This window comes from Burkholderia sp. AU31652, assembly GCF_002223155.1.
GTDB lineage: Bacteria > Pseudomonadota > Gammaproteobacteria > Burkholderiales > Burkholderiaceae > Burkholderia.
The window spans coordinates 340716-398386 of the sequence record NZ_NKFG01000008.1 but is presented as its reverse complement, the minus strand read 5'-3'; the positions used below and the strand labels follow the sequence as shown (position 1 = coordinate 398386).

The 57671-nt window shown below is 65.6% G+C and carries 50 protein-coding genes (2 of these 50 cut by a window edge); 30 read left to right on the top strand and 20 right to left on the bottom strand.

Going from position 1 to position 57671, the window contains the following annotated elements:
- The 21 genes from CFB40_RS37485 to CFB40_RS37395 form a co-directional block, all read left to right on the top strand.
- Positions 1 to 67, top strand: partial view of a flavin reductase family protein gene (locus CFB40_RS37485; RefSeq protein WP_089429482.1) — the 3' end only. It extends 461 nt beyond the left edge of the window; the window shows 67 of its 528 coding nt (coding positions 462-528); its start codon lies beyond the left edge, outside the window; its stop codon occupies positions 65 to 67.
- Positions 68 to 189: 122 nt separating this feature from the next.
- Positions 190 to 1113 carry a LysR family transcriptional regulator gene (locus CFB40_RS37480; protein ID WP_089429481.1) on the top strand — a complete coding sequence of 308 codons (924 nt, stop codon included), beginning with the start codon at positions 190 to 192 and terminating at the stop codon, positions 1111 to 1113.
- A gap of 100 nt (positions 1114 to 1213) precedes the next feature.
- Positions 1214 to 3316 (top strand): FUSC family protein, encoded by a 2103-nt coding sequence (locus CFB40_RS37475; RefSeq protein ID WP_089434267.1) that lies wholly within the window; start codon positions 1214 to 1216, stop codon positions 3314 to 3316.
- Entirely contained in the window at positions 3306 to 3500 is a 195-nt protein-coding gene (locus CFB40_RS37470) for a DUF1656 domain-containing protein (RefSeq protein WP_089429479.1), read from the top strand. Before CFB40_RS37475 ends, CFB40_RS37470 begins: the two co-directional genes overlap by 11 nt.
- A 24-nt stretch (positions 3501 to 3524) precedes the next feature.
- Positions 3525 to 4439, top strand: a complete 915-nt coding sequence (locus CFB40_RS37465) for a biotin/lipoyl-binding protein (RefSeq protein ID WP_089434266.1) — start codon at positions 3525 to 3527, stop codon at positions 4437 to 4439.
- 11 nt (positions 4440 to 4450) lie between these two features.
- The gene (locus CFB40_RS37460) at positions 4451 to 5926 is read left to right on the top strand and encodes an efflux transporter outer membrane subunit (protein WP_089434292.1); all 1476 of its coding nucleotides are present in this window, start codon (positions 4451 to 4453) and stop codon (positions 5924 to 5926) included.
- A gap of 57 nt (positions 5927 to 5983) precedes the next feature.
- Positions 5984 to 6424: a hypothetical protein gene (locus tag CFB40_RS37455; protein ID WP_089434265.1), complete on the top strand. Its 441-nt coding sequence runs from the start codon at positions 5984 to 5986 to the stop codon at positions 6422 to 6424.
- 53 nt (positions 6425 to 6477) lie between these two features.
- On the top strand, positions 6478 to 7221 hold the full coding sequence (locus CFB40_RS37450) for a hypothetical protein (protein ID WP_089434264.1): 744 nt from the start codon (positions 6478 to 6480) through the stop codon (positions 7219 to 7221).
- Between the two features lie 133 nt (positions 7222 to 7354).
- On the top strand, positions 7355 to 7555 hold the full coding sequence (locus CFB40_RS38495) for a hypothetical protein (protein WP_143329959.1): 201 nt from the start codon (positions 7355 to 7357) through the stop codon (positions 7553 to 7555).
- 725 nt (positions 7556 to 8280) lie between these two features.
- Complete coding sequence (locus tag CFB40_RS37445; protein WP_089434263.1) at positions 8281 to 9420, top strand: ATP-binding protein; 1140 nt, start codon at positions 8281 to 8283, stop codon at positions 9418 to 9420.
- 425 nt (positions 9421 to 9845) lie between these two features.
- Positions 9846 to 11003 carry an efflux RND transporter periplasmic adaptor subunit gene (locus tag CFB40_RS37440; RefSeq protein WP_089434262.1) on the top strand — a complete coding sequence of 386 codons (1158 nt, stop codon included), beginning with the start codon at positions 9846 to 9848 and terminating at the stop codon, positions 11001 to 11003.
- 20 nt (positions 11004 to 11023) lie between these two features.
- A complete protein-coding gene (locus tag CFB40_RS37435; protein WP_089429473.1) occupies positions 11024 to 14167 on the top strand; it encodes a multidrug efflux RND transporter permease subunit in 3144 nt (1047 codons plus the stop codon).
- A 4-nt stretch (positions 14168 to 14171) separates the two neighbouring features.
- A complete protein-coding gene (locus CFB40_RS37430) occupies positions 14172 to 15614 on the top strand; it encodes an efflux transporter outer membrane subunit (RefSeq protein WP_089429472.1) in 1443 nt (480 codons plus the stop codon).
- Positions 15615 to 15728: 114 nt separating this feature from the next.
- Positions 15729 to 16418: a response regulator gene (locus tag CFB40_RS37425; RefSeq protein ID WP_089434261.1), complete on the top strand. Its 690-nt coding sequence runs from the start codon at positions 15729 to 15731 to the stop codon at positions 16416 to 16418.
- A 33-nt stretch (positions 16419 to 16451) separates the two neighbouring features.
- On the top strand, positions 16452 to 16682 hold the full coding sequence (locus CFB40_RS38870; RefSeq protein WP_179255349.1) for a hypothetical protein: 231 nt from the start codon (positions 16452 to 16454) through the stop codon (positions 16680 to 16682).
- Positions 16683 to 16804: 122 nt separating this feature from the next.
- Positions 16805 to 17317, top strand: a complete 513-nt coding sequence (locus CFB40_RS38865) for a DUF3331 domain-containing protein (RefSeq protein ID WP_179255348.1) — start codon at positions 16805 to 16807, stop codon at positions 17315 to 17317.
- A gap of 153 nt (positions 17318 to 17470) precedes the next feature.
- Positions 17471 to 19045 (top strand): Na+/H+ antiporter, encoded by a 1575-nt coding sequence (locus CFB40_RS37415; RefSeq protein ID WP_089434259.1) that lies wholly within the window; start codon positions 17471 to 17473, stop codon positions 19043 to 19045.
- A 124-nt stretch (positions 19046 to 19169) separates the two neighbouring features.
- Complete coding sequence (locus CFB40_RS37410) at positions 19170 to 19817, top strand: paraquat-inducible protein A (RefSeq protein ID WP_089434258.1); 648 nt, start codon at positions 19170 to 19172, stop codon at positions 19815 to 19817.
- The gene (locus tag CFB40_RS37405) at positions 19814 to 20461 is read left to right on the top strand and encodes a paraquat-inducible protein A (RefSeq protein WP_089429467.1); all 648 of its coding nucleotides are present in this window, start codon (positions 19814 to 19816) and stop codon (positions 20459 to 20461) included. The genes CFB40_RS37410 and CFB40_RS37405 overlap by 4 nt, the downstream gene beginning before the upstream one ends.
- Positions 20458 to 22128, top strand: coding sequence for a PqiB family protein (locus tag CFB40_RS37400; RefSeq protein ID WP_089429466.1), 1671 nt, complete (start codon positions 20458 to 20460; stop codon positions 22126 to 22128). The genes CFB40_RS37405 and CFB40_RS37400 overlap by 4 nt, the downstream gene beginning before the upstream one ends.
- Positions 22125 to 22775 carry a PqiC family protein gene (locus tag CFB40_RS37395; RefSeq protein WP_089434257.1) on the top strand — a complete coding sequence of 217 codons (651 nt, stop codon included), beginning with the start codon at positions 22125 to 22127 and terminating at the stop codon, positions 22773 to 22775. Before CFB40_RS37400 ends, CFB40_RS37395 begins: the two co-directional genes overlap by 4 nt.
- Positions 22776 to 22868: 93 nt before the next feature.
- Here the strand turns inward: CFB40_RS37395 and CFB40_RS37390 are convergent, their stop codons facing one another.
- Together CFB40_RS37390 and CFB40_RS37385 are read right to left on the bottom strand one after the other, a co-directional pair.
- Positions 22869 to 24029 carry an AraC family transcriptional regulator gene (locus CFB40_RS37390; RefSeq protein WP_089434256.1) on the bottom strand — a complete coding sequence of 387 codons (1161 nt, stop codon included), beginning with the start codon at positions 24027 to 24029 and terminating at the stop codon, positions 22869 to 22871.
- Entirely contained in the window at positions 24029 to 25663 is a 1635-nt protein-coding gene (locus CFB40_RS37385) for an AMP-binding protein (protein ID WP_089434255.1), read from the bottom strand. Before CFB40_RS37385 ends, CFB40_RS37390 begins: the two co-directional genes overlap by 1 nt.
- 367 nt (positions 25664 to 26030) lie before the next feature.
- Between CFB40_RS37385 and CFB40_RS37380 the strand changes: the two genes are divergently transcribed.
- A complete protein-coding gene (locus CFB40_RS37380) occupies positions 26031 to 27131 on the top strand; it encodes an AraC family transcriptional regulator (RefSeq protein ID WP_089429463.1) in 1101 nt (366 codons plus the stop codon).
- Positions 27132 to 27155: 24 nt separating this feature from the next.
- Here the strand turns inward: CFB40_RS37380 and CFB40_RS37375 are convergent, their stop codons facing one another.
- The 3 genes from CFB40_RS37375 to CFB40_RS37365 form a co-directional block, all read right to left on the bottom strand.
- Positions 27156 to 28661: a HAMP domain-containing sensor histidine kinase gene (locus tag CFB40_RS37375; protein WP_089430100.1), complete on the bottom strand. Its 1506-nt coding sequence runs from the start codon at positions 28659 to 28661 to the stop codon at positions 27156 to 27158.
- Positions 28661 to 29380, bottom strand: coding sequence for a response regulator transcription factor (locus tag CFB40_RS37370; protein ID WP_039353478.1), 720 nt, complete (start codon positions 29378 to 29380; stop codon positions 28661 to 28663). Before CFB40_RS37370 ends, CFB40_RS37375 begins: the two co-directional genes overlap by 1 nt.
- A gap of 613 nt (positions 29381 to 29993) precedes the next feature.
- Complete coding sequence (locus tag CFB40_RS37365) at positions 29994 to 30920, bottom strand: LysR family transcriptional regulator (RefSeq protein ID WP_089434254.1); 927 nt, start codon at positions 30918 to 30920, stop codon at positions 29994 to 29996.
- A gap of 149 nt (positions 30921 to 31069) precedes the next feature.
- Between CFB40_RS37365 and CFB40_RS37360 the strand changes: the two genes are divergently transcribed.
- The gene (locus tag CFB40_RS37360; protein WP_039341316.1) at positions 31070 to 31990 is read left to right on the top strand and encodes an alpha/beta hydrolase; all 921 of its coding nucleotides are present in this window, start codon (positions 31070 to 31072) and stop codon (positions 31988 to 31990) included.
- Between the two features lie 189 nt (positions 31991 to 32179).
- Complete coding sequence (locus tag CFB40_RS37355; RefSeq protein ID WP_089434253.1) at positions 32180 to 32815, top strand: SDR family oxidoreductase; 636 nt, start codon at positions 32180 to 32182, stop codon at positions 32813 to 32815.
- A 69-nt stretch (positions 32816 to 32884) separates the two neighbouring features.
- On the opposite strand, the gene CFB40_RS37350 is transcribed toward CFB40_RS37355, so the two are convergent.
- The 11 genes from CFB40_RS37350 to CFB40_RS37300 form a co-directional block, all read right to left on the bottom strand.
- Positions 32885 to 33769 (bottom strand): MBL fold metallo-hydrolase, encoded by an 885-nt coding sequence (locus CFB40_RS37350; RefSeq protein WP_089434252.1) that lies wholly within the window; start codon positions 33767 to 33769, stop codon positions 32885 to 32887.
- A gap of 79 nt (positions 33770 to 33848) precedes the next feature.
- Entirely contained in the window at positions 33849 to 34766 is a 918-nt protein-coding gene (locus tag CFB40_RS37345) for a LysR family transcriptional regulator (RefSeq protein WP_039341326.1), read from the bottom strand.
- A 291-nt stretch (positions 34767 to 35057) separates the two neighbouring features.
- Entirely contained in the window at positions 35058 to 36206 is a 1149-nt protein-coding gene (locus CFB40_RS37340) for a CaiB/BaiF CoA transferase family protein (RefSeq protein ID WP_039341329.1), read from the bottom strand.
- A 111-nt stretch (positions 36207 to 36317) separates the two neighbouring features.
- On the bottom strand, positions 36318 to 36737 hold the full coding sequence (locus CFB40_RS37335; protein ID WP_089434251.1) for a Zn-ribbon domain-containing OB-fold protein: 420 nt from the start codon (positions 36735 to 36737) through the stop codon (positions 36318 to 36320).
- A gap of 20 nt (positions 36738 to 36757) precedes the next feature.
- Positions 36758 to 37969, bottom strand: a complete 1212-nt coding sequence (locus CFB40_RS37330; RefSeq protein WP_179255347.1) for a thiolase family protein — start codon at positions 37967 to 37969, stop codon at positions 36758 to 36760.
- A gap of 11 nt (positions 37970 to 37980) precedes the next feature.
- Positions 37981 to 38478, bottom strand: coding sequence for a MaoC family dehydratase (locus CFB40_RS37325; protein ID WP_039341337.1), 498 nt, complete (start codon positions 38476 to 38478; stop codon positions 37981 to 37983).
- 78 nt (positions 38479 to 38556) lie between these two features.
- Complete coding sequence (locus CFB40_RS37320) at positions 38557 to 39699, bottom strand: acyl-CoA dehydrogenase family protein (RefSeq protein ID WP_039341340.1); 1143 nt, start codon at positions 39697 to 39699, stop codon at positions 38557 to 38559.
- Positions 39700 to 40069: 370 nt separating this feature from the next.
- A complete protein-coding gene (locus tag CFB40_RS37315; RefSeq protein WP_039341342.1) occupies positions 40070 to 41383 on the bottom strand; it encodes an MFS transporter in 1314 nt (437 codons plus the stop codon).
- Positions 41384 to 41782: 399 nt separating this feature from the next.
- Entirely contained in the window at positions 41783 to 42697 is a 915-nt protein-coding gene (locus CFB40_RS37310) for a LysR family transcriptional regulator (protein ID WP_089434249.1), read from the bottom strand.
- Positions 42698 to 42922: 225 nt separating this feature from the next.
- Entirely contained in the window at positions 42923 to 44212 is a 1290-nt protein-coding gene (locus CFB40_RS37305; protein WP_256977002.1) for a CaiB/BaiF CoA transferase family protein, read from the bottom strand.
- Between the two features lie 6 nt (positions 44213 to 44218).
- Positions 44219 to 45379 (bottom strand): CaiB/BaiF CoA transferase family protein, encoded by a 1161-nt coding sequence (locus CFB40_RS37300; RefSeq protein WP_089434247.1) that lies wholly within the window; start codon positions 45377 to 45379, stop codon positions 44219 to 44221.
- A gap of 537 nt (positions 45380 to 45916) precedes the next feature.
- Between CFB40_RS37300 and CFB40_RS37295 the strand changes: the two genes are divergently transcribed.
- The 6 genes from CFB40_RS37295 (at position 45917) to CFB40_RS37270 (ending at position 52817) form a co-directional block, all read left to right on the top strand.
- On the top strand, positions 45917 to 46717 hold the full coding sequence (locus CFB40_RS37295; protein ID WP_179255346.1) for an SDR family NAD(P)-dependent oxidoreductase: 801 nt from the start codon (positions 45917 to 45919) through the stop codon (positions 46715 to 46717).
- A 111-nt stretch (positions 46718 to 46828) separates the two neighbouring features.
- On the top strand, positions 46829 to 47884 hold the full coding sequence (locus CFB40_RS37290) for a zinc-dependent alcohol dehydrogenase family protein (protein ID WP_089434246.1): 1056 nt from the start codon (positions 46829 to 46831) through the stop codon (positions 47882 to 47884).
- 65 nt (positions 47885 to 47949) lie between these two features.
- On the top strand, positions 47950 to 49410 hold the full coding sequence (locus tag CFB40_RS37285; protein ID WP_089434245.1) for an aldehyde dehydrogenase: 1461 nt from the start codon (positions 47950 to 47952) through the stop codon (positions 49408 to 49410).
- A 219-nt stretch (positions 49411 to 49629) separates the two neighbouring features.
- Positions 49630 to 50172, top strand: coding sequence for a MerR family transcriptional regulator (locus tag CFB40_RS37280; protein ID WP_256977001.1), 543 nt, complete (start codon positions 49630 to 49632; stop codon positions 50170 to 50172).
- A gap of 2 nt (positions 50173 to 50174) precedes the next feature.
- Complete coding sequence (locus CFB40_RS37275; RefSeq protein ID WP_089434244.1) at positions 50175 to 51725, top strand: MFS transporter; 1551 nt, start codon at positions 50175 to 50177, stop codon at positions 51723 to 51725.
- Positions 51726 to 51932: 207 nt separating this feature from the next.
- A complete protein-coding gene (locus CFB40_RS37270) occupies positions 51933 to 52817 on the top strand; it encodes an alpha/beta fold hydrolase (protein WP_089434243.1) in 885 nt (294 codons plus the stop codon).
- Positions 52818 to 52904: 87 nt separating this feature from the next.
- On the opposite strand, the gene CFB40_RS37265 is transcribed toward CFB40_RS37270, so the two are convergent.
- The 4 genes from CFB40_RS37265 to CFB40_RS37250 form a co-directional block, all read right to left on the bottom strand.
- Positions 52905 to 53618, bottom strand: a complete 714-nt coding sequence (locus CFB40_RS37265; RefSeq protein ID WP_256977000.1) for a nitroreductase — start codon at positions 53616 to 53618, stop codon at positions 52905 to 52907.
- 79 nt (positions 53619 to 53697) lie between these two features.
- A complete protein-coding gene (locus tag CFB40_RS37260) occupies positions 53698 to 54990 on the bottom strand; it encodes an acetyl-CoA hydrolase/transferase family protein (protein WP_373452713.1) in 1293 nt (430 codons plus the stop codon).
- 172 nt (positions 54991 to 55162) lie between these two features.
- Positions 55163 to 56833, bottom strand: a complete 1671-nt coding sequence (locus tag CFB40_RS37255) for an electron transfer flavoprotein-ubiquinone oxidoreductase (protein WP_089434240.1) — start codon at positions 56831 to 56833, stop codon at positions 55163 to 55165.
- A 219-nt stretch (positions 56834 to 57052) separates the two neighbouring features.
- Positions 57053 to 57671 carry the 3' portion of an enoyl-CoA hydratase/isomerase family protein gene (locus CFB40_RS37250; RefSeq protein ID WP_089434239.1) on the bottom strand. Its footprint extends 227 nt past the window's final position, so 619 of the gene's 846 nt are visible here — the last part of the coding sequence; its start codon lies off the right edge, out of view — the gene reads right to left on this strand; its stop codon occupies positions 57053 to 57055.

Below are 57671 nucleotides of genomic sequence, written 5' to 3'. Positions count from 1 at the left end.
GATGTACGTGAACGGCGCATTCGCCGCCGTCCGCTCGCTGCCGCCCGATGCCGGCGCCGGCCAATGACACCCCGATGCGTGCGTCACGCGTGATGCCGCGCGCAATCGTTGCGTGCGCTGCAGTCACGCTGCGCGCGCGTATCCCGCACTACCATTGCGCCGCATGCACGCGATGACACGGAGAAGCCGATGGCACCCGACCTGAACCTGCTGATTTCACTCGACGCGCTGCTCGAAGAGGGTAGCGTCGTCGGCGCCGCACGCCGCATGAACCTGAGCCCGCCCGCGATGAGCCGCACGCTCGCTCGCATCCGCGAAACGGTCGGCGACCCGATCTTCGTGCAGGCCGGCCGCAAGATGGTGCCGACGCCGCGCGCGCTCGAACTGCGCGGCGCCGTCCGCGAAACCGTGGAGCGCGCGTCGCAGTTGCTCGCCCCGTCCGCGGAAATCGATCTCGGCACGCTCGACAAGCAGTTCAACGTGCGCGCGAATGACATCTTCGTCGGCCTGCACAGCAGCCGCCTGCTCGAGGAGATGGCGCGCGGGATGCCGCGCGCGATGCTGCGCTTCATGCCCGAGGAAGACGACATCGACGACGACGCGTTGCGCAGCGGCCGCATCGACCTGTTCATCAGCGCGTCGCGCCGCCTCGGGCCGGAGATTCGCGTCCAGCCGCTGTTCACGACGACCTTCGTCGGCCTCGCGCGCGACGATCACCCGATCTTCGACGACGACATCACGCCCGAGCGCTTCGCGCGCTGGCCGCACATCGGCGTGTCGCGGCGCGGCAAGTCGGCGGGGCCGATCGACGACGCGCTCGCCGCGCGCGGCCTCGCGCGGCAGGTGCTGCTCGTCGTGCCGACGCCGTATGCGGCGATCTTCGCGCTGCAGGCATCGGACCTGATCCTGCCGCTGCCCGAGCATCTCGCGCGCGGCGCGGTGCGGGCCGGGCTCGGCGTGCGCGCATTCGAGCTGCCGGTGCCGCTCGAAACCGTGCTGATCACGCAGGCGTGGCATCCGCGCTTCCAGAGCGACCCCGCGCACCAGTGGCTGCGGCGTGTCGTGCGCGGGCTGTGCACCGGCCAGCCGGCGCTGCATCCGGCGCACGCATGACGCATGCGTCGTACGCACTCGTCGAGTGCAAAGACGTCACTGTTCCGCATGCATCGCTCGACCGTAGACTGGCTTCGTCCTTTCTCATGGAGCAAGCGCAGTGCATGACGCAGCCGATCAGACGCGCGCCGTCGCGGCGCCGCCCCGCCGCCTGAATCGCGCGGCCGCGGCGCTGATCGCGCGCATCGACATCTTCACGCCACGCGGTGCGTATGTCGCGCGCTCGGTCGTCGCCGCCGCGCTCGCGCTCGGCGTCGCGTACCTGCTCGAACTGGAAACGCCGTACTCGGCGGCATCGACGGTGCTGCTCGTGATCAATCCCGTGCAGGGCGCGGTGATCGGCAAGGGCGTGTGGCGCGTGGTCGGCACGATCGCGGGGATGGTCGTCGCGTTCGTGCTGATGGGCTGCTTCGCGCAGCAGCCGCTGCTGTTCATTCTCGGCTTCGCGTTCTGGCTCGGCGTCTGCGTCGCCGGCATGACGCTGCTGCGGCACTTCCGCGCGTCGGGCACCGTGGTGGCCGGCTACACGATCGGCCTCGCGACCTACGGCGCGATGCAGCATCCCGAGCTGACCTTCGAGCATGTGATCGGGCGCGGCTCGACGGTCGCGATCGGCGTGCTGTGCCTGAGCCTCGTGTCGATGCTGCTCGGCACGCGCGATGTCCACGCAAAACTCGAAGCGCTGGTGACACGCGTCACGGCCGACGTCGCACGGGTCATCGCCGCGCAGCGCAACGGCCTCGCGGCGGCGCCCGCCGACGACAAGCGGCACGCGCTGTTCGCCGGCATCTACGGCATCGACGATCTGCTCGCGCTCGGCAAGGCCGAATCGGAAGATCTCGCGCAGCGCGCGGCCGCCGTGCGGCACGGGATGGCGTCGCTGTTCGGCGCGCTCGTGGGCGGCACACCGCCGCTGCCGGCCGACAGCCCCGGCGCGCAAGCAGTCGCGTCGCTGCAGCCGCGTCTCGCGGCCGCATGGCAGGCCGCCGCCGACGCGTTGGGTGAAGGCCCCGGCGGTGCGGCGCACGCGCTTGCGCGGCTGGTCGATGCGCGCGAAAGCCTGCGTGTGGCGCTCGACGGTATCGCGCTCGGCGATCCGCGCGATGAAGCGGCGTTATTGATCGCCGGCGAGCGATTGATCGAACAGATCGACGACTATTGCGCGGCGCTCGACGGGCTCGTCGAATTGCGGCGCCCGCGGCCGGGCTATCGGCCCGCACGGGTGCGCTTTCACCGCGACACGGGGGCGGCCCTGCGCAACGGCATGCGCTCGGCCTGCGCGATCGCGATCTCCGGTGCGTTCTGGCTCGTCACCGGCTGGAACCAGGGCGACATGATGCTGCTCGTCGTCGCGCCGTACTGCGCGCTGCTCGCGACCGCCGGCAACCCGGCCGCCGGCGCGCAGGCGTTCATCAAGGGCACGATGCTGGCCGTGCCGGCCGCGTTCGTGTGCGCGTTCGGCATCCTGCCGCGCATCGAAGGCTTTCCGCTGCTGGTCGTCGCGCTCGCGCTGTTCTGGATGCCCGGCATCTATGCGACGAGCGTGCCGAAGACCGCGCTCGCGGGGCTCGCGTATCTCGTCGCGTTCAACACGCTGACCGGCGCGACCAATCCGTTCCGCCCCGACGTCGCGCTGTTCCTGAACCAGTCGGTCGCGTGGGTGCTCGCCACCTTCCTCACGCTGCTCACGTTCCGCTTGATCCTGCCGCGCAACCTGGCCACCGACGCCACGCGGCTGCGCCGCACGATCCGCGACGACACGCTCGCAGTCGTGGCGGGGAAGCGCGTCGTGGCGGCGGGCTGGCAGCAGCGCCAGCAGCACCGCATCGCGCAGCTCGGCGCGCTGCTCGCCGGCCAGCCGGCCGCGATGACGCAGGCGAGCATCGAAGCGCTCGCGGCGCTGCACGTCGGCAAGGAGTTGCTGCGAATTCGTCGCGGCGCCGAGCGTGACGGCCTGCCCGACATCGCGCGGCGCCGCGTGCGCGCCGGGCTCGCCGGCCTCGCGCGGCACGCGGCCGCCCCGGCTCGTGCGGCGCGGCATGCGCGGCGCGCCGCGCACGCGCTCGCCGGCCTCGCCGCCGCGCAGCCGGGCAACACCGAACTGAAGTGGCTGATGGCCGCGTTCGCCGACGTCCACGTGCTGCTGCACACGTACGCCGCCTATTTCACCGCCGTTCCGGAGCGCACCCGCGATGCTCAGTGAATTCCCGCTGGCCGGCATCTACCTGCCGCCCTTTTTCGTCTATGCGTGCGCGACCGTGCCGCTCTACATGGCCGTGCGCGCGCTGCTCGCCCGGCTCGGCGTGCTGCGCCGCGTGTGGCATCCGGCGCTGTTCGAGTTCGCGATTTCGCTCGTGCTGGTCGCCACGCTGATCCTCTATTTCTAGTCTCTCGTCGGAACGTATCGCGTCATGTCGCTCAAACCCCTCACCCGAACCCTGCTGACGCTCGCCACGGTGGCCGTCGCGATCGTGCTGGTCGCCGCGCTCTGGCATGCGTACGTCCTCGCGCCGTGGACGCGCGACGCGCGTGTCAGCGCGCACGTCGTGCGGATCGCGCCCGAAGTGTCGGGCACCGTCGTCGACGTCGCGGTGGTCGACAACCAGCGCGTCGCGAAAGGCGACGTGCTGTACCGGATCGATCCGCAACGCTTCGCGCTGGCAGTGGAACAGGCGGAAGCGCAGGTCGCCGCGACCGCCGAGTCGATGCGCCAGAAGCGCGACGAAGCGCAGCGGCGCACCGGCCTCGACGATCTCGTGCCGCGCGAGGACATCCAGCGTTCGAGCCGCGCGGTGTCGATCGCGCAGGCCGAGCACCGCAAGGCGCTGGCCGCGCTCGAGGTCGCGAAGCTCGACCTCGAGCGCACGACGCTGCGCTCGCCGGTCAACGGCTACGTGACGCAGCTGCGCCTGCGTCACGGCGACTACGCGGTCGAGGGCAAGCCCGGTATTTCGGTGCTCGACGCACACAGCTTCTGGATCACCGGCTATTTCGAGGAAACCAAGCTGCGCCGCATCACGACGGGTGCGCCCGCAACGATCCGGCTGATGGGCTTCGATCCGCTGCTGAGCGGGCACGTGACGAGCATCGGCCGCGGCATCGCGGACGAGAACGGCACGCTCGACGAACTCGGCCTGCCGGCCGTCAATCCGACCTTCAGCTGGGTGCGGCTCGCGCAGCGCATTCCGGTGCGCATCGAGATCGACCAGGTGCCGGCCGGCGTGCTGCTGGCGGCCGGCATGACGTGCAGCGTCGAAGTCGGCGAACGCGGGCGCGAACGCACGCCGCGCGGCCGGCTCGCGTCGTGGCTGCACGCGTGGATGTGAAGGGGGCGACGATGCGATGCCCGCTTCCCCCACTGCGTCCGACACGCTACGCGCGCACCTTCATCGCGGCCTGCACGTGCGCGCTGGCCGCATGCACGACGGTCGGCCCCGATTACGCGGCGCCGCAGCCCGTGCATCCGTCCAGCTGGATCGCGTCGCGCGACACGGTAGGCGCCGATCCCGCGCAATTGCAGGACTGGTGGCACACGTTCGGTGACGCGCAGCTCGATGCGCTGGTCGCGCAAGCGATCGCGCACAACCAGGATCTCGCGATCGCGCGCCAGCGGTTGCTGCAGGCGCGCGCCGAACGCGACCAGATCGCGAGCCGCCTCGGCCCGACCGTGACGGCGGGCGGGAACGCCGATGCGATCCGTTCGTCGCGGGCGCTCGACTGGCCGCCCGGCATCGGCCAGTCGCGCACCTACCGGCTCGGCTTCGATGCGTCGTGGGAACTCGACCTGTTCGGCGGCACGCGGCGCGCGGTCGAATCGGCCGATGCGCAGATCGAGGCGCTCGACGACGATCGCCACGCGATCCTCGTGAGCCTGCTGGCCGAGCTCGCGTCGGATTACGCGGAACTGCGCGCGACCCAGGAGCGGCTGCGGATCGCGACGGACAACGTCGCGAGCCTCGACGCCACGCGGCGGCTGACCGAGCAGTCGAACCGGCGCGGCCTCGGCACGTCGTTCGCGGTCGCGCAGGCGCGGGCCGAGCTGCAGCTCGCGCAGGCGACGTTGCCGCCGCTGCATCAGGACGTCGCGCGGCTCGCGCATGCGATCGGCGTGCTCGTCGGCGGCTTTCCGGAAACGCTGCGCGACACGCTGAGCGCGCCCGGCGCGACGCTGCCGGTCGCGCCCGCGCTGCCCGTCACGTTGCCGTCGGACGTGATCCGCGAGCGCCCCGACGTCCGCGCCGCCGAACGGCGGCTGGCCGCCGCGACCGCGCAGATCGGCGTCGCGCGCGCCGAGCAGTTTCCGCATTTCGCGATTCCGTTGAGCCTCGGCACGACGGCCAGCCTCGTGCAGGACCTGTTCTCGGGCGCGAGCGTCGCGTGGTCGGTCGCACTCGACGGCACGCAGACGCTGTACGACGGCGGCCGCGCGAAAGCCGGCGTCGACGCCGCACGCGCGGCCGCCGAAGCCGCGCGGCTCGCGTACGAGCAGCGCATCCGCGGCGCGTTTCGCGATGTCGAGGACGCGCTGGTGGCGATCGGCGCCGCGCGCGACCAGCAGGCCATGCTCGCCGCGGCGGTCGACAGCAGCCAGGATGCGCAGTCGCGCGCGACGCGGCTGTACCGCAACGGCCTCGGCGAATACCTGTCGGTGCTGACCGCGCAGCGCGCGACGTACCGCGCGCGCGATGCGCTCGCACTCAGCCGGCTCGCACAGGTGCAAGGCGCGATCGCGCTCTACAAGTCGCTCGGCGTCGGCTGGCGCGACGCGCCGCCGGTCGCGCAGGCCGGCGCGCCGCAAGCGAATGCGCAGTGAACGCCGCCACCCGGCGCCCCGACGCTTCGGCGTCGCTCATCCACCGGAGAAATCCCGATGCCCGCTCTCAATCCGAATGATTTCGCGTTACACGACATCCATCTCTTTCCGGTCTGCGTGTTTCGCGCCGAACACGCCACGCCGGGCTACGCGCCCCGCTGGGAAGGCGAGATCGACACGCTGATGCGTCACGGCGAGCCGTTCGTGATCGTCTACGTCGAACTCGATACCGACGAAAGCCACGACGACCGCAAGCATCGCGCGGTCTGGCTCAAGCAGAACAAGGCAGCGCTGGGCGCCGTCTGCAAGGCGCTCATCAGCGTCGAACCCGATCCCGACCGGCGCGCGGAAGTGGCCGCGCAGGGTGAAGTCGCCGTCAAGGCATTCGGGATTCCGCATCATGCGGTGGCGTCGTTCGGGCAGGCCGTCTCGCTCGCCGCGCGGCTCACGCGGCAGCCTTCGGGGGAGGATGCGCGGCAGGCCGGACAACCGGCATGACGCATGCCGGTGCGCCACGCCGCGTTGCATTCACCCCCGACACGAGGGCCGGCATGCGCTATCCAAACCTGACGATCACGGGCTCGCACGCGCTGGCGTCTTGTCCGTCGCGGCTCCCCGATCCCGGCGAAATCCTGTTGTGGCGACTGCGCGGCGAATGGCAGCTCGTCACCAGCGAGCGCGGCCATCTCTACCTGTCGAAAGCGGAGCTGCGGCGTGCCCGCACGCATCCGAATCGCGCGCACGGCCGCCGCTTCGCGATCGGCCGGTCGGCGCTGCGCGCAATCCTGGGAACGCTGGCGGGCCAGGCAGCCGACGCGCTGACGCTGATCGACCGCGATGCCGACCATATCGCGGTCGCGGGCTGCGACTTGCTGGACGGGCTCGACGTCGTGATCGGCCATGCCGGGATCTGGATCGTCATCGCGATCGCCCGTGGCCCGATCGGGCTGGGCATGGCGCAGACCAGCGCGCTCGCCGATCCGGTATCGCGCGACCAGTTGCGGCTGGACAGCCTCTCGAATGCGTGCGGAACCGGACACGGCGCGACGCTCGATTCGCTGGCGCCGCTCGCGGGGGCATTCCGCGAGGTCGATACGCCGCATGCCGGCCGCTGGCGCCTGCTCGATATCCCGCTTTCCGGCCTGGCCTGCGCGGCGACCGTGGCCGCTCGCCGGATGGACCGGATCCACGCGGTGGGCTGGCGCGGCGAGCGGAAAGACTGGCTGGCCGATCGCGATCGGCATCTGCGGGCGGCGAAGGAGCGTGGTGAGGCTGCTAGCGTCGCGGCCGGATAGACCGGGGCGACATCCTTGCGTCGCATGCTTGCGGGACTCCCGCCTTCGACATCGCCGACGGGAGCCGTTCATCGGACCGCACGAAGGTTGTCGGTTATGGGAGCGGCCGGCGTCGGAGCCAGGTGACCGCTCAATGTCCGTGCCGGGCCTGCCCGTGATCGACGCCCAGCCGAGCCGCCATGTTGCCGTCGATCCGTTGTCCGGCGACCATCGGGCCAGTTTGCACGCGCTTGCCCGTACGCCCCGGCAATTACAGACCGATCACATCGTCCGCCACCGCAACACGCGGATGACGGCGGTCTTGCTTGCATTCGCCCAGACTTCGCGCTCCTGAACGAATTCCGGAACGAACACGACCGCAAAGAGCCGTGCGGCGATCGTCTCCAGGCGCCATCCGCGCCATTCGTTCCTTCGCGGAATGACGGGCGACCGCCATCGCCCTGAAGAACCCCAGCTGGACTGCCGACCATTCCCATCCGCTTTGCATACCGTTGGCGACCCGCCCCTGCCCCTGCGCCGAGGCGGCGGCCCCCCCTGCATGCATTGACGCAAGCGGGTTGCGCACCGACAGCCGAATTGCGATTCCGGCGATGTCAGGCCCTGCGTCCCCCTCTACCGGCGCGTACCGCACGACGACATCACCACCGCCCACCTTCCGATGCATGCCGACCCGCCGTGTCATCGGGCAGCGCGTTTCGTGCGGTAACATTGCGACTCGATGGAGCCACTAGCAGAATCCAAAGCGGACACCATGACGCAAGCATCCCAACTGTCCCGCACTAATCGAGCTGTTCGGCCGCTGTCTCTGTCGGCCGGGAGCGATCCGGTCGACACCAGTGCGACCTTTTCCGCTCCTGGGCCACATGACGCCTCCGGCGCCCCTGCCACCGGAACCCTCGACGCACCGACGCACGCAGCGACTTCCCGCACCGCTTCGGCCGCTCCTGACCGGCCCGCCGCTCACCCGCCCCGATCCCCCCTCTCCCCTGACACCACGGCAATCACGCTGCACAACCTTCCCGTCGTGAATCGACGCAACGCCACGCTTGGGAGCACGAAATGAAACTCGGTGGTCTGGGCCGCAAGATTGCGGTGTCGATGGCGGAGCTGGCGCTCGGCATCATGCTGATCGTCGTGCTGATGACCTATGTGTTCTACTACGTGATGCTCCGGCACTGGGGCGAGTTCTGCCACCAGGCAAGCTGGATTCCGTCCCCCCCCGAGTGGATATGCCTGGGCATCACGCTCCTGATCGGCCTGATACTCGCCATTGTCGTGTCCACCCGGCTCGCGCATCGGATCCTCGTACCGCTCAACTCGGTCGCGGACGGCATTCGCCGCGTCGCCAGGGGCGACCTGACCGCGCGCGCCGTCGCCGGCGATCGATCGATTCGCGAAGCCGCGCTGATCGCGGACGACTTCAATGCGCTCGCCGCCCAGCTGCAGCGGATGACGGACGAGCAGGCATTCTGGAATGCCGCGATCGCGCACGAACTGCGTACGCCGGTCACGGTCCTGCGCGGTCGGTTGCAGGGGCTGGCCGAAGGCGTCTTCCAGCCGGGCGAGGCGCTGTTCCGCAGCCTGTTGACCCAGGCGGAAGGATTGACGCGCCTGATCGAGGATCTGCGCGTGATCAGCCTCGCCGAAAGCGGGCATCTGAGCGTCAGTATCCAGGAGACCGACCTGGCGACGCACGTCAAGGCGGTCGTCGAGATGTTCGAGGATTCACTGGCCGCTGCCGGTCAACACATGGTGCTCGATCTCGATACGCGGCCCGTGCGCTGCGACGCGTTCCGGATGCGCCAGGCGCTGCTCGCGCTGCTGGAAAATGCACGGCGCTACGCGGTGCCCGGTGCGATCCGCATTCACACCCGGGTCGAAGACGGTACGTGCCAGCTGGTGGTCGAAGACGAAGGCCCGGGCATCCCCGCCGATTGCGCAGCCCGGATCTTCGATGCCTTCCGGCGCGTGGACGATACGCATTCCGACCAGAAAGGCGGCAGCGGCCTGGGGCTGGCCGTGGTGGCGGCCATCGCGCAGGCGCACGACGGAGAAGCATCGTGTCGCCCAACCGCGCGCGGCGGCACGTCGTTCGCGTTGCGCTGGCCCGACAGCCCCGCGTCGGGGCGCACGGCGGCATCGGATCGGAAGGATGCGGCGCTCGCCCCGCAACGCCCCCTCGATGCCGACCCGCGGTAAGCCTCGCCGCAAGCGGTCGACACGCCCCGTGCGCCGGTCTGCCGCCCTGCGGCGCGGCGCACACGCCCTCCACCGCTGAACAAGGGCGCCCGTGACCCGCGCGAAGCGCACGCCGCTCCCGCCGAAGCGAACCTCTCAATAGCATCCCCCCGGGCACCGGCCCGTGCATGCCAATGGCACGCACGGCGACCGGCATTTCATCAGATGATTGCGGCATTCCGGGATGCCCACCCCGCATCCGGATAGCGCCAGGCCGCCCCGGCGCCCGTCCTCTTCCGGCTCGCCCCGCCTGCCGATCGCCCATCGGCCAATCTTTCACCCGCTCCATCAAACCTCCATCTTTCCGCACAAAAAACTCCATCGGGCGCACGCACACTTCGATCCGAAAATGCGGGCCACTGGGTGCCTGCGTCTATGGAGTCCACATGAAAAATCAGAAACGAGCCTGCTACGGTGCCGTGTGCGCGCTGGTGGCGGCGATGCTGGCGGGCTGCGGGCCCACCGAACAGCAGGCCGCCGCGCCGGCCACCCCGGTTGCGGCGATGACGCTCGCAGGCGCGCCCCTCGACCTGACCGAAGACCTGCCGGGCCGCGTCGCGGCCGTCCGGATCGCCGAGATCCGGCCGCAGGTCAGCGGCATCGTGCAGCGGCGGCTGTTCGAGCAGGGCACGGAAGTCCGTGCCGGCCAGCCGCTGTTCCAGATCAACCCGGCGCCGTTCAAGGCCGACATGGACACGGCCGCGGCCGCCCTGCAACGCGCGGAAGCCGCGCTCGCGCGGGCCAAGGTGCAGACCACCCGGCTCAAGCCGCTGGTCGAGGCCGACGCGATCAGCCGCCAGGTGTATGACGACTCGGTGTCGCAACGCGACCAGGCGGCCGCCGACGTCGCGCAGGCGCGCGCGACGCTCGCCCGCCGCCAGCTCGACCTGAAGTTCGCGACCGTCGAGGCGCCGATCACCGGCCGCATCGACCAGGCCCTCGTGACCGAGGGTGCGCTGGTCGCGAGCAGCGACAGCCAGCCGATGGCACGCATCCAGCAGATCGACCAGGTCTACGTGGACGTGCGCCAGCCGGCCGCGTCGCTCGAAGCGCTGCGCGGCGCGCTCGCGGCCCAGCCGGACACCGCGGGCAACGGGCTGCCGGTCGACGTGCTGCGCGACGACGACTCGCGCTACGACGTGAAGGGCCGCATGCTGTTCTCGGGCGTCAACGTCGACCCGGGCACCGGCGACGTGCTGCTGCGCGTGCTGGTCGACAACCCGAAGCGCGAGCTGCTGCCGGGCATGTACGTGCGTGCCCGCATCCCGCGTGGGCACTTCGAGAACGCGCTGACCGTGCCGCAACAGGCGATCGTCCGAGCGGGCGGCAAGCCGCAGGTCTGGGTGCTCGACGCGAAGAGCCAGGCGCACCTGAAGGCCATCGAGGTGGGCGAGCTGACGAACCGCAGCTATCGGATCAAGTCGGGTCTGCAGGCGGGCCAGAAGATCGTCGTCGAAGGCATGGAGCGCCTGAGCGACGGTGCGCCCGTGACGGCGACCGCCTGGAAGGCGCCTGAAGCGGTCAAGACCGCTTCGTCGCACTGAGTCACGGGGAGCATCCAGTCATGTCCCAATTCTTCATCCGGCGCCCGGTCTTCGCGTGGGTGATCGCTCTCTTCATCATCCTGCTGGGCCTGATCGCCATCCCCGAACTGCCGGTTGCGCGCTATCCGTCGGTCGCGCCGCCGACCGTCACCATTACCGCCACCTACCCGGGCGCCACGCCGCAGACGATGACCGACAGCGTGCTGAGCCTCATCGAGCGCGAGCTGTCCGGCGTCCGCAACCTGCTGTACTTCGAATCGGCGTCGGATACCTCCGGCCAGGCGAAGATCACCGCGACCTTCAAGCCCGGCACCGATTCGGCGATGGCGCAGGTCGAGGTGCAGAACAAGCTCAAGTCGGTCGAGCCGCGCCTGCCGCCCGTCGTGCGGCAAAACGGCGTGATCGTCGAGTCCGCCTCCACCGGCTTCCTGTTGTTCGTCGGCCTGAAGTCGGACAGCGGCCGCTATGACGAAAACGCGCTGGCCGACTACATGGCACGCAACGTCGTCGAGGACCTGCGCCGTGTCGAAGGCGTCGGCAAGGTGCAGCTGTTCGGCTCCGAACAGGCGATGCGCATCTGGGTCGATCCGCAGAAGCTGATCACCTACGGCCTGTCGATGAACGACCTGACGACGGCCGTCGCCCAGCAGAACGTGCAGATCGCCCCGGGCAGCCTCGGTGCGGCGCCCGCGCTGCCGGGCCAGCGCGTCACGGTTCCGCTCACCGCGCAAGGCCAGCTCACGTCGCCCGAGCAGTTCGCGAAGATCGTGCTGCGCGCGAACGCGAACGGCTCGAAGGTCGTGCTCGGCGACGTCGCGCGGGTCGAGCTCGGCCCGCAGTCGTTCACCTTCGTCAACAGCGAGAACGGCAAACCCGCGACCTTCGCCGGCGTGCAGCTGGCGCCGGGCGCCAACGCGGTGAAGACCGCCGAGGCCGTGCGCGAGCAACTGGACATGATCGCCAAGACGATGCCGTCCGGCATGACCTACTCGATCCCGTTCGATACCGCGCCGTTCGTGAAGATCTCGATCGAGAAGGTGATTCACACGCTGATCGAAGCGATGGTGCTCGTGTTCCTGGTGATGTACCTGTTCCTGCAGAACGTGCGCTACACGCTGATCCCGGCGATCGTCGCGCCGGTGGCGATGCTCGGCACCTTCACGGTCATGCTGATGACAGGCTTCTCGATCAACGTGCTGACGATGTTCGGCATGGTGCTCGCGATCGGCATCATCGTCGACGATGCGATCGTCGTCGTGGAGAACGTCGAACGCCTGATGGTGGAAGAAGGCCTGTCGCCGAAGGACGCGACGATCAAGGCCATGAAGGAAATCACCGGCGCCATCATCGGCATCACGCTGGTGCTGACGGCCGTGTTCCTGCCGATGGCGATGTCGAGCGGTTCGGTCGGCGTGATCTATCAGCAGTTCACGATGTCGATGGCCGTGTCGATCATGTTCTCGGCCCTGCTCGCGCTGACGCTGACGCCGGCCCTGTGCGCGACGATGCTCAAGCCGGTCGAGCATGGCCACCACGAGAAGCGCGGCTTCTTCGGCTGGTTCAACCGCCGCTTCGACCGCATGACGAGCTGGTACGAAACGCGCGTCGGCAAGCTGGTCGGCCGCACGGGCCGCGTGATGCTGCTGTTCGTCGCGATCTCCACCGCGCTGGTGTTCGGCTTCCGCATGCTGCCGTCGTCGTTCCTGCCCGAGGAAGACCAGGGCTACTTCATGACCGGCTTCCTGCTCCCGTCGGATTCGACCGTCGAGCGCACCGGCGACGTGGTCAAGACCCTCGAGAAGCATCTCGCGTCGCGTCCGGGCATCGAGTCGAGCATCTCCATCATCGGCTACGGCTTCTCGGGCCTCGGCTCCAACGCGGCACTGAACTACGCGGTGCTCAAGGACTGGGACAAGCGCGAAGGGGCAAACGCGATGGACGAAGCGATGCGCGCGCAGGCCGCGATGGGCGGCGTGACGGAAGGCACGGTCATGAGCCTGTTGCCGCCCGCGATCGACGGGCTCGGCACCAGCTCGGGCTTCACCATGCGCCTGCAGGATCGCGCGAACCAGGGCTACGCGGCACTCAAGGCGGCTGAAGCCAAGCTGCTCGAACTGGCCGCGCAAAGCAAGGTGGTGACCGGCGTCTATCCGGACAGCCTGCCGGCCGGCACGAGCGTGAAGCTGGACATCGACCGCGACAAGGCCGAAGCGCTCGGCGTGTCGTTCACGACCATCAGCGACACGCTGTCGGCCGCGATGGGTTCGACCTACGTGAACGACTTCCCGAACGCGGGCCGCATGCAGCAGGTGATCATCCAGGCGGATGCGCCGGCCCGCATGCAGATCGAGAACGTGATGAAGCTCTACGTGCGCAACGCGACCGGCGGCATGGTGCCGCTGTCCGAAGTGGTGCGCCCGGTCTGGTCGGAAACCCCGCTGCAGCTGGTGCGCTTCCAGGGTTACCCGTCCGCACGGATCTCCGGCGGCTCGGCCCCCGGCTACTCCAGCGGCGCGGCGATGGCTGAGATGGAGCATCTGGCCGCGCAGTTGCCGCCGGGCTTCACGGTCGCGTGGACCGGCCAGTCGCTGCAGGAGCGTGAGTCGGCTTCGCAGGCGCCGATGCTGATGGCGCTGTCGATGGTCGTCGTGTTCCTGGTGCTCGCGGCGCTCTACGAGAGCTGGGCGATTCCGCTGTCGGTGATGCTGGTGGTGCCGCTCGGCCTGATCGGCGCGCTCGCCGCGGTGATGTTGCGCGGGATGCCGAACGACGTGTTCTTCAAGGTCGGGATGATCACCGTGATCGGCCTGTCGGCGAAGAACGCGATCCTGATCGTGGAAGTCGCGAAGCAGTTGCGCGAGGAAGGCATGGGGCTGATCGAGTCGGCCGTGCAGGCGTCCAAGCTGCGTCTGCGCCCGATCCTGATGACCTCGCTCGCATTCGGCCTCGGCGTCGTCCCGCTGATGATCGCGACCGGCGCCAGCGCCGAGACGCAGCACGCGATCGGCACCGGCGTGTTCGGCGGCATGGTGACCGCCACCGTGCTGGCCATTTTCTTCGTTCCGGTTTTCTACGTGTTCGTGATGAGCATCCAGGAACGCATCTCGGCCTGGCGCGCATCCGGCAAGAAGCCCGCCGCCGTGACCCACGAACATGAAGGTTGATGCCATGCGACTACTCATTCTTTCCGCAGCGGTTTCCGCCGCGCTCGCGCTGTCGGCGTGCTCGATGGCGCCGAAGCTGGTCAAGCCCGAGCTGCCGGTGCCGACCGCCTATACGACCGCGGTCGCGGCCGACCAGCACGCGAACGCGGCCGATCTCGGCTGGCGCTCGATGTTCGGCGACCGTCGCCTGCAGCGCCTGATCGAGCTCGCACTCGAGAACAACCGCGACCTGCGCCTGGCCGCGCTGAACGTCCAGGCTGCCGAAGCGCAGTACGGCATCCAGCGTTCCGCGCGCCTGCCGTCGATCGGTGCCGGCGCGAGCTTCACGCGCCAGCGCACGGCCGCCGACTCGCAATCGAACCCGCCGCTGCTCGAGAACACGCAGAACCAGTACGGCGTGAACATCGGTCTCAGCGCGTTCGAGATCGACCTGTTCGGCCGCGTGAAGTCGCTGTCGGATGCCGCGTTCGCGCGCTACCTCGCGACCGATCACGGCCGCCGGGCGGTGCAGATCGCGCTCGTCGGCTCCGTGGCCAACGCGTATTTCGCCGAGCGTCTCGCGCAAGAGCAGCGCGCGCTGTCCGAACGCACGCTGAACGACTGGCGCCAGTCGCTCGACCTCGCGCGCCGCCTGAAGCTCGCCGACCAGGCGAGCGGCGTCGACATCGCGCAGGCCGAAGGCCAGGTCGCGAGCGCCAGCGCCGATCTCGAGGCGCGTTCGCGTGCCGTCGAGCAGGCGGGCAACGCGCTGCGGCTGCTGGTCGGCACCGACCTGCCGAAGAACCTGCCCGATCCGCTGTCGCTGGAGCGCCAGCCGGTGATGACCAAGCTGCCGGCCGGACTGCCGTCGGAATTGCTGTACCGCCGGCCGGACATCCAGCAGGCCGAGCAGAATCTCGTCGCCGCCAACGCCGACATCGGCGCGGCGCGCGCGGCATTCTTCCCGCGCCTGTCGCTGACGTCGTCGATCGGCTTCCTCAGCCCGGGGCTGGGCAGCCTGTTCGACGGCGGCCAGCGCGTGTGGAGCTTCGCGCCGCAGGTCACGCTGCCGATCTTCCAGGGCGGCCGGCTGCGTTCCGAGCTGAATCTCGCGGAAGTGCGCAAATCCAGCGCGGTCGTCGAGTACGAACGCTCGATCCAGACCGCGTTCCGCGAAGTGGCCGACGGCCTCGCCGGGCGCGAGACCTTCAGCCGCCAGATCGACGCGCAGACCAAGGTCGTCAAGAGCGCCGAGCGCCGGACCGATCTCGTGAACCTGCGCTATCGCGCCGGCATCGAGGATCGGCTGGAACTGCTCGACTCGCAGCGCCAGCTGTACGCCGCGCGCCAGACGTTGCTGGATCTGCGCAACGCCGAACTGGGCAACGCGGTCGCGCTCTACAAGGCGCTCGGTGGCGGGCTGACCGACACCGACGTGCCTCCCGCCAACAGCGTGGCAAAAAACTGAGCAATGGGCCGTCGCCCATCCGTTCGCGACGACTGAAAGCACGGTGAAGTCCGGCGGCGCACGTGCCGCGCCGCCGGATCGCCCTAACGGTCACGCTCACTTCCAGTGAACCCGATGAACCCTCTGATACTCATTGCCGAAGACGATCCGGAGATCGCCGACATACTCGACGCGTACCTCGCCCACGACGGCTTTCGCACCTACCGCGTCGATCACGGCCAGGCCGTGCTCGACGTGGAGCCCGTCCTGAAGCCCGACCTGATCCTGCTCGACGTCAGGATGCCGAAGAAGGACGGCTGGGAAGTCCTGGTCGAACTGCGCCGCCGCAGCGACACGCCGATCGTCATCATCACGGCGCTCGACCGCGAGATCGATCGCTTGCAGGGGCTGCGTTTCGGCGCGGACGACTACATCACGAAGCCGTTCAATCCGGCCGAGGTGGTCGCGCGCATCCGCGCGATCCTGCGTCGTTTCGAAACGGCCACGTCCGGTCGCTTCCTCAAGGTCGGCAACCTTGAAATCGACACGCAAAGCTATCTGACCACGGTCCGCACCGACACCGGAGAAACCGGCGTCTCGCTGACGCTGACCGAATTCCGGCTGCTCGCGCACCTGGCCGGCTCGCCGAACCGCGTGTTCACGCGCAGCGAACTGATCGATGCCTGCCTTGCCGACGTCGATGCGCTGGAGCGCACCGTCGACAGCCATATCAGCCGGCTGCGCAAGAAGCTCGAATGCGCGGGCGCGTCCGGGATGCCGGAGGTGATGCGCGGGGTCGGCTACCGGCTGCGCAGCAGCCATTGAACGCGCGCCATGGATCGCGGCGGCACAAGGCACATGGCGCGGATCGTCGGACTCCTGACGGTCGCGGTCGTGCTGACGATCGCGACCGGATGGTTCGTCGCCTACGGCCTGATCCTGGCCGTGTCGTCTCCCACGACCGACAACCCGATCGCGGTGGTGATCCGGGAGACGCCGAGCTATCTGATGCTCGCAGCCGTCTTGCTGGCCGCGCTGGTCGCGACGATCGTCGATCTCGTCAGACTGGTGCGCGCAACGGGCTCATAGCAACAGGCCGACGCGCATTGCACGCCGGCGGCCACGCTGCGATTCCGTTGTTTTCGAGTCGTCCTCGGAAAGACGTCTTTTCCAGAGATCTGATCAACCGCATGCGCGCAGCGAGGGTCGAAATGAGCAATCAGGGCAATGTCTCTTCGTCGATCGATGGCGATGCTCGCGAACGGGAAAGCAGCGACGATGCACGGATCGGCCGCGTAACGTTGATTCCGATCGGCGCAATCGAACCGGAAGAACGCTGGCGCCACATGATGCACTCACTCAACGCATGCAGCGACGGCGCGCGCATCAACCGGCAGCGCAACGACGGCGCACTTGATTCACGCAGAAAAATGACTTCGGGCGATCGATCGAGGTGCAGCGCGACGATCGACATCCTGGATCAACCGACGTCCAGCACGGTGGTGCTTTCGTGGCGGGATTCGACGGGCGGACATTACGGCTATCAAAACTGGCACAAAGGATTCGCCAGACGGGCAGGGATATGCGCGATGAGCGGTAGGCCCATCACCCCCGGCGACGAGATATTTCGGCCAAGCGTGCGAAATGGTCGGCCGACGAACGCGTCCGCGATGATTCTCGCGATTCACATCGCCTGCATCGACTTTGCGCGGATCACGACATAGACGTGGCGCCCTTCCCGCTCCCGGCCGGGCGCTGAAGCTGCCCGGCTCCTGGAAACCGGCCGCTCAGTGCGCCTTCCATCCGGCCGAAGCGCTCATGGGCCACTCACCACCGAAGCGCTGAAGCGCTGAAGCGCCGACTACAGAACCCTCACCATGGCTATTTTCGAATTGATGATCGCGCTGCTGCTGGCGATCCTTGTCTTGCACTACGTCGGGCACAAGCTCGGGCTGCCCCCTGCCGTCGCGCTGATCATCGGCGGCGGTTTCATCGCCTTCCTGCCCGGCCTGCCCGAGGTGCATATCGATCCGGAACTGGTGCTGGTGATTTTCCTGCCCCCGTTGCTGATGGACAGCGCCCTGGGCATCTCACTCGACCACCTGCGCCGGCACATGCTGGGCGTCGGGGCGTTGGCGATCGGGGCGGTGCTCTTCACCACGGTCGTGGTGGCCCTCGTCGCGCACTGGCTCGTGCCCGCCCTGCCCTGGGCCGCCTGCGCGGCCCTGGGCGCGCTGGTCGCGCCGCCGGATGCGGTGTCGGCCCGCGCCGCACTGCAGCGGGTGAAACTGCCGCGCCGCCTCCTGATCCTCCTGGAGGGCGAGAGCCTGTTCAACGACGCAACGGGCCTCGTGCTGTTCCGCTTCGCGGTGGCAGCGGGCGTGACGGGCCTGTTCAGTCCGGCCGAAGCCCTCGGCAGCTTCGCCCTGCTCGCGCTGGGCGGCGTACTGGTCGGCGCGCTCGTGGGGGGCGCGTGGGTCATCCTGATGCGCCATCTCGACGAAGACAGCCTGGTCATCGCCGCCGGCCCGCTGTGTGCGTGGGGCTCCTATCTGCTGGCCGAGCGCTTCCACGTGTCGGGGGTGATCGCCACGGTGACGACGGGCCTCATCTGCGCCTGGTTCCAGCACCGCGTGCTCGGCGCGTCGGCGCGACTGTACGGCACCGGCTTCTGGTCCGTCACGATCTTCATTCTCGAGGCGTTCGTGTTCCTGATCATCGGATCCTCGCTGCATGAGTTGATCCAGCGGGGCGACGGGCTCGACTCGATGCTCGCGGAGATGGGCGTGCCGGTGCTGATCGTCGTGCTGGCCGTCATCCTCGCGCGGTTTGCCTGGGTGTATGTGTCGGACGGCGCGCTCATCCTGCTGCGGAAGCTGGGCGTGACCCGCTTCCATCCGCTCGGGCTGGCCGATGCCACGGTATTGAGCTGGGCCGGCATGCGCGGGGTGATCACCCTGGCGCTCGCCGCCAGCCTCCCGGAGAGCTTTCCGGGGCGTGATTTCATCCTCGTCACCGCCATCGCCGTCATCCTCGCCACCGTGCTGGTGCAGGGGCAGTCGCTCGGCGCCCTGATCCGCTGGACCGGGCTCGCGGCGCCGGAAAGCGACCAGCCTCGCCTGAGCATGAGCGAGGCGCAGGCCGTGATTGCCAAGGTGCAGTACGAGTTGATGGCAAAACGGGCCTACAACGCGGCAGGCGAACTCGTTCACCCGATGCTCCTGGACATTCACCGGCACAAGGCCGAGGACATGGCCCGCTACGCGCGCCACGCCGACGAATACAAGCCCCACCTCGTTGCGCGTTCGGACACCGTGCTGGAATTGATCGCGGCGGGTCGGGCCGAGCTCATGCGCCTCTATCGCGCCGGCGACATCGACGAGCACACGCTGCACGAACTGACGCGCGACCTCGATCTCGAGGAACTTCGCGCCATTTCCGCGAAGGCGTGACGCGATCGCCATCGATGGAGACGCAACGCCTTCAAGCCCGTGACGGCTCCATCATTTCTCCATCAAACCGCACCAAAGCGTCCATCGACGCCAAGCACACTGCGAACCCCATCATCGAGACCGCATGCGCGAGCAACACGAACCCATGGACACGTTTCCGGCCCTGATCACCTGCGAGCATTGCGACAGCGTCTACCGACGCCGCGCGCTGGCGCCGCACGAGGTCGCGCGTTGCGAGCGCTGTTCGGCCGTGCTGTTTCGCTCGAGCTGGCTCGATATCGACCGGTGGCTCGCGCTGGCGATGGCGGCAGGCGTGGTGTTTGCCATCGCCAACCTCTGCCCGATCATGCGGATCAGCGTGCAGGGGCTGCACAGCGAAGCCACGCTGTGGCAATCCGCGCTCGCGCTGGCCAAAGGCTACGCCGCGCCGATCGCGATTCCGACGGCGCTCGCGATCGTGGTGGTGCCGTTCCTGCAGATCGCCACGCTGATCTGGTTGCTGGCCTTTGCCCGTGCAGGGCGTCGCGCGCCCGCGTTCGGCCCGCTGATGCGGCTGCTCGTCGCGCTGCGGCCGTGGAGCATGATCGAAGTCGGATTGCTCGGCATCCTGATCGCCATCATCAAGCTGTCCAGCCTCATGCAGATCATTCCCGGCGCCGGCTTGTGGGCCACGGCCGTGCTGATGGTGCTGATCCCGCTGATCGCGGGCCACGATGCGCGCCAGCTGTGGGACTGGGTCGTGCCGGTGGAACCCGCCGGAGGCCGCTCGTGAGCCTGCCCGTGCGCGCCAGCCAGCTAGGCATGGTCGGGTGCCATGCGTGCGGCCTCGTCTGCCGGCCCCCCGCCTGCGCCGCGCAGGATGCGCACGCGCATGCCGCGGAAGCGGCACGCTGCCCGCGCTGCGGGTCGGCACTGCACGCGCGTCGCCCGGACAGCCTCGTGCGCGCGTGGGCGCTGCTGATCGCCAGCCTGATCTTCTATCTCCCGGCCAACCTGTTGCCGGTGATGCGCACCACGCTGCTCGGCAGCCACAGCGAATCGACGATTCTCAGCGGCGTCGTGGTGTTCTGGAAAGCCGGCTCGTACGGCATCGCGTCGGTGATCTTCATCGCGAGCGTCGTCGTGCCGTGCACGAAGTTTCTCGCGCTCGGCATGTTGCTCGTCACGACGGGCCGGCGCAGCGTGTCGGCCATGCGCGAGCGGGCCGTGCTGTATCGCGCGGTCGAGCTGGTCGGCTACTGGTCGATGCTCGACGTGCTGGTCGTCGCGATCATCTGTGCGCTGGTGAAGTTCGGTCCGCTGTCCGAGATCGAGCCGCGCGCCGGCATTTTGTTTTTCGGCATGGTCGTCATTCTCACGATGCTGTCTGCGATGAGTTTTGACCCACGCCTCATTTGGGACGCCGAAGAAGCATGAATCCTCCATCCGGCCCGCAAGGCCTCGAACCCCACGACCCGCCCGTGACGCGCAACCGCCTGCGGCTTTCGCTCGTCTGGCTCGTGCCGCTCGTCGCGGCATTGATCGGCCTGTCGATGGTGATCCACGCGTGGTTGTCCGTCGGACCGGAAATCACGATCACGTTCAACACCGCGCAAGGCCTCGAGGCCGGCAAGACGCCCGTCAAGTACAAGGACGTCGTGATCGGCACCGTGACCGCCATCTCGCTGAGCGACGACAGTTCGCACGTCGTCGCGACGGTCTCGTTCGTGAAGAATGCGCGCAACCTCATTCGCGACGACACGCGCTTCTGGGTCGTGCGGCCGCGTGTCGGCATGAGCGGCGTATCGGGCATCGATACGCTGTTCTCCGGCGCCTACATCGGCATGGACACGGGCGGCTCGACGCAATCGCGCAAGGCCTACACCGGGCTCGAGACGCCGCCCACCGTCATCAACGGCATGCCGGGGACGAGCTTCGCGCTGCGCGCCACCGATCTCGGCTCGCTCGATATCGGCTCGCCGGTCTATTACCGCCATCTGATGGTCGGCCACGTCGCGTCTTACAAGCTCGACATGCAGCGCCGCGACATGAACCTGCAGGTGTTCATCGATGCGCCGTACGATCGGCTGGTGACGACCGATACGCGCTTCTGGAACGCGAGCGGGATGGATCTGTCGCTCGACGCGAACGGCCTGAAGCTGAAGACCCAGTCGGTCGCGACGATCGTGGGCGGCGGCATCGCGTTCGCGACGCCGGAAGACAGCGATGCGGCGGCGGCCCGTGCAAACCACCTGTTTACGCTCGCCGACAACGAAACGTCCGCGATGGCGGCGCCGGACGGGCCATCCCAGCTCATTCGACTCCGCTTCGAGCAGCCGTTGCGGGGGCTCGCGGTCGGGGCGCCGGTGGAATTCTCCGGCGTCAACATGGGCAAGGTGGTCTCGACCCAGCTCGACTTCGACCGCACCACCCGGCGCTTCCAGTCCATCGTCATGGTCAAGGTCTATCCGTACCGGCTCGGCCCCGTCATCGAGAAGCTGCAGAAGACCGAAGGCAACGGCAATCCGCGCGCGGCCCAGTTTCTCGCCGGCCTGGTCGAGCATGGGCTCCGTGCGCAGGCGCGTACCGGCAACCTGCTGACGGAGCAGCTCTACATTTCGTTCGATTTCGTGAAGAACGCGCCGAAGGTGCCGTTCGACGCGAACGCCACGCCGCTGACCTTGCCCACCGTGCCGAGTACCTTCGACAAGCTGCCGGAGCAGCTCGCCGACATCGTCGACAAGATCAACAAGCTGCCGCTGGAGTCGATCGGCAAGCATGTCGATTCGAGCCTGACGAACCTGGACGCGACGCTCAGGCAGGTCAACGGCCAGTTGCTGCCGTCGACGACGCGCGCGCTCGACCAGGCGAACCAGACGTTCGGCGCGTTGCGCCAGGGCATCGCCGAGGACGGCCCGCTTCAGGAAAACCTGACGAACACGCTGACCGAAGTCCAGCGTACCGCGCGCTCGCTGCGCACGCTCACCGACATGCTGGGCCGCCGTCCCGACGCGCTGCTCCGGGGCACCGGCGCCGATCACGCGCCGATCGCGCCGGTCGCCCCTTCCACCTCGCCTGTCCAGCAGGAGCCACGACAACCATGAGCTTCCCGATTCGCGCCAGGACGATCGCCCTGGGCGCCGGCGCCGTCATCGCGCTGACCGCCTGCGCGTCGAACCCGGTGCATTACTACACCCTCGTCTCACCAGCCACGTCCGCGACGACAACGGCAACGTCGACCACCGCGCGCGCCGCCGCGCCGCTGGCGATCAACGTGTTGCCGGTCGGCATCCCTGCCCAGCTCGACCAGCAGCAGATGGTCGTGCGCAGCGGGACCGGCGCCGCGCGGATACTCGACAACGAACGCTGGGTCGCGCCGCTCGGCGACGAGCTGCGCGCGGCGCTTTCGTCGGCACTCGTCGAGCAGCTGGGCGCGCGCAACGTCACCGGCCTGCCGCGTCCGTCGGACCAGACCGTCATGAGCATCCGCACGCAGGTGCGCCGCTTCGATGCGTGGCCCGGGAGCATGGCCCAGTTCGAAGCGGATTGGGTCGTCGGCGTGCAGCAGGACACGCCGGGCACGCCGGGCACGCGCATTTCGTGCAGCACGCGGCTCAACGAGGCGGCACCCGGCGGCTACGCGGACATGGTGCGGGTGCAACAGCGCATGATCGAGCAGTTCGCCACGCGGATCGCGAGCACGGTGCGCAGCTTCGGCAACGGGCGCCCTGCCTGTCCCGCCGATTCGTAAACCGTTCCGCCAGGGGAGCCGTCCATGGGAGCGCGCGAAGGTATCCGGTTATGGGAACCGGCTACCTTGAAGCGATGCATGACGCGTGACGCGTTACGCGCGCCGCCGGTAAGTGCCCGGCGTGCTCCCTGTCCAGTGCCGGAACGCGCGATGGAACGCGCTCGGATCGTCGAAGCCGATGTCGGCGCCGATCGCCGCGATCGTATCGGGCGTATCGGTCAGCCGCTGGATCGCGATGTCGCGCCGCAGTTCGTCCTTGAGCGCCTGGAACGTCGTCCCTTCGGCGGCCAGGTGGCGGCTCAGCGTGCGCACCGAGCAATGCAGGTGCTCGGCCGCCTGGTCGATCACCGGCAGGTCGGGCAACGCTTCCGACAGGTACTGCCGCACGCGATGGCACACGAGCTGTTCGCTGAACGATTCGAAGATCCAGTCGCCCGGTGCGCGCGCGAGGAACTTGCGCAGGTTGCGCTTGCTCTGCCGGATCGGCGCGTCGAGGTAGTCCGCGCTGAAGCGCATCAGCGTGCGCTCGCAGTCGAACTGCACGGCGCCGGTGAAGAAGTACAGGTGCTCGACCGCATGGCGCGGCCGCGGGCACGCGAACTCGATCTGCAGCAGCGGGATCTTCTGCCCGATCAGCCAGGAGCACACGCCGTGCACGAGCTTGAGCATCAGCTCCTGGCCGAGCGCGCCGATCGGGCCGACGGCGTCGTTCGGGCGCAGCACCGTCTGCGCGACGAGACCGTCGCGCTTCGATTCGACGAAGAAATCGTCGAGCAGGATATGGAAGAATTGCCCGAAACGATGCAGCGCCGTTTCGAGGTTGCGCGCATCGAGCAGGCTCAGGCACAGGTACTTCAGCGTGCCGCCGCGCAGCGGGCGCGAGAAGATGCCGGGCATCTCGTCGTCGAGCTCGATCGCGAGCGTGCGGTACAGCGTCGAGAACTGTTCCTCCGTCACGCGCGCATGCGGTTCGCCGAGCAGCTCGATCGGGATGCCGGCCCCGCCCAGGTAGCGCTCGACCACGTCGCGCTGCACGGCCGCGCTCGCGAGGAAGCCGTTGACGAGCGAGATCGGCACCGTCGCGCTCGGCGACGGCAGCGCACGCCCGGGTGCGGGCCCGGGCTGGGCGGAAAGTGAATCTGAACCGGTCATCGCGTCCCCGTCGATCGAACCGCTCGCATTGTACTTGAGCGGCCCGCGCGGAGCCTTCCGGGCCGTCGGCGCGCCGGACGCCGCGCGGCGCGCCGACGCCATCAGTCGGTGCGGCTGAGTTCCCGGCGCAGGATCTTGCCGACGGTCGACTTCGGCAGCCGGTCGACGAAGCGAATCAGCTTCGGCACCTTGTAGGCCGCGAGGCTCTCGCGGCAATGCGCGACGAGTTGCTCCTCCGTCACGTCGGCATCCTGCGCCAGCACCACGAACAGCTTCACGGCCTCGCCCGTGCGCGCATCCGGCACGCCGATGCACGCGCATTCGGCCACGCCCGGCACGGCGGTCGCGACCGCTTCCACCTCGTTCGGGTACACGTTGAAGCCCGACACGATGATCATGTCCTTCTTGCGGTCGACGATCCGCAGGAACCCGGCTTCGTCGAACACGCCGACGTCGCCGGTGCGGAAATAGCCGTCGGCCGTGAACGCGGCCGCATTCGCATCCGGTTTCCGCCAGTAGCCGCCCATCACCTGCGGCCCCTTCACGCAGATCTCGCCCGCGCCGCCGATCGCCACCTCGTTGTCCTGGTCGTCGAGCAGCTTCACGTCGGTCGACGGCAGCGGCAGGCCGGTGGTGCCCGTGAACGAGTCGATCGACTGCGGGTTGAACGACACGACCGGCGACGTTTCCGACAGCCCGTAGCCCTCGCGGATGAAGTTGCCCGTCACCGCCTTCCAGCGCGACGAGATCACGTCGATCACGGCCGCGCCGCCGCCGGCCGACAGCTTCAGCCGCGACCAGTCGACTTCCGTCAGGCGCGGATGGCCGGCGAGCCCCGCGTACAGCGTGTTCACGCCGACGAACACCGTCGGCCGCGCGGCCTTCAGCACGTCGATGAAGCCGTCCATGTCGCGCGGGTTCGCGATCAGCCAGTTCTGCGCGCCGATCGCGAAGTAGGACAGGAAGTTCACCGTCAGCGCGAAGATGTGATACATCGGGATCGCCGTGACGACGACCTCCTCGCCCGGCACGCGCGCGGCCGGCACGATCGCCCCGAACTGCTCGATGTTCGCGACGAGGTTGCGGTGCGACAGCGCCGCGCCCTTCGACAGGCCAGTCGTGCCGCCCGTGTACTGCAGCAGCAGCAGGTCCGCGCCGCCGAGCGCAACCGGTTCGAACGTGAGCGATTCGCCGGCGGCAATGGCGCGCGCGAGCGGGATCGAACCGGGCGGCAGCGCGTCGCATGTGCCGGCCGGCGCATCGACGACACCGAGATCACCGCGCCCGACGCTCAGCACGGTGCGCACGCGCGTGCCGCCGACCACTTCGGCGAACGTGCCCATCGACCCGCCGCACACCAGCGCGACCTCGACGCCCGCGTCGTTGAGCTGATGCTCGAGCTCGCGCGCCGTGTAGAGCGGGTTCACGTTGACCTGGATCGCGCCGATCTTCGCGACCGCGACGAACGCGACCGCAAACGCGAGCACGTTGGGCAGCATCACGGCCACGCGATCGCCCTTGCGCACGCCCACGACCTGCTGCAGATAGGCGGCCAGCGCGGTCGACAGGCGGTCGACGTCGCCATAGGTCAGCGTGCGGCCATATGAGTGGAACGCCGGGCGATCGGCGAATCGGCGCATTGCGTCGTCCAGCAACGCGCTTACGGAAGGAAAGCGATCGGGATCGATCTCGGCGGGGATCGAGCCATACGACCCGGTCCAGTGTCTCTTCGTCATGTCTCACTCCACGGGGGACGGCGCGCCGGCCGCGCCGTTCGCACGATGGCCTGCACGCCGGAGAAGCGCGGACCATCGCCTGATCGGCGACTATCGCCCGCGCGGCGCACTTTGAAAATGATCCAGGCGGCCGAAAAGATGATCGAAACGGACAGGCGAGCCGCACCTGTCCAGGTAACTTCGCCGGATACCGCCAACCTGGCAGGACGGCACGCGCCAGGCCGGCTGCGGCCCTACGGGCGCACCGAAGCCCGCTGCACCGGGTCGCACTGGCGCGCGTATCAGGGTGAACCCTGTGGCGCATGGGACCGATCCCGAGCAGAATTGCGTGCCGTCAACGATATCGATTCGGACGCAGGATGCTCCCATGCCGCGCAGTGCGCTCTTGACCCCGACGACCGCCCGCGCAGCCCGCCTGCCGGACGTCGAGCCGACCCACGCGTTGCGCCAGCAGCGCTTCACGCCGGCCAAGCTGGCCGTGCTGCTCGACGTGGCCGCGCAAGCCGGCCTCGACCCGGTCGCGGTGCTCGACGGCACCGGTCTCACGCCGGCCGCCGTCGCGGACCCGTTCACGCTCACGTCGCCGCTGCAGTTCCTCACGGCCGCGCGCAATGCGATCGGCCGCTACGACGGCACCGACCTCGGCGTGCGTGTCGGCCACCGGCTGCACGTGTCGAGCTACGGGATGTACGGCTACGCGATGCTGTGTTCGGAATCGCTCGCGCATGCGTTCGAATCCGCCGTCAAGTATCACCGGCTCGCGAACGGCATGCTCGCGATCCGCTGGGTCGAACACGGCGACATCGTGTCGTGGCAGTTTCCCGACCGGCACGAAGTCGCGCTACCGGATCTCGACGAGCCGCTGTACCGTTTCCTGATCGACATGCAGTTCGCGCTGCACGTGACGATCATCAAGGACGTGATGGGGGCGTGGTGCGTGCCGGCGCGCGCGCAGTTCGCGCAGCCGCAGCCGGCGCACGCGGCAATGCTGGCCGATGCGCTCGAATGCCCGATCGCGTTCGACCAGCCGCATCACGTGCTCAGCTACCCGGCCGCGTGGCTCACGCGCGCGCCGCAGCTCGCGAACCCGATCACCGCCGCGCAGGTGTCGTCGCATTGCGCGAGCCTGCTCGATGAAATGCGCAGCCAGGCCGGCGTCACGCGGCGCGTGTACCAGGAACTCACGCGCACGCCCGGACAGTTTCCGGACATCGACGCGATCGCGGCGATCCTGTGCATCACGTCGCGCACGCTGCGCCGCAAGCTCGAAGCCGAGGGCACGTCGTACAGCGAACTGCTGGCCAGCGTACGCAAGGCGCTCGCGATCGACTATCTCAGCACGACCACGCTCAGCACCGAGGACATCGCATCGACGCTCGGCTTCAGCGACGCGGTGGGTTTCCGCCACGCGTTCAAGCGCTGGACCGGCATGACGCCGAGCGACGTGCGGCGCAAGCGCGGCGGTTGAACGCCGGCATTGCAGGGGCGACGATCAGCGCCCGTCGCCGGCGCCGGGCGTGGCCACCGCCAGTGCGAACTCAAACACCGCCCCGCGCCCGGCCCGGTCGACCAGCCGGATACGGCTGCCGTTGAGCGCCAGCATCCGGTGCACGATCAGCAGCCCGAGCCCGCCGCTCGTCACCGCGCCGCCGCTCATCGGCCGCTGCGGCCGCTGGAACAGCCCTTCGCGCCGCGCCGCCGGAATCCCTTCGCCGGTATCGGCCACGGTCACGAGCACGCGGTCGCCGCGCGGCTCCAGCGCGACCTCGACCTCGCCGTGCGCGGGCGTGTGCCGCAGCGCGTTGTCGAGCAGGTTGGTCAGCACGCGCTCGATCATCCCGAGATCGGCCGACACGACCGGCACCCGCGGCGGAATCCGCGCATGCAGCGCGACGCCGCGCGCCTGCGCGGTCAGCTCGAATTTCTGGAACACGTCCTGCACGAGATCGACGAGCGAGAACGGCTCGCGCTCGGCCTGCACGCCGCCCGATTCGAGCCGCGCGAGCTCGAACAGCGCCTGCGCGAGCCGGCCGACCTTCGCGCTCTGCGCGAGCGCGATCGACAGGTAGCGCCGCCGCTCGTTCTCGGCGAGCGTGTCCGACTTCAGCGACAGCGTCTCCAGATAGCCGTGCAGCGACGTGAGCGGCGTGCGCAGGTCGTGCGAGATGTTCGTGATCAATTCGCGCCGCTGCTGGTCCTGGTGCGTCAGCGCGCGCCACTGGTCGCCGATCCGGTCGGCCATCTGCGCGAACGCGGATTCGAGCACGACGATGTCATCGCCGCGCCGGCCCGGCCGCGAGCGCGGCACCGGCGGCTGCGTGTCGGGCGCGCCGTTCGCGTCGAAGCGGCGCATCGCGTCCGTCAGCCGGCGCAGCGGACGCGTGATGAAGCTGAACGCGGTGAGGCCCGCGAGCAGGCCGAGCAGCGCGACCAGCGCCATCGACCACAGCGTCGTGCGCAGCACATTGCCGGCGTCGACGCGCGCGGCCAGCTGGTCGTGCGCCTCGCCGAGCAGCACCACGTAGATGTAGCCGGACGGCGGCTGGCCCGCCAGCTGCAGCGGCGCGGCGCTGAACACCTTGCGCGCATCGGGGCTGCGCGGGTCGTCGCCGAGGATCGGCAGCGGCTCGCCCGCGATGAAGCGCTGCACGGGCGCGAGATCGACACGATCGCGCTTCACGTGGCCGGGCGGCGCATCGTCGCCCTTGATCCGCCCCGCGTTGTCGAGCAGATAGACCTCGACGCTCGGGTTCACGCCCATCAACTGCCCGAACAACGTGCGCACCGCGTCCGGGCGCAGCCCGTTCGCGTCCATCAGCGGCGCGCTGTGGGTCACGCTGTTGACGATGTTGGCGGCCAGGTCGCGCGACAGCCCCTGCACGACTTCCTGCTCGCGCATGTCGTTCGCGCGGATCTGCAGCCACGCGGACGCGCCCGAGCACGCGAGCAGCAGCACCGAGAACACGAGCGACAGCCGCTGGGTAAGGGTGAGCTTCATCATGCGTCCCGCTGGCCCGGCGCGGCGAGCTTGTAGCCGCGGCCCCACACGGTGAGGATCCGCACGGGCTCGGCCGGATCGGCCTCGATCTTCGCGCGCAGCCGGTTGATGTGGGTGTTGACCGTGTGCTCGTAGCCTTCGTGCTGGTAGCCCCACACGGCATTGAGCAGGTCCATCCGCGAGAACACCTTGCCCGGATGCCGCGCGAAGAAATACAGCAGGTCGAATTCGCGCGGCGTGAGGTCGATGCGCGCGCCGTCCACGCTCGCCTCGCGCGCGATCGGGTCGATTGCCAGCCCCGCGACGTCGAGCGTGCCCGCGTCGATCCGCGAATCGCGTGCGAGCGCATCGACGCGCCGCAGCAGCGCCTTCACGCGCGCGACGAGTTCGAGCACCGAGAACGGTTTGGCCAGATAGTCGTCGGCGCCGAGCTCGAGGCCGAGGATCCGGTGCACCTCGCTCGAACGCGCACTGGTGATGATGATCGGCGTATAGCGCGTCATCGCACGCGCGCGCCGGCAGATTTCGAGGCCGTCGACGCCCGGCAGCATCAGGTCGAGGATCAACGCGTCCCAGCCGCCCTGTTCGAGCAGGCGCAGCCCCTCGGCGCCGTCCGCGCTGTGCACGACCTCGTAGCGCTCGTCGCGCAGGTGCAGGCTCAAAACGTCGGCGATATCGGCGTCGTCCTCGACGATCAGGATGCGTTTCGGTTGGTCCATGGCGGCGGGCGGCGGCACGTCGGTGCCTGGTATCGGTTCGGGCCGGCCCCGGTCCGGCTGGCCGGGTTCTCCGGGGGGAATCGCGGCCATGGGCCGCGCTGCCGCCATTGTGCAAAATTTTTCGGCGGCGAGTGATCACATTTCATTTAACTTTGAATTGAGACCGTGATCTGAGCCAATGCCCGCACGGCTTTCCGCTGCGCCCCTCCTTACAAAATTTCCGTCGTCCCGCGCGAACACCAAATAAGCACTAAAAGGCGGACATAGCTTGTGGCGAACGACGGTGGAAGTCAGCGGACTCGAACCACCACGCACACCTCCCAGCGATCTCTGCTACGTTCGGATCGCCCTTCCACCAGCCGCCACGGTTTAGCGAACGGTATTGACATACGGGAGACCACCGACGCAGACGACCCGATTGGCACGCAAAAGCCACTACAGCGTGTATGCACTGCAGCGCAGAAGCGCTTACCTCGGTCATCCCCCGCAACAGGTCGACTCGTGCAGGACCGAAAAACAGCTGCCCTATACCCCGTGCGTCAACGAGCCGGTGAGGCCTATGGATGCAATACGTCAAAGCAGGAAAGTTCGTCGGCATCGAACGCTGCTCAGCCTATCTGGCGCGGGAGGCAACAATTGCCTCGCGCTTCTCCACCAGGAAATCGATGAGCGCTCTGACCTTGGCCGGCATCTGCGCGCGGGTCGGCGCGTAGACATAAAAGCCCGCAAAGGGCTTGCACCACGCGTGCAACACACGCACCAGTGCGCCGGAATCCAGATGTTGCTGCACGGCGATGTCGATGTGCTGGATGAGTCCGACACCCTGTAACGCCGCGCGGATCATCCCGTCGTCGTCATTGGTGGTAATGCTGCCCCGCGGCTCCACCATGAAACTGTGGCCCGACTCTTCCGGCGACGTAAATTCCCACGGATGAATTGCCCCACTCACTTGCCGGAAGCGCAAGCAATTGTGCTGCGCCAGATCGGTCGGCGTCACCGGCTTGCCGTAGCGCTTGAAGTAGGCCGGCGTGCCGACCACCGCCATCTCCAGATTCGGCGTTATCGGCACGGCAACCATGTGTTGAGCGAGGCTCTCGCCGATCCGGATACCAACGTCACACCCGTCGGCGACGATGTTGGCAAGACCGTCATCCATCACCAACTCGAGACCCAGTCTCGGAAAGCGGGTACTGAACTCCTCGAAGTGTGGCTCGATCAATGTCTTCGCCGCGACACGCGAAGTATTCATACGAATCAACCCCGACGGCTCGTCGCGCGCCTCGTGTAACGCGTCGACTGTCCGCTCGACCGCGACCAGGGCGGGATACCACACCTCGTAGAGCCGCTGCCCCTCTTCGGTCAGCGACATGTCGCGCGTCGTTCGATACAGCAGCTTGACGTTCAGCCGGCGTTCGAGCGCCTTCACGTTCTGCGACAGGTTCGCTCGAGAAACCCCCATTTCCGCAGCCGCTTTCGTGAAGCTACGATGATGTGCGACATGGGCGAACCACGCGAGAGACGGAAGCAGTGAGGGATCCATGCAGGTGCCATTGTCAATTTGAAGATACCACTGTAGTCCAGATTGCGATCTTACGGAATTCCAATCGGCTCTCTATATTCGAGTCGTTGCCGCTTGGCTACCCACGATTCGGCCTGGCGAACTTACCCCCTTCCCTGAACGGAGCTGTCATGAAAAGCGTCAAGATCAAGAATGTGTATTGGGATATCGCAGCCGACATCCACTTCCCGCCGAACTTCGACGAAGGCAAGAAATATCCCGCCATCATCAGCGCGCATCCGATCGGCAGCTGCAAGGAGCAAACATCGGGGAACGTGTATGGCGAGGCGCTGGCCAAGGAAGGTTTCGTCGTCATCGCCTTCGACGCCAGCTTCCAGGGTGCCAGCGGCGGCGAACCACGTTTTACCGAAGACCCGACACTGCGCGTCGAGGATTTCCGCGTGGTCTGCGACTACCTCGTAACGCTCCCCTATGTGGATGAAGAACGCATTGGCGTGCTGGGCATTTGCGGCGGCGGCGGCTACTCGATCAATGCAGCGATGACCGAGCGCCGCATCAAGGCGGTTGGTACGGTCACTGGCGCCAACTATGGCCGCCTGATGCGCGAAGGCTTCAGCGGCTTTGATCCGATCGGTGCGCTGGAGGCCATGGCCAAGCAGCGCACGGCAGAGGCCCGCGGTGCCGCGCTGCGCGTGGACGACTTGCTGCCGCCTTCGCCCGAGGCGGCCAAAGAAGCCGGGATCAAGGAAATCGACGTGCTGGGCGCCACCGAGTACTACCGCAGTGACCGTGGCCGCGCACCCAACGGCCTCAACCGCGCGCTGTTCTCGCATCAGGCCGTCGCCATCGGCTGGGACGCCTTCCACCTCTGCGAAACCTTGCTGACGCAGCCGCTGATGGTGGTGGTCGGCGATCAGGTCGGTGCCTTCGGAGCCTACCGCGACGGCTGCGAAATTATCGGCCGCGCGGCGTCGAAGAAGAAGGAACTGGTGGTCGTCGAAGGCTGGTCGCATTACGACCTCTACGACAAGCCTGAGCCGGTCGGCCAGGCGCTGGCCAAGCTGATTCCCTTCTACAAGGAAAACCTGTAATCCCCATCGCCGCGATCGCCGCGTCTCGCGCCAGGGAGCCGACACGAGTCTTCCTGGCGTCGTTGCTCAACGCTCCATGCGGGGGCACCTGCGGCCTCGTGGCCGCTCATGCGCAGGTCTCGCCACGCTCATCGACCATGCTCCCGCGCTCTTGCGCGAAGCCTACTTTCCAAATCCGGAATAAACACCATGACCAAGGTATTGATCCTCGGCGCCAGCGGACAGATCGCGCGCTGGGTCGTACGGATGCTGGGCGAGAAAAAGGACGTCAAACAGACCCTCCTCATCCGCGATCCCAAAAAACTGGCCGGCAACGAGCCGGCCAACGCGAGCGTCGTAATCGGCGACGTACTGGACAAGAAACTCCTGCCGCGGATCATGGAAGGACAAGACATCGTCTATGCCAACCTGGCCGGCGACGTGGACATCCAGACCGAACATATCCTGGCTGCCATGAAGACCAAGAACGTCAAACGGCTGATCTTCATCAACTCGCTCGGCATTTACGATGAAGTACCGGGCGAATTCGGCGAGTGGAACCGTCGGGAGATCGGGCAGTATCTGCCGCCCTATCGCTGGTCTGCCGATCTGATCGAAGCCTCCGACTCGGAATACACGATCCTCCGCGCGGCCTGGCTTCAGGACAACGATGAAGTGGCCTATGAGGTCACGGCACGGAACGAACCGTTCAAGGGAACCGAGGTTTCGCGCAAAAGCGTCGCTGCGTTGGTTACCGAGCTCGTCGAACATCCCGACAAGCTGATGCGCGGCAACGTGGGCGTCAACAAACCGGGAACCGAGGGCGTCAAACCCGCCTTCGTCTGACGCCGTACGCCGATACGAACCAAGTGGGCATCGGTACCACTCGATGAACCGGCGTACGGGACCGACTCATCAGACCTGGGTGAAGCGGAAGCGATACTTGTCGCCATCCCGCTCGACGTGCCCGCCCGATCCATACCTGAAATGGGCCGGGAAAAGCATCGTGTCGGTTCCCGCGATTTCCTCGAGCAGCGCGATGCGAACCTGTTCCGCCAGATCGCCGTTCCAGTCATACGCGAAATGAAGATCCGGACGGATCAGTTGAACCGGATGATGCACCACGTCGCCGGAGAACACCGCCGGCGAACCGCCGCAGCAAGCCTGGATCATGCAGCTGCCGGGCGAGTGGCCATACGCCGGCCGCAGCCACATGCCGTCACCGACCTTCCCGAGAATGACCTCGTCTCCGTCGACGAGATCGGCCTGCCCGGCATCGATCACCGGCGAGACGGAATCGAGCCACGGCTCGCGAATCATCGCATCGGTGCTCGGCGAACTGATATGGTCGACATCGCGCCTGTTCATGACATAGCGCGCATTGGGAAACGTCGGTACCCAGCGCCCGTTGTCGAGACGCGTGTTCCAGCCGACATGATCCACGTGCAGGTGCGTGCACATGACCATGTCGACATCTTCCGGAGCAATGCCGAGTTTCCGCAGCCGGTCGAGCCATGGCGTATTCAGCCGATGAAAGGCTTCGGTCGAGCGATCCTTGTCGTTCCCGTTGCAACTGTCGACCAGGATCGTCTTTCCGCCGAATCGTACAAGGTAACTGTGCATGCTCAGGCCGCACCCCGCTTGAGCCGGATCGAGCGAAAGCACATCGTCCCAGTACCAGCCCTTCAGCCGCGAAAGGTCGCCTGCAGTGACGCCCGGAAACAGCACTTCGATCGGAAGGCTCGTTTCCATCTCGACAACTTTCTGAATCTCCAACCTGCCGAGCACAATGGGCTGCATCGTAGCGTCTCCTTGTCTGTCGTGGTGATTTCCATGTCGAAAGTGCGAGAACGTGGCCATCCAGCACCGACGCGGTCACTCAGTCGCGAGGCCGGTCCAGCAGTTGCTTGATCAGTGCGCGCACAATCGGATTCTGGTCTCGGCCGCGCGCCGTGGCGATATGAATGCGTCGCAACGCCCATGGTTCGGCCAATTCCAGCACGGCAACCCGGCTGAACAGTTCATGACTGACGAGGCATTCCGGTTGAATCGTGACGCCCAGCCCGGCCTGCACCAGACTCACTGCAACACCGGCGCTCCGGACGCTGTAGCGCGGCTTGTACTCTTCGCCCAGCCGCCGCGTGGCCGCACGTACCGCCCCAAGCATCGCCGTGACGGCGATGACATTCTCGGGCAGGAGATCCTTGAAGGTCACGCTGGCCTGCTCGCTCAGGCGATGCCCCTTCGGAACGACGGCAATCAGCCGGTCTTCCCGGTACGGCGTGACATCGACGCCGCCGAGGTCCAGCTCGTGTGTGGCGGCGAACACCCCGACATCGGCTTCGCCCCGAACAACGGCCTGCACGATTTCGGCATTCTCGAGCTCCTGCATGACGAGTTCGACAAGCGGGTATTCCCGACTGAACTCGCCTACTTCGCGCGAAAGAAACGGAACGATGATCGACCGTGCGGATGCGATCGTCAGCTCGCCCTGCATGCCGTCGGTGAACGACGCGATCTCGGACCGCATATCGTCCAGGTCATCGAAAATCTTGCGGATATAGCGCAGGAGCACCGCGCCCGCCGGGCTGGGCGAGACGCCCTTCGGGCCTCGTTCGAGGAGTTTTACGCCGGCAATATCTTCGAGATCCTGAATACGCTTGGTTGCAGTGGACGCGGCGATGTTCTCCCGGATCGCGGCCAGGCCGATCTGCTGCTCCTCAACCGCTGACACGAACAGCTTCAGCGTGAACAAATCCACCTGACGAATCAGGTGCAATCGGTTGAATGTACTCATGTCTCCTCACGTGCACGTCTTCATGACGTTGTCAGGCGTCATGTCACACGGCGTGCACTTCCACTCTCAAACGCCTCTCCACGATAACGCATCGATGGCAGCGCAATGTGCTTCCTCGTCGACTGACGTCGACCCTGATCGTACACCAACGTCATCTGTCCGGTACGCCAATAAATGCCCCCGCCAACCCGACGCAAATCGCATGGCTGGCGGGCGAATCAAGCGTCGACAGACGACTCGAACGGCACTGTATCCGCCATGCCGCATCGTTGTCTGCCTCGGGAAAGGCGGCTAATGACTGACCTTCAGCAGACTGTCGAGCAGCGAATTGTCGGCGCCGGTATCCTTCGCGAGATGCAGCGGCGGGGACCGCTTGCCGTCGAACGAAAGCGGCAGGCCGACGATACCGATCTCGTCGTCCGACGGCTTCTCGATGATGCCGAGCGCCTGCGTCTGCTCGTGCGCCAGCACTTCCGCGGTCGTCTGAATCGGCGCAACCGGAATGCCAGCGGCCTGCAACCGTTCCGTCCAGAACTCCCGCGTTCCCGTCGACAACCGGTCGCCGATAAGGCGGTCGATCTCGGCGCGGTTCTTCAGGCGCCCCGCGTTCGTCGCGAACCGCTCGTCCGTCGCCCATTCCGGATGGTCGAGCGCGGCACACAACCGCGCGAAGAGCGGATCGTTCGCGCAACTCACGATGAGGAAGCCATCCGCGGTCGCGAACGCACGGTGCGGCACGATAAACGCGACGCCCGACCCATGCCGGCCACCCGGTTCGCCGTCGGCGTTGTAGTTCGCGATGCCGACGGACATCCACGCCAGTGCGGTCTCCAGCAGGGAGGCATTGACGGTCGCCCCGCAGTGCTTCATCTGGCGCCGATACAGCGCTGCCAGAATGCCCATGGCAGCCCACATGCCCGCGCCGAAATCGACGATCGACACCCCCGCTCGCACCGGTGCCTGACCTTCTTCACCCGTGATGCTCATGATCCCGGAAAACGCCTGCATCAGCGGGTCGTAACCGGGAAGCGTATTCATCGGTCCGACATGGCCGAATGCACCGATCTCGCAGCAGATCAGCTCCGGCTTCGTAATCCGCAGGCTGTTTGCGTCGAGCCCATAATCCGCGGCCGCCCCCGGCCGCAGGTTGTGAATGAATACGTCGGCACGCTCGGCGATCAGCCGATGCAACGTCGCCAGTTGCTCCTTGTCCTTGATGTCGATGCAGATATTGCGCTTGCCGCGATTCAATGCGTGATAAGCCGCGCCGCTGCCTTTCCACATGCTCGGGCCCCACCCACGCGCGGAATCGCCCGTCGCCCGTTCGACCTTCCATACTTCTGCTCCGAGCGACGCGAGTATTTTCCCGCTGAACGGCGCGGACGCGCTGTCGCTCAATTCAACCACCACCACGTTCGAAAGCGGTAGATCTCGTAACATGTCGCTCCTCCACTTCAATGTCTCGATCAGGTCATCGCAACATCGGCCGGTGCCGCATCGATACGGACTCGGCCGCGTGCCGACGTGCGATGCCTGATCACGCAGTCAGCGTTATTGTTTCGACAACACGAATACCGGCAACTTCTGTTCGCCACGCTGCACGAACCGAACCTCGACACGCTGGCCAATCCGCAACGCCTCCGGTACTTCGTCAATCTGCGAGAAGAGGAAATAGCCCTCGTCCATGCGAATGAAACCGACGGTGTACGGAACGATGCCGGCCCACACCGGCGTCGGCCCACGCGTGATCGTGCTGTATGAGTAGATCTCGCCGCGGCCGGACGACTGCGTCCAGTCCAGCGACTTCGCACCGCAGTGCGTGCAAAACGAATGAGCCGGCCATACCGATTCACGGCATGCGGTACAGCGCTGGAACGTCAGTTTCTCGTCGGCCAACGCGTCCCAGTAAGGCTGCGCATCGAGCAACCGGTACGGTTGCGGCCAGCTATTCGGCAAATGGGTTTCCGTCATGGGATCCTCTCGATCGGGTATCAGGTCTCGGACGACAGGAGCAGAACCGCACCCGCGGCGAGCATCCCTCCGGCGCCCTGCACGAGCGCGGTCTTCGGCCGGCGCGTTGGCGCCAGTCCAAGCGGCTCACCGCGCAACTGGCGAACGGCCTCGACGATGCTGTCCATGTTGCACGAAATGCCAGGCTGGCCAAACGACAGCCAGCCGCCGTTCGTGTCGGCCGGCAAATCGCCGTCGACGCTCGTACGGCCTTCCCGATAGAGATCGATGCCGCGTCCCTTCTTCGCGAAACCGAGATCCTCCATCACGATCGGCCCCATGTGCGCGAAGTTCACCGAGATCTGCGCCATGTCGATGTCGGCAGGCGTCAGGCCCGACATCGCATACGCTTGTCGCGCCGCCTCGGCCGTTGCCGTGGTCGTCAGGCTCGGAAATGCGCCGAGACTGTCGAACCTGCATCGACGCATGTTCATGCGGTCGGTCAGGTATTCGTGCGTCGTGGCCGATCCGTAACCGAGCAGGTACACCGGATCACGTGCGTTGCGCGCGTTTTCCGGTGAGGTCACGACCAGCGCGCCACCCGTGCCGCCGCCCCACGTCGAACACATCCAGCGCCGCAGCGGCGTCGCCACATACGGCGACGACAGCACGGCCGCGCGATCGATCTCGCCGAACTTCGCCTTCGCCGCGTGCGGATGATGACGTCCCCAGCGCTGATTCGCGATCGCGACATCGGCGAGATCGTCCTCGGTGATGCCGAACTCATGAAAGTAGCGCTGCGCCGCCTGCGCATACAACGCCGGAATCGTCGGGCCGTACGGGATTTCGAACTGCGGGTCCGCGTCGGCTTCCGCGCCCATCGCGACCGCGTCGACGAACAGCTCGGTCGCATCGCTTTGCAGGCACAGCACGTATTCCGCGCGGCCGGCCGCGATCATCTGCGATGCGATCGCGAGCGTCGAAGTCAGGCCGGCGCCATGCATCGTCAGCTCGCTCGTGAGCGTCACCGGCATCTGCATGTGCGAGATGAAGATGTTGCTCCACTGCGAACGCTTGTCGGCCCACGGCGAGCGTCCCGTGAATACCGCATCGACCTGGTCCTTGCGGATGCCCGCGTCGGCAAGCGCGTTGAGCGTTGCCTCGGCGGCCAACTGCAGCGGGTCCTTGCGATTCGCACGTGACGCATAGGCGTCACCCATGCCGACGATCGCCGCAACCGGACGAGGAGTCATGACCGCGCTCCTCAGACCTTGAACTCGGGCTGCGCTTCAGCGATCAGCGCCTCGAGATCCGCGCGCTTGCGCAGCATCAGCAGGCTCCATTCGCTGCGCTGCACGACTTCGCCGCGCTGGTTGTATGCCTGGATCAGCATTGTGCCGACGCCGAACTTGTCGTCCTTCTCCTTCTTGGCGATGACTTCGGCGCTCGCGTAGACCGTATCGCCGATCTTCACCGGATTCAGGAAGCGCATCTTGTCGACGCCGTAGTTCGCCTGGATCGCCGGGCCGAACTGCAGCAGGCCGGAGATCAGCGAGAACGTCAGCATGCCCTGCACGATGCGCTCGCCCCAGCGCGTTCTCTCCGCGTATTCCTTGTTCGAGTGGATCTCGATCCAGTTGCCCGTGAACATGCAGAACATCACGACATCGCTCTCCGTCACGGTACGGCCAGGCGAGCGAAACTTGGTGCCCACCTCCAGCTCGTCGAGCGGAATGTTGATGCTGTTGTTGATAACGCTCATTACGGTGTCTCCTGTTGAATTCGGGGTAACGGCGCGCGGTCCTGCCCGCGCGCTCCGTTCGGATGAAGCGATACGACGTTACTGGCGCATCGATTTCGCGATGATCGTGCGCTGGATCTGCGACGTGCCACCGCCGATCGTCGATTGAATGCTTTCGCGCAGGTAGCGCTCCATGTCGGCTTCCGGCAGGTTGGCGTAGCCACCCAGGATCTGCATGCCGGCGAGCGCGCACTCCTTCAGCGTCTCGGACCCATACAGCTTCGCCATCGACACCTCGCGGCTGCACGGCACATGGTCCGCCGCCATCCGCGCCGCGCGATAGCAGAGCAGACGCGCCGCGTCGACCTTCGTCTGGCAGTCGGCGAGCAGGTGGCGAATCACCTGGAAGTCGTACAGTTGATGGTCGAACTGGATACGGTCGTGCGCGTAGCGCGTCGCCGTCGTCACTGCCTGCTGGGCGTTACCCGTATAAGCGGCGGCCACCGCGCAGCGCTCGAGCTCGAGGTGTTCGGTGATGATCTTCCAGCCCTGCCCTTCCTCGCCCAGCAGCGCGTCGCCCGGCACACGCACCTCGTCGAGGAAGATCTCGGTCGTACCGGTCGCGTGACGCGAGAGCGTCGGCAGCTTGTTGATCACCATCCCCGGCGTGTTGTTCGGGATCAGCAGCACCGACAGGCCTTTGTGCTTGTCGTCGGTACTCGTGCGCACCAGCATCGCGATCACGGTGTCCTTCGCCGCCGCGCCGCTGCACCACAGCTTCTGGCCGCTGACGATCCAGTCGCCGTTGGTGTCGCGGCGGGCGCGCGTCTTCGTGTTCGCCGCATCGGAACCGGCATCGGGCTCGGAAATCGACACGGAGAAGCGGATCTTGCCGTCGATGAACGGTTGCACGTATTTTTTCTTCTGTTCGGGCGTGCCGAACTTGATGATGTTCATCGCGGTGAACGTCGGCACGAGCACCGAGCACGCGAAGTCGAAGCCGAACTTGCCGAGGCCTTCGGCCATCAGCGAGTAATCGAAAATGTCGCCGCCCGAGCCGCCCTCGGCTTCCGGAATCAGGATGCCCAGCCACCCTTGCTTCGCGATCTTTTCGTACGCCTCGTACGGGTAGTCGCGATTCATGTCGCACTTGCGCACGTATTCGACGGTGATCTCGTTGTCCATGAACTTGTTCACGGTGTCGAGCCACATGGTTTGCGATTCGTCGAGAAAGTTTGCCATTTGTCTTCGCTCCAGTTGTGTGGCGTCAGCTCGCGCATCGGCCTTGTTCGTCATGACCTTCAGGTTAGGGCCACGTCGGAAGCGATCCAACTGGTCATTTTCGAAGCGGCAATTCGAAAATGGCGAAGACGGTAAGCGACACCTTCGCGTCGGGCGATCTGCTTCGAGGGACGGTCATGTTCGATCGCGTGAGGCCGCCGCGCGCTCCAAATGAAACGTGCCCGACGTTCCTGTTTTGGAATCGTCGGGCACGGTCGCGATCATTCCGGCGGCGGTGCGCTACCGAGCATGCACCTGTCGCCGAGCATGCAGTCGACGGGGCGCGCATACGCCGCCGTGCGTGGCCGCGCGTCGAGACGGCAACGTCGGATCAGGCCTTCGCCAACGACACGTCCACACGCGTCTTTTTCGGTATTTGGGTCACCATGATGGCGGCAATCACGGACGGAATCGCGAACACGTAGAAATTCCACTGATGTCCCAGGGTCGACCCGACAACCCACCCACCGATCATCGGCCCCAGCACCGAGCCGATCCGCCCCAGACCTTGGGCTGTGCCGATGGCTGAGCCGCGGCAGGATGCGGGGAAGTACGCGGCAATGTAGCCGTAGCCGAGCGTTGTCGATCCGATCGAACCCAGACCTGAACCGAACACGGCGAGCATCAACCAGATGTAATCCGGCTTCTGGCTCATGACCAGCAACGAAATTGCGCAAATGGCAAAAAGGGAAATCAGTATCTTGCGGGATCCGAAACGATCGGCCAGCCACGCGCCACACAGATTGCCCACGGCGGCGCCGAATTGCATCACCAGAAGAAACTGCAGCGACGATCCGAGCGGATACCCGGCCTTGCGCATCAGCGTCGGAAGCCAGACATTCATTCCATAGACGACGATCTGGCCACAGAAACACACGACCGCGAACAGCAGCACCGCGGACCGCCAGTCCGACGACATCGCGAGCTTGAAGCCGCGCAGTTCGCTGGATGCGGATTGAAGCTGACGCTGGCTGGCGCTGTCAGCCAGGACACGCTCGAAGTCGATCGAATAGCGGGTCGCCAGTTCTCGCGCTTCGTCCATTCGATTGCTGTCGACCAGAAAATTGACCGACTCCGGCAGGAAAAAATACATGACCGGCAGGATGACGACGTACACCGCGCCGGCGGCATAGAGCACCCGCCATCCGTGACTCTGCAGCAACGACATCGCCAGCAGCGCACACACGACGCCGCCGATCGCATAGCCCGTCAGCGCGAGTGCGCTATACAGCTGGCGGCGATTGCGAGGCGCGTACTCGATACTCAGTGCCACCGACGAAGGCACCACACTCCCCAACCCGATGCCCGTGAGGAAACGGGCAAAACCCAGTTGCGTCGGGGAATGAGCCACTGCGCATAGCAGCGAACCGATGGAAAACCAGAGCACGCCGGCCATGATCAGTTTCCGGCGGCCGATGCGATCGGACAGGGAGCCGGCGCCGAACAGGCCCAGCATCAGCCCGGCCAGTGTCCAGCTCCCGATCATTCCCGCACCGGATGCGCTCAACCCCCATCCGGGCTCCGCGAACAGGGACGACACCGTTGCGCCGTAGACGATGAGATCGTAACCGTCGACGGCGATCGTTAGAAAGCACAAGACGACTACGAACAGGCTGCTGCGAGTCCGAATGGATGATGCGTTCACGTTGTCTCCTTTTTACTCACGAATTCCCGTTCACGACCGGGTTTTTTTATCTTCTCGCCCACTATAGGGATGCGAAATTTATCGACCAAGTGACGGATTTCGAAGCGGCGATTCGGCGGATTCGAATCAACTTTCGTGTGATCAAAAGCGCCGTGCGCGCGAGGCACGGCAGGTATATGGCAACGTGCCGATGGACGAATTCATCGACTGGAAGCAGCACAACTAGTCTTGTCGACGGTCGCGACGATACCGTCTCGACGACACGGCCTATTGAAGGAAATGCTTTATTCAGCGGTGTGGGGGATATTGCCGGGCAAATCGTGAGGGGACATCGCACGAACGGCACTGCACGCCGCACCGCGCGAGTGTCGGCGCTGCGTGTCATTGGAACCGCCGCTATCAGTCAGTGAACCGGGCAACGAACGCCCGCGTTGCTGCCGTCAGTGAATCGCCACGCCTCGTCCCGATGCAGAGCCGGCGCAATGCCCATGGTTCGTCCAGCGCCACGAGCGTCACCTTGTTGAGGTCCTCGACCGGCAGCATGCTCTCGGGCTGGATCATCACGCCCAGCCCTGCCTTGACCAGACTGCGAGCCGCCTCGATCGTGCTGACCCGATACTTCACATCCAGTTCGCGTCCCAGCGCGGCGGCTGCATTTCGCAGTTGGGTCATCATCGAAGTCGTCGCCGAGATGCCGATCACGTTCTGCTCGAGGAGATCCTTCGTCGTGACGCTGGCGCGCTCCCCGAGGCTATGCCCTTTCGGCACGACGGCAACGAGACGATCGGTACGATACTCGATGATCTCCAGCGCATTCCGGTCGATGTCGTCGGTGGCATAGAACATCGCCACGTCGGCCTTGCCGGCCACGACGGCACCCACCACGTTGGTATTTGCATCCTCCTGCAACTCGATGTCGACGAAGGGAAAGTCCCGCGTGAACTCGGCGATCTCGCGCGCCAGAAACTGGACGATGATCGTGCTGGTGGAGCCGATGCGGATATGACCGCGTACGCCTTCGGTGAACTCGGCCACCTCGCGCCGCATCACGTCGAGATTCTCGAACAGCAAACGCACGTGACGGGCCAGCACCTCGCCGGCAGCGCTCGGGACCATGCCGGTTGGCAATCGCTCGAACAGGTCGATGCCCGCAATCTCTTCGAGATCCTGGATCCGCCTCGTCGCAGCTGACGGCGTGATGTTCTCCCTCACCGCCGCGCGTCGCATCTGCTGCTCCTCCACGACGGTGAGAAACAACCGCAACGTGAAAAGGTCGACGCGTCTCGTCAGATTGTGGAGACTGAGCCCAGCCATGTCCTCTCCTTGGTCTTCTCGCTCGGCTGGATTGCTGAATTGAGCCATAGAGACTAAGCCGGGGGTGATCGGGCGTCAATTGGGAGTCGAAGAAGAGGCGACCGGGACAGCCTCGGCGATATCGGTCATATCCCCAGGGGAGTCGAGAAGCAGAGGTCGCCCCGACGTTGTGCGGCGCATGAGACGATCGGTGCGAATCGCACACGCGCCATCGGTTCACCGGATTCAGATCACGTTCATTTCCCGCAATTTCCCGATTTCACCGTCGTCCATGCCCAACCACTCGTGCAGGACATTCGCGTTGTGCTCGCCCAGACGCGGCGGCGTCTTGGCTTCCGGTTCCGGAACATCCGACATCTTGACCGGGTTGCCGGCCACCTGAATGGGGCCCCATGCCGGGTCGTCGAGCGTCATGAGCATCTTGCGTGCAGCAACGTGCGGACATTCGAACAGGTCCGGCACGTCGTTCACGTTGGCGCAAGGCACGCCGCCCGCGCGCAGCTCGGCCAGTGCCGTTTCGCGTGATCGATCCGCGAGCCATGCGTCGATCTCGACATTCAGGTCGTCCAGATGCTGCTTGCGCAACATGCCGTCGGCAAATCTCGGATCATCCGGCAGATTCGGGCGGCCGATGACTTCCGCGAAGCGCTTCCATATGTGTTCGCCCAGTACCGCAATGACGATGTACCCGTCCTTCGCACGATAGGTTCCGAACGGCGCGGTGACTGCGTGTACCCCGGGGGGCGACGTCCGCTTCGTTGCCGAATACATCGCGACGGAGATTTCGTTCAGGATCAACGACGCATCGACCATCGAGATGTCGATTTTTTTGCCCTTGCCTGTCGTATGCCGATGCAGAAGCGCGAGCACGACGCCATAGAGCGCCAGGATCCCGCACTCGATATCGGCGAGCGAGAAGCCCAGATAGGTCGGTCGGTCGTCGCTCCGCTCGGGACGATACATCAGCCCGCTCATCGCCTGTCCCACGATATCGAACGCCGGGAAGTCACCGTACGGACTGGGCAGTATGTCGTCGTGTCCGAACCCGGAAATGGCGCCGTAGATCAAGCGTGGATTGATCTTGCTCAGGTCCGAATAACCGAGCCCCATCCGGTCCATCACGTTCGGCCGCAGATTCTCGATCACGACATCGGCTTGCGCGGCGAGTTCGGTGAAGATGCGCCGGCCTTCCGGGTGCTTGAGATCGAGCGTGACACTCTTCTTGTTTCGATTCGCCCGTAAAAAGGCGAGGCCGCTCGGCTTGCCGTCCGCGTCCTTTTTGACAGGATTCGTGCTACGGGAAAAATCGCCGCCCTCGCGCGTCTCGATCTTGACGACTTCCGCGCCGGCATCCGCCAACCACATCGAAGCAAACGGCGCCGCGATGAAGTTTTCGACGGTGAGTACCCGAATGCCGGCCAACGGCCGATCGCCACCTATCTTCGTTCCGACACGCGAATCATGAATTGTCTCCTCCATCACATCTCCTTTTCGTTCATCTTTGGAATCGTCCACGCGCGCTCACCGAATCGCCTCTCGATTGCGCAGCGCATCAATCTCATGTTGAGCAAACCCCCAGTCGAGCAACGCTTCGTCCGTATGCTCGCCGATCCGGGCGGGGGGCCTCTGGATCGCACCTGGCGTGCGGCTGAAGCGCGGTGCCGGGCCAGGCTGTACCACGCCGGCCACTTCCTGAAACGTTGCTCGTGCGACGTTGTGCGGATGCTTCGGTGCTTCCGTCAATGAGAGCACCGGCGCAATGCACACGTTGGTTCCGGCTGCGAGGTTGCACCACTCGTCCCGGGTCTTCTGCCTGAATATCTCGGCAAAGCGTGCGCGCAGCAGCGGCCATCCGTCCGTATCGTGCTGCTTCGGAAGCGGTTCGTCGGCCACGCCGAGCAGGGTCAGCGTCTCGCGATAAAAGCGCGGCTCGTTGGATGCGAGCGATACGTAGCGGCCGTCGCTCGTTTCATAGACCTGATACCAGGGCGCGCCTGAATCCAGCCGATTCGAGCCTCGCCGGTCGATCCATGCGTTGCCGGCATGCATCCCGTATATCAGGGTCATCAGCGACGCGGAGCCGTCGACCATGGCCGCGTCGACCACCTGCCCCTGTCCGGAGCTCCGGGCCTCGAGCATCGCACTGACGACCCCCAGCGCAAGATAAAGCGAGCCGCCGCCAAAATCTCCGACGAGATTGAGCGGTGGCACCGGCGGGCCGTTTTCGGAGCCGATGGAATGGAGCGCGCCGGTCAATCCGATGTAGTTGAGGTCATGGCCGGGCGCGTCCGCGAGCGGGCCGTCCTGTCCCCAGCCCGTCATGCGGCCGTAGACGACCTTCGGATTGACCGCGAGACAGTCGTCCGGGCCAACGCCAAGCCGTTCGGCCACCCCGGGACGAAAACCTTCGATGACGGCGTCTGCGCCCTCGACCAGGCGAAGGATCACCTCGACTGCCGCGCCATTCTTCAGATCCATCGCGATCGAGCGGCGGCTACGACGCAACAGGTCGAACCGACTTTCCAGCAAAACACCGCTGTCCGACGGCACGATACGGTCGATTCGCAATACATCGGCGCCGAGATCGGCGAGCAGCATGGCGCAGAACGGCAACGGTCCGATGCCGCCGATCTCGACCACCTTGAGACCCGCCAACGGGCCTTGGCCTTTGCAGCGTTGCAAATTTGTCTCCGATTTTTTTGCGGGATCGAGTATCGCTACCCCGCCTCTTGTATCCGAGCCACTGCCTGCCTCGGAAAGCGACGCACCATGCGCGTCGGCAATTTGCCGGGGCTACTCGTTGCCGAACGAAGCCCGCCAGCTCGGTCAATCCTAGGGGCGCCCACCGCCTCGTACAAATGCAGATTCGCGAAAGCGGCGTTGCGGTTTCGCGAACGCGGTGCCGCACTGCCAGTTGAGAGCAACTCGAGTTTCACGCGTCGATCGACGGGTCAGACAGCCATTCGTCTGCCATGCCGGGGCTCGACGAAAGCCAGATTCGAAAATAAGCAACTCCGCATTCGAAAAACGTCACTCGAATTACCGCCGCTCCGTACCTACTATTGCCCAGGCAGATATACGGCGCGCCGCGGAGGTCATTTACCTCTCGCCGCCAGACTTCTCGATCCGCCAGCCGGATTCGCACGAATCGCAATGTCGTGCATATCCGACCGACAGGCGAGCTCGAACGAACTTCTCCATGATTTGAAGGCAATTTCGATGAGCAGTCTTGAAGGGAAAGTAGCCATCGTCACCGGCGGCACCGGTGGGATCGGCAAAGGCATCGCGTTGCAGCTCGCAGCGCGCGGCGCAACAGTCGTGATCAGCGGGCGAAATGCAGCGAAGGCAGAGTCGGTCCTCGCCCAGCTCCGGCAGGCTGGCGGCATTGCGGATTTCCTGTCGGGAGACGTGCGATCGAAAGACGATATGGACGCGTTAGCCGCGGAGACCGCCCGTCGCCATGGCGGCATCGACATTGTCGTCGCCAATGCCGGCGGCAATGACGACGAGGCGCGGTCTCCCCAGGTTCGGGGCGCATTCGCCAATATCGACCTCGCACGCGTTGCGGCGCTGGTTGCCGAGAATACGGCCGCCAAGCTCTTTCCGGTGCAGGCTGCGTTGCCGTACATGCGCCCTCGTGGCGGCGGCAGCGTGATCTTCGTGACCTCGGAAGGCGGCCGGGTCCCCACCCCGGGCCAAACGGCCGTTTCGACATTTGCCGGCGGCCTGATTCGCGCCAGCAAAGTCATCGCCAAGGAACTGGCGCGCGACAAGATCCGGGTCAACTGCGTTTGCGTGACGGTTGTGCGCGACAGCCCGTCGTGGGACGCCGTGTTCGGTGCCGACAGCAAGGTATCGGAACAACACCGCAAACAATACGAAAAGGTCGTCGCCGGCTGCCCGCTCGGCGTAGCGGCGCCCACGGATATCGGTCAGGTCGTCGCGTTCCTCGCATCGGACGAATCGGCCTACCTGACAGGCGCAACGCTGAGCCCGACGGGCGGACTGACCATTCATTGATCGCGCCACGGGTCGTGCGTGAGCTTACCGCGCCGGCATCGGAACATTGACGCCTCGCGCAAGCGCTGCAGCGCCCGCACCGAGCCTACGCACCAGATTTGGAGAACTATCATGCGCGGCATGGTCTTTCAGGGAAATTGCAAGGTCGACGTCCTCAACTTCGACGATCCCGTTCCGGGATACGGCGAAGCAGTCATCGAAATGAAGGCGTCCGGCATGTGCGGAACCGACCTTCACTATTACCGCCACGGGATGGCGGAATCGTTGAGCATGCTAGGCATGCGCGACCGGATGGAATCCGACCAGGTCATCGGCGGTCATGAACCGTGCGGCGTCGTGGCCGCGGTCGGCCCGGGCGTCGATCCCGCAACGTTCCGGGTCGGCGACCGGGTCATGGTCTTTCATTACGCGGGTTGCAGCTGCTGCGACCACTGCCGGACAGGCTGGACCCAACTGTGCGATCGCGGCGCGCGCATCTACGGCGTGCTGAGTCACGGCGGGCATGCGAACTACATGAAGGTACCGGTATCGTCCCTGGTCCATCTGCCGCAGGAAGTGTCGTTCAAGGGCGGTGCGGCCATCTCGTGCGGCACCGGCACGGCATACGGCGCGCTGCTGCGTCTGGATATCAGCGCGCGTGACACGCTTGCCGTCTATGGCCTCGGCCCTGTCGGCCTCTCCACCGCTCAACTCGCCGCAGCGATGGGTATCGAGGTGATCGGCATCGATATCAACCCGAATCGCGTCGAGCGCTCGAAAGCATTCGGCGTCACACATGGCATCGACGCCAGCAAGGTCGACCCGGTCGAGGAGATCCACAAGCTGACGGGCGGAAAAGGCGTGTCCTGTGCAGTCGAATGTGCCGGTGGTGAACTGCCGCGCGCGCAGGCGATTCGCAGCACGAAAGTATGGGGGCGTGTCGTTCTCGTCGCGGTCGGCGGGAACCTGACCATCGATGCAATGAAAGACCTGATCGGCAAGCAAAGAACGCTGATCGGCTCCTTCACCTTCTCCGAAGTCGGCATGAAGGACTGTGCCCACTTCATCGCCGATCACGGTGTCGAGGTAGACAAGCTCTTTACCGAAGAGTGGCGTCTCGAGCAAGCCGGTGAAGCCTACGCACACTTCAACCAACAAACGAGTGGCAAGGGCGTCATCGTATTTTGACGGCACGCACACCCGTGCCGTCCGGAATTTGGAAAGCGCCGTCGAAGACGGCCATGGAGAATTAGATGACCAAGAGAACGATCGACCTCAAGCATCCCCGAGCGTTCTACATCGGCGGGCAATGGGTGGCACCGTCCACCGCCGAAACGTTCGACGTGCTCGACTGCGCGACGGAAGAAGTCGTGGCGACCGTGGCAAAAGCCGCGTCGGCCGACATGCAGCGTGCAATCACCGCGGCGCGTGACGCATTCGACAACGGCCCGTGGCCCCGCATGACGCCGCAGGAACGCGCAGTCTATCTCGAGAAGTTCGCGGAACGGCTGGAAGCGCTGAACGACGATTTCGCGCGCATCTGGTCGATCGAGACCGGGATCGTGTACAAGATCGCCCAGCCGCGTATCGGGCTGTTCATCAGCGGCGCATTTCGCCAGTACGCAGCAATGGCGTCGACCTTCCCGTTCGTCGAGGAGCACCGGTCGGTTACCGGCAATCTCGGCTATCGCGTCTACGAGCCGGTCGGCGTCGTCGGGGAAATCATTCCGTGGAACGGTCCTGCCGGGTTGATGGCGTACAAGACCGCGCCGGCGCTACTCGCAGGTTGCACACTGGTGATCAAGTCGTCGCCCGAAGCGCCCTGCTCGGCCTACCTGTTCGCCGAGATCTGCGAAGAAATCGGTTTGCCGCCCGGTGTGATCAATGTCGTGACGGCCGATCGGGACGTATCCGAGGAGCTGGTTCGCCATCCCGGCGTCGACAAGATCACGTTCACGGGATCGACAGGCGCCGGCCGCCGGATCGCTTCCATTGCCGGCGACCGCGTGGCGCGCGTCACGCTCGAACTCGGCGGCAAATCGCCCGCCGTCATCCTCGATGATTTCGATGTCGAAGCTGCGGCAAACATCCTCGGGCCGTCCTATTTCGGCTACAACACCGGGCAGATCTGCCACAGCCTGACGCGTGTGATCGTTCCGCGTGCGAAACACGACGCGATGGTCGAAGCGTTATCGAACATCGCCCGACAGATTGTGGTCGGCGATCCGTTCGCGCCGGAGACGACCTCCGGCCCGCTCGCGAGCGCGCGGCAGCGAGAGACCGTCGAGCGGTTCGTCGCAAAGGGCATCGAGGAAGGCGCAACGTTGGCAGCCGGCGGCAAACGTCCGGCCGGCTTGCAGCGCGGGTTCTTCTTCGAGCCGACGGTATTCGGCAACGTGGACAACCGTTCGACGATCGCTCAGGACGAGATCTTCGGCCCGGTATTGAGCGTCATTCCCGCCGACGACGAAGCCAGCGCGATCCGGATGGCGAACGACACCCCGTTTGGCCTGAATGCCGCGGTGTTCACGAACGATAGCGCCCGTGCGTTGCACGTGGCACGCCAGATCCGCTCGGGGACGGTCGGCCACAATGGCCCGCGCACCGATTTTTCGATCGGCTTCGGCGGATTCAAGCAGTCCGGCATCGGGCGTGAAGGCGGCGTCGAAGGGCTGACCGCGTTCATGGAATCGAAGACCATCGTCATGGCTTGACGGACCGGCTGTTCCCGCTCGGATCGCACATCGACACGGGTAACAGAATCGATTGGTAGCGCGGCTCCCGGATTCCACGTGGCGGATCGACCGCGCTCCTCTCGACACGCCAGTTCGACTCAGCGAAGCGCCGACGGAATGTCGGCGCTTCATTTTCGCCCAACCTGTACGCATACGTTGACGTTCCATGCAGCGCCCACACGCGCCGCGTGAATCGGTATGCGCGGGCAACTGCCCCCCCTCTTTCATTCGATGCAAGCCAGGAATTCACCACTCGTCGCGATACGCGAGGCCGCCCGTCAGCTGGCCGTGACGCCCCGCACCCTGAAGTATTACGAGGAACTCGGCCTGGTGATTCCAGCCAGGAGCAACGGAAGGTACCGGCTCTACAGCGTCGCCGATCTGGACAAGCTCGGACGGATCCTGCGACTGCGCTCCCTCGGGTTCTCGCTCCACGGCATCACCGAAATACTCAAGCAGCCACTGGCGATCGAGGCCGACGGCCGCAGGCAGTATTCCGCCGAGTCGTTGCACGAGATCTCGTCAGGTCTTGCTGAGCAGATCACCCGCCTGAACGCCCGGATCGTGCAGGTCCGACGTGAATTGAAAGACGCGGAGACACTGCGCAACGAGCTGAACGATGACCTCGAGTACTTGCGGCGACGACTCGCCGGTACCCCTGCGGAAGTGCTCGAAGGTGAACGTCTCGCCGCTCGCGAGCGTCGTTCCGCCGCGTCCGGGTCTGGCAACGGAGCATCGTGATCATGGCGTTCTCCCGCGCACGGTCACTGACGTACCGTCATCTTCGTCATGACCTTTTTCCCTGGGCCATCGCGTTGTCGGTCGGACTCGACTACTTCGACAATACCGCCTTCTCGTTCTTCAGCAGCTACGTAGCTGGCGGGATCAACGTACCGCCGGACGAACTGGTGTGGTCGTCGTCTGCGTATGCTGTCGCATCGGTACTGGGCATTCTTCAACAGCAATGGTTGATCGAGCGAATCGGGTTCCGCCGATATCTCAGCGGCTGCCTGTTGATGTTCGCGATCGGCTCACTGGCGGCATCGCTCAGCGTGACTTCATTTCAACTGGCGATGGCACGAGGCTTTCAGGCCTACTTCATTGGGCCGATGCTCGGTACGTGTCGGATTCTCTTGCAGACCGGCTTCTCGCCCAAGAATCGCCCGCCGGCGACCCGCCTGTTCCTGACGATCATCCTGTTGGCGAGCGCCCTTGCGCCGCTAGCCGGTGGCGTGCTCATTGCAAACTTTGGCTGGCATGCGCTCTTTCTCTGCACGACGGTCGCCGGGCTCGCACTGGCCGTATTCGCGTTCCTGGTCGTTCCACATATCGGCAAGCGCCAGCCGGCATTGCGCAGCGACACGCATCTCTGGCCCTACCTGATTTTCGCGCTCGCCCTCGGTGCGCTGCAGATCGTCGCTCAGCAGGTCCGCTTCGAGCTGTTCAGCACGTCGCCGATACTGTTGCTCCTTACCGCAGCGGGCCTGCTCGCGCTCGGTTGGGTGGCCTGGCAGCAATGGAACCACCCAAAACCGCTCATTCGGTTGAGTGCATTGCGAGAAGGCCCCTTCAGAGTCGCCATCGTGCTCTATGCGTTCTACTACTACATCACGAATGCAATCGGCTATCTGATATCGAGACTGCTCGAAGGCGGCCTCGGCTACCCGGTGGAAAATGCGGGCCGAATCGTCGGATTCACGTCACTGTCGTCGATCGTCGTGGCGTTCTTGTATTTCCGATACGCGAAGTTCGTGACGCGCAAGAAGCTGTTGATCGTTCCAGGATTCCTGATGGCTACGTTCATCGCCGTGTGGTTTATCCACCTCCCCCCCGATGTGAGTGTGTCGTGGCTCCTGGCACCGCTGATCGTGCGCGGCTTCCTGTTGATGTTCATCGCTCTGCCGAACGGAAACGTCGCGTTCCAGATCTTCCCGGATCACGAATTTACGCACGGCTACCGACTGAAGAATATCGTCAAGCAGCTTGCATACTCGCTATCGACCGCGTCCATCATCATCCTGGATCAGCACCGCCTCGCGCTCCATCAAACCCGCCTGGCGGAATTTGCAACCCCTTACAACCCGATCTTCGAGAACGCGCTGCAGTCGATGGCTCATGCGTTTGCCGAGCACGGCATGAATACCGCGCAGGCCGAAGGTGCTGCTCTCGGAGAATTCGCGCGCATGGCAACGCATCAGGCGAGCTTCATGAGCGTACTGGACTGCTTCTACGTGATTGCAATCATTTCCCTGGCCGGCGCCATCATTGCACTCGTTCAGCGGCAGATAAAGTGACGCGGGCGTGACCGCAGTACGGAACGTTCCGCGCGCCGAGATTGACGCAACTTTCCACGGCGTCAAACTTACAGAATGCTCGGCGATCACGATGGGCAATAGCAGTCGATCTGGATTCCGGGCCGAGAACGCGGGATCCGAGCGCCTCGATGGCTCACGATGCCTGATCGGTGGCGAATGGTTACGTAATGCTGAAGCGGTGCAATCATGACGATTTCGATGAAAGAGGAAACCTGCCCTTCGTGCTCGAAGGGCAGGACTCACACCTGGACAAGTGCTGACGGCCTGAGGCTCGCCGGCGAATCGTGGGGCGACCCGCTCGGCGCACCCGTCATCCTGCTGCACAGCAGCGGGCAAACGCGTCATGCGTGGAGCGGAATCGGCCACGCGCTCGGCGCGGCCGGCTTTCATGCCGTTGCCTTCGACGCAAGAGGCCATGGTGAATCGGATTGGTCGCCGACCGGCAACTACAGTCAGATCGCGATGGTCCGCGATCTCGAACGCGTCGCGACGCTCTTCGACGGCCGACGACCGATGCTCGTCGGCGCCGGCCTGGGAGGTGGCACGAGCTTGCTCGCAGTCGGGGAAGGCTTTCTTGATGCAGCTGCACTGGTGCTCGTCAACATTGCGCCGTGTGTCGAGCCGCACGGTGTCGTCCGTCTGCAGTCGCTGATGCGTCGGCCGGACGGGTTCGAATCTCCTGACGAAGCCGTCGACGCGATCAGGCGGTATCGCCGGAATCCAAAAAATGGGTTCGTTTCAAGCAACGTGAGCCGCAGCCTGCGTCACGACGGAGACGGAAGATATCGCTGGAACTGGGATCCGCATTTTCTCGCGTGGCCCCGCGACCTGGATCGACGCCACGCACGCTATTCCGCGTGTGCGCGAAGGCTCAAGTTGCCGACGTTGCTGGTGCGCGGCGGCAATTCCGACATCGTCAGCGAAGCAGGCGTGCATGAATTCCTCAAACTGTGCCCCCACGCCGAGTACGTCAACGTTCCTGCCGCCGGGCACATGGTGGCTGGCGATCGCAATGACGTCTTCGGCGAGGTTGCAGCGCAGTTCCTCGGTCGCCACATCCGCCCCGTCTAGCTAGCGCTGTCGGGTTGTCATCGAATCGGCTCAGCAGGTCGAGCCGTCACATGCGGCCAAAATCGAGGCAGGCGAACGCGTCACTGCTCAGACCATCCGCATCACGTCCTTCGTTGCTGCCCGGGTGGAGCGAAATCCGTTGGCGGGATGCGCCAGATCGGCGTAACCGAATCCGATCCCGCAAACGAACTTCCGCTCGTCTCCGATCCCGAAATAATTTCGAATGAAGCCGGCATGGTTTGCGAGCGCTGCCTGGGGCGTCGTGGCAACGTCATAGGCGCGAGCCGCCAGCAGGAACGACGCGACGAATGCCCCGCTGTCGACGGCTGCGTACTGTCCGAGTTCGGCGGGCATCGTCAGGATCGCCACGTGAGGCGCACCAAACAGCCTGAAGTTCTCCGCAGCCTGTCTGGCACGGGCGACGCGGTCTTCGCGGTCGATACCGAGCGCCTCGTAAAGGGCATATCCGATTTCGCGCCGACGTTCGCCATAGACACCGGGGTACTCGGCCGGAAACGGTATATCGGAATCCATCTCGGTATGCCGCGCGGCATGGTCGACCAGTGCAGCACGGAATCGATCAGTCGTCTCGCGGGATGTCACCACCACGTGCCATGGCTGCACATTGCACCACGACGCAGAACGTTTAGCGATGTCGACGATGCTGCCGATCACACTCGCCGGAACGGCGTCCGGCAAATAGGCGCGACAAGTAAATCGTGACGATGACAAACGATGGATCGTTTCCACGTCTGCCATGGTCCGTTCATTCAACTGCGAGCGATTGGCGCGCTTCTGCATGGTGTGTTTCTCCTTCCATTGCTCCGCTATCGGCGGCGCGCCTCGACTCAATCCGGCACGTCGCCCGTGGTCGCGTCATTCAGGTGCCCGGATAGGCTTCGCGTGTGAGACGTTCGCGATGATCGGGGTGTGCGACTGCAATCATCTTTGGAATACGCTGGGCGAGAGACAGGCCACGCAGATCGGCAATCCCGTATTCGGTCACGATCACGCATCCGTCGCTTCTCGGTATCGTGACCGGCCCCGACAATCGCGTCACGATCCGGCTATGCCGCCCCGCCGTCGACGGCAGCGCAACGATCGGAACGCCGCCCTGACTGAGCTGGGCCGCACGCAGGAAGTCGCCGACACCGCCGACGGCGCCGACATACGTGTCGCCAACCATCTCGGCGTTGATCTGCCCGGTCAGGTCCACCTCCACTGCCGAATTGATCGCGACGAACCGGTCGATTCCGCGGAGCACTTCCGGGTTATGCGTGTATTCGGTACCGCGCAACTCGAGCGCGGGATTCCGATGCGCGAAGCGACGTACCCGTGCGGAACCGATGATGACCCCGCCGATCGTGACCCCCTTGTCGATCGACTTCTTCGCGTTCGTGACGACACCGGCCTCGCAGAGCATTGCGACACCATCGCCGATGCTTCCCGAATGCACGCCGAGGTCGCGCTTGCCCCGCAGTTCCGCCATCACTGCATCGGGAATCGAGCCGATGCCTGTCTGCAACGTCGCACCGTCCTCGACGAGCGATGCGACATGCCGACCGATTGCCTGCTCGACCGGCCCGGGTTCCGTGACGGGCGCCTCGGGGAACACCGCGTCGGATGCCACCAACAAATCGATATCGTCAGCCCGAAGATACGGCCCACCGTGAGTCCACGGAACGTCCGGATGCACCTCGGCGACAATCGCGCGCGCGTGCTTCACCGCCTCGACCAGATATTCGCGCGCAAGACCGAGGCTATAGCGCCCCTGGTCGTCCGGTGGCGAGACCTGAAGCATCACGACATCTATCCGCAACCCGCCGGAACGGATCAACCCGGGCAGCTGCGAGTAATGGACAGGAAGAATGTCGAGCACGCCCGCGCGGGCCAGCTTTCGGTTCGATCCGCTCCCGCAGTACGCGAGAAAGTCGAATGCGTCGGCATGCTCGGGGGCAAGTACGTCGGCGAGGCCGATACCGAGGAAGATGCGGATCCGCTTCAGATGCTCACGCTGGGCAACGAGCGCGCGCATCAGCGTGACCGGCTCAGCGTGTGACTGGCCCCACATCACGGTGTCGCCGGAGCGAATGATGGTGGAGAGCGCCTCGCAGCAGCCAGCCATGGCGGCTTCGTTCAAAGGCCCTGGGGTCACGGGTTCAGCATGGTTCATGAGTCGACGAACTCGAAAGTCACGGAGACGCGACTCCGACGCTGCTCACCGCGTTCGGAACGGTCCATGTGGAATGGGATGATCAGGGCAGCGGTGGAGGCACTCTGCCTCGATTCGAGCACCGCCACGGGCGGGGGTCAACGCGGTCCCGGCCCGCGTTCCGTACTTTGGTTTACATGTTCGGGTAATTCGGCCCGCCGCCTTCCGGCGTGACCCACACGATGTTCTGCGTCGGGTCCTTGATGTCGCAGGTCTTGCAGTGCACGCAGTTCTGCGCGTTGATCACCAGGCGATCGCTGCTGTCGTCGTTCTTCACGAACTCGTACACGGCCGCCGGGCAGAAGCGCGCCTCCGGCCCCGCGTACGTGCGCAAGTTCACGTTCACCGGCACGTTCGCATCCTTCAGCGTCAGGTGCGCGGGCTGGTTCTCTTCGTGGTTCGTGTTCGAGATGAATACCGACGAGAGACGGTCGAACGTCAGTTTGCCGTCCGGCTTCGGATACTCGATCGGCTGGCATTGCGATGCCGGCTTCAGCATTTCGTGGTCCGCATGCTTGTGGTGCAGCGTCCACGGTACGTTGCCGCCCATCACCTTCTGCTCCAGCCCGACCATCAGCGTGCCGAGGTACAGGCCCTTCGCCATCCACTGCTTGAAATTGCGCGCACGGTACAGCTCCGTGTACAGCCACGACTGCTTGAAGGCATCCGGATACGCGTTGAGCTCGTCCGACTGGCGGCCGGCCTGCACCGCGTCGAACGCGGCGTCGGCCGCCAGCATGCCGGTCTTGATCGCTGCGTGACTGCCTTTGATCCGCGACGCGTTCAGGAAGCCTGCGTCGTCGCCGATCAGCGCGCCGCCCGGGAACACCGTCTTCGGCAGCGACAGCAGCCCGCCGGCCGTGATCGCGCGCGCACCGTACGACACGCGCTTGCCGCCTTCCAGGAACGCGCGGATCGACGGGTGCGTCTTGTAGCGCTGGAATTCCTCGAACGGCGACAGGTACGGGTTCGTGTAGCCGAGGCCGACCACGAAGCCGACCACCACCTGGTTGTTGTCCATGTGATACAGGAACGAGCCGCCGTACGTATCCGACTTCAGCGGCCAGCCGGCCGTGTGGATCACGAGGCCCGGCTTGTGCTTGGCCGGATCGATCTCCCACAGTTCCTTGATGCCGATCCCGTAGGCCTGCGGATCCGCGTTCGCGTCGAGCTTGAACTTCGAGATCAGCTGGCGGCCCAGATGGCCGCGGCAGCCTTCGGCGAACAGCGTGTATTTCGCGTGCAGCTCCATGCCGAGCTGGAAGTTCTCGGTCGGCTCGCCGTCCTTGCCCACGCCCATGTTGCCGGTCGCGACGCCTTTGACCGAGCCGTCGTCGTTATAGAGAATCTCCGCAGCGGGGAAGCCCGGGAAGATCTCGACGCCCAGCGCTTCGGCCTGTGCCCCAAGCCAGCGCGTGACGTTGCCCAGCGAAATCACGTAGTTGCCGTGATTCTGGAAGTTGGCGGGCAGCGCCCAGTTCGGCGTGGTGACCGCGCTCTTCTCGGACAGGAACAGGAAGCGGTCTTCCGTCACCTCGACGTCGAGCGGCGCGCCGCGTTCCTTCCAGTCGGGGAACAGTTCGTTGATCGCGCGCGGGTCCATCACCGCGCCCGACAGGATGTGCGCGCCGATCTCGGAACCTTTCTCGAGCACGCACACGCCGATCTCGGTGCCTTTCTCGGCGGCCAGCTGCTTGAGCCGGATCGCCGCCGACAGCCCGGCGGGGCCGCCGCCGACGATCACGACGTCGTATTCCATCGATTCGCGCGGGCCGTATTGCTCGATGAGACTGGTTTGGGACATGTGCTGATTCAAATCATGTAGGCGCGACAGATTCCCATCGCGTGTTGAACTCGGCTTCGTCGTCGTGACCAGCCGACCTTTTTCAATCGCTCAGTGTGCGACCGCGCTCCTACCCCGGTCGACCGGTAAGCGGAGTCAGTGGTCGCGGGTGTGCCACAGCGGCAAACGCGAGCCCATGCTGCGCACGCCGGGCCCCGTTTCTTTCACCGATCTTCCGGCTTATACGCTCCGCGTCGGAGACACCGGCGTTTCGAGGGGGAATTCCGGCGCGCGCTTGTCGCGGAACGACTTCACGCCTTCGCGTACTTCAGCCCCGCCGAACCCAAACATTTCCAGTGCCAGCGACGCGTCGAAAGTCGGCCCAGCCTGGCGCAGCCAGTTGTTGAGCGCGTATTTGGTCAAGCGTATCGCCGACGGTGCGCCGTTCACGAGCCGCACAGCGATCGACAACGCCGTTTCCTGAACGTCGGCATCGTCTACCGCGACGGATACCAGTCCGATCTGCTCGGCCTTCTCGCCATTCACGGGTTCGCACAGCATCAGGTGATATTTGGCTTTCGCCATGCCGCAAAGCAGCGGCCAGATGATCGCTGCGTGATCGCCTGCTGCGACGCCGAGCCGCGTATGACCGTCGACCAGGCGTGCCGATCGGCCGGCCACCGAAATATCCGCGAGCAGCGCCGCCACGAGCCCTGCACCCACCGCCGAGCCATGGATCGCGGAGACGATCGGCTTCGAACAGTTGATGATGTTGTAGACGAGATCCTTGGATTCGCGCCAAACGCGCACCCGCGCGTCGAACGAATCGATCATTTCCTCGACCATGTCGAAGTCGCCA

Bases quoted from the DNA above. Each gene is read 5' to 3' on its own strand.
- CFB40_RS37480 (WP_089429481.1), top strand. From the start codon at position 190: ATGGCACCCGACCTGAACCTGCTGATTTCACTCGACGCGCTGCTCGAA.
- CFB40_RS37470 (WP_089429479.1), top strand. From the start codon at position 3,306: ATGCTCAGTGAATTCCCGCTGGCCGGCATCTACCTGCCGCCCTTTTTC.
- CFB40_RS37465 (WP_089434266.1), top strand. From the start codon at position 3,525: ATGTCGCTCAAACCCCTCACCCGAACCCTGCTGACGCTCGCCACGGTG.
- CFB40_RS37460 (WP_089434292.1), top strand. From the start codon at position 4,451: ATGCGATGCCCGCTTCCCCCACTGCGTCCGACACGCTACGCGCGCACC.
- CFB40_RS37455 (WP_089434265.1), top strand. From the start codon at position 5,984: ATGCCCGCTCTCAATCCGAATGATTTCGCGTTACACGACATCCATCTC.
- CFB40_RS37450 (WP_089434264.1), top strand. From the start codon at position 6,478: ATGCGCTATCCAAACCTGACGATCACGGGCTCGCACGCGCTGGCGTCT.
- CFB40_RS38495 (WP_143329959.1), top strand. From the start codon at position 7,355: ATGTCCGTGCCGGGCCTGCCCGTGATCGACGCCCAGCCGAGCCGCCAT.
- CFB40_RS37445 (WP_089434263.1), top strand. From the start codon at position 8,281: ATGAAACTCGGTGGTCTGGGCCGCAAGATTGCGGTGTCGATGGCGGAG.
- CFB40_RS37440 (WP_089434262.1), top strand. From the start codon at position 9,846: ATGAAAAATCAGAAACGAGCCTGCTACGGTGCCGTGTGCGCGCTGGTG.
- CFB40_RS37435 (WP_089429473.1), top strand. From the start codon at position 11,024: ATGTCCCAATTCTTCATCCGGCGCCCGGTCTTCGCGTGGGTGATCGCT.
- CFB40_RS37430 (WP_089429472.1), top strand. From the start codon at position 14,172: ATGCGACTACTCATTCTTTCCGCAGCGGTTTCCGCCGCGCTCGCGCTG.
- CFB40_RS37425 (WP_089434261.1), top strand. From the start codon at position 15,729: ATGAACCCTCTGATACTCATTGCCGAAGACGATCCGGAGATCGCCGAC.
- CFB40_RS38870 (WP_179255349.1), top strand. From the start codon at position 16,452: ATGGCGCGGATCGTCGGACTCCTGACGGTCGCGGTCGTGCTGACGATC.
- CFB40_RS38865 (WP_179255348.1), top strand. From the start codon at position 16,805: ATGAGCAATCAGGGCAATGTCTCTTCGTCGATCGATGGCGATGCTCGC.
- CFB40_RS37415 (WP_089434259.1), top strand. From the start codon at position 17,471: ATGGCTATTTTCGAATTGATGATCGCGCTGCTGCTGGCGATCCTTGTC.
- CFB40_RS37410 (WP_089434258.1), top strand. From the start codon at position 19,170: ATGCGCGAGCAACACGAACCCATGGACACGTTTCCGGCCCTGATCACC.
- CFB40_RS37400 (WP_089429466.1), top strand. From the start codon at position 20,458: ATGAATCCTCCATCCGGCCCGCAAGGCCTCGAACCCCACGACCCGCCC.
- CFB40_RS37395 (WP_089434257.1), top strand. From the start codon at position 22,125: ATGAGCTTCCCGATTCGCGCCAGGACGATCGCCCTGGGCGCCGGCGCC.
- CFB40_RS37390 (WP_089434256.1), bottom strand. From the start codon at position 24,029: ATGGCGTCGGCGCGCCGCGCGGCGTCCGGCGCGCCGACGGCCCGGAAG.
- CFB40_RS37385 (WP_089434255.1), bottom strand. From the start codon at position 25,663: ATGACGAAGAGACACTGGACCGGGTCGTATGGCTCGATCCCCGCCGAG.
- CFB40_RS37380 (WP_089429463.1), top strand. From the start codon at position 26,031: ATGCCGCGCAGTGCGCTCTTGACCCCGACGACCGCCCGCGCAGCCCGC.
- CFB40_RS37375 (WP_089430100.1), bottom strand. From the start codon at position 28,661: ATGAAGCTCACCCTTACCCAGCGGCTGTCGCTCGTGTTCTCGGTGCTG.
- CFB40_RS37370 (WP_039353478.1), bottom strand. From the start codon at position 29,380: ATGGACCAACCGAAACGCATCCTGATCGTCGAGGACGACGCCGATATC.
- CFB40_RS37365 (WP_089434254.1), bottom strand. From the start codon at position 30,920: ATGGATCCCTCACTGCTTCCGTCTCTCGCGTGGTTCGCCCATGTCGCA.
- CFB40_RS37360 (WP_039341316.1), top strand. From the start codon at position 31,070: ATGAAAAGCGTCAAGATCAAGAATGTGTATTGGGATATCGCAGCCGAC.
- CFB40_RS37355 (WP_089434253.1), top strand. From the start codon at position 32,180: ATGACCAAGGTATTGATCCTCGGCGCCAGCGGACAGATCGCGCGCTGG.
- CFB40_RS37350 (WP_089434252.1), bottom strand. From the start codon at position 33,769: ATGCAGCCCATTGTGCTCGGCAGGTTGGAGATTCAGAAAGTTGTCGAG.
- CFB40_RS37345 (WP_039341326.1), bottom strand. From the start codon at position 34,766: ATGAGTACATTCAACCGATTGCACCTGATTCGTCAGGTGGATTTGTTC.
- CFB40_RS37340 (WP_039341329.1), bottom strand. From the start codon at position 36,206: ATGTTACGAGATCTACCGCTTTCGAACGTGGTGGTGGTTGAATTGAGC.
- CFB40_RS37335 (WP_089434251.1), bottom strand. From the start codon at position 36,737: ATGACGGAAACCCATTTGCCGAATAGCTGGCCGCAACCGTACCGGTTG.
- CFB40_RS37330 (WP_179255347.1), bottom strand. From the start codon at position 37,969: ATGACTCCTCGTCCGGTTGCGGCGATCGTCGGCATGGGTGACGCCTAT.
- CFB40_RS37325 (WP_039341337.1), bottom strand. From the start codon at position 38,478: ATGAGCGTTATCAACAACAGCATCAACATTCCGCTCGACGAGCTGGAG.
- CFB40_RS37320 (WP_039341340.1), bottom strand. From the start codon at position 39,699: ATGGCAAACTTTCTCGACGAATCGCAAACCATGTGGCTCGACACCGTG.
- CFB40_RS37310 (WP_089434249.1), bottom strand. From the start codon at position 42,697: ATGGCTGGGCTCAGTCTCCACAATCTGACGAGACGCGTCGACCTTTTC.
- CFB40_RS37295 (WP_179255346.1), top strand. From the start codon at position 45,917: ATGAGCAGTCTTGAAGGGAAAGTAGCCATCGTCACCGGCGGCACCGGT.
- CFB40_RS37290 (WP_089434246.1), top strand. From the start codon at position 46,829: ATGCGCGGCATGGTCTTTCAGGGAAATTGCAAGGTCGACGTCCTCAAC.
- CFB40_RS37285 (WP_089434245.1), top strand. From the start codon at position 47,950: ATGACCAAGAGAACGATCGACCTCAAGCATCCCCGAGCGTTCTACATC.
- CFB40_RS37280 (WP_256977001.1), top strand. From the start codon at position 49,630: ATGCGCGGGCAACTGCCCCCCCTCTTTCATTCGATGCAAGCCAGGAAT.
- CFB40_RS37275 (WP_089434244.1), top strand. From the start codon at position 50,175: ATGGCGTTCTCCCGCGCACGGTCACTGACGTACCGTCATCTTCGTCAT.
- CFB40_RS37270 (WP_089434243.1), top strand. From the start codon at position 51,933: ATGACGATTTCGATGAAAGAGGAAACCTGCCCTTCGTGCTCGAAGGGC.
- CFB40_RS37265 (WP_256977000.1), bottom strand. From the start codon at position 53,618: ATGCAGAAGCGCGCCAATCGCTCGCAGTTGAATGAACGGACCATGGCA.
- CFB40_RS37260 (WP_373452713.1), bottom strand. From the start codon at position 54,990: ATGAACCATGCTGAACCCGTGACCCCAGGGCCTTTGAACGAAGCCGCC.
- CFB40_RS37255 (WP_089434240.1), bottom strand. From the start codon at position 56,833: ATGTCCCAAACCAGTCTCATCGAGCAATACGGCCCGCGCGAATCGATG.